This window comes from Nocardia sp. NPDC056564 (assembly GCF_042793755.1).
Taxonomy (GTDB): domain Bacteria; phylum Actinomycetota; class Actinomycetes; order Mycobacteriales; family Mycobacteriaceae; genus Nocardia.
Genome location: NZ_JBHTUR010000025.1, coordinates 1 through 54,803, shown reverse-complemented (window position 1 = coordinate 54,803; position 54,803 = coordinate 1). Strand labels below are relative to the sequence as shown.

Genomic DNA, 54,803 nt, shown 5'->3' with positions numbered 1-54,803 from the left:
GCCCGTCGCGTTCGGCGGCGGCGACGAAGGTCTGCCTGGCGTCGTCGGTGAAGCCGGTCTTGCCGCCGAGGGCGCCGTCGTAGTCGTAGAGCAGGTGGTTGTCGTTGCCGATGGGGAAGCCGGGGTGGTCTTTGTCCCCCTCGATCTTCGGGTTCGCCGGATAACCGGGGAAGTCGATCTGTTCGGTGTGGATGAACTCGGCGAACAGCGGGATCGTCATGGCCTCGCGGAACAGGACGGACAGGTCGTAGGCCGAGGTGCTCATGCCCGGACCGTCCAGGCCGGACGGGGTGGCGGCGCGAGTATCCAAGGCGCCCAGTGACTTCGCGAGCTCGTTCATCTTCGCGACGGTGGCCGCCTCGCCGCCGAGCTGGGTGGCGATGGCGTGCGCCGCGTCGTTGCCGGAGGCCATGATCAGGCCCTGCATGAGCTGGCGGTTGGTGTAGTGGCCGCCGGGTCCGATGCCGACCCGGGTGCCGTCGGCGTTCGCGTCGTCTTCGGTGCCGATGACCGTCTTGTTCAAATCCAGGGTGCGCAGCGCGATCGTGGCGAGCAGCACCTTGATGGTGCTGGCGGGCCGGTAGCGGCCGTGCGGGTCCTTGGCCGCGAGCACCTCGCCGGTGTCCAGATCCGACAGCTGCCAGGCGGTCGCCGAAATGTCTTGCGGCGCAGCGGGTGCCCCCTTGGGCAGCACCGCGCCGCACTCGCCGAGCCGGCCGCCGCCGACCGGGGGCGTGGGGATGGGCAGGGCGGTCGGCGTCGGCTCGCCGGGCGCGGGGACCTCGGATTCGTCGATCGGCGCGGGCGGCCGCGTCTTCTGCGGGCAACCGTCGGTATTGGGGGTGGTGAACGGCGTCGTCGGTGTGCTCGGCGCCGGCGCGGCGAGCGCCGGAACGGCCGTCCCCGCGATCACCGCCAGGGCGGCCAGCGCGGAACCGAGGCGGAGTGTGGCGCGGCGGCGCGAGTCCCGGATCTTCATCGTTCGCGAGCCTAGCGATTCCACGGCGGGTCGGCCGAATGCACACCGGAGCAGGGTATTGACAGAAGCTACCAAATGAGAGCTACTATCAAAAAGTAGCTTCTATCATTTCGGAGGGTTCATGAAAACAGACGCGACTCGGCGCTGGCTGGCGCTCGGCGCGCTGGCGCTGGCCATGCTGACCATCGGGCTCGACACCACGGTGCTGACCGTGGCGCTGCCCACGCTCGCCGTCGACCTGCACGCGAATACCGCCGCGCTGCAATGGTTCACCGGCGCGTACACGCTCGCGCTGGCCGCGCTGATGCTGCCCGCCGGTGCGCTCGGCGACCGGTACGGCCGCAAGAAGTTCCTGCTCGGCGCGCTGCTGATTTTCGGCGCCGCGTCGCTGGCCTGCGCGTTCGCCGCCTCGTCCGGCCAGCTCATCGCCGCGCGGGTGGTGCTCGGCGTCGGTGCGGCGGCGATGATGCCGCTGTCCATGTCGGTGCTGCCGTCCCTGTTCCCCGAGCCCGCGCAACGGCAACGCGCGCTGACCATCTGGGTGACCGCGACCGCGCTCGGCCTGCCGCTGGGGCCGATCCTCGGCGGTTGGCTGCTGCGGAACTTCTGGTGGGGCTCGGTCTTCCTGATCAACGTGCCGATGGTGATCGTCGGTGCGCTCGCGGTGTTCGCGCTCGTGCCGGAATCGCGCAGTGCGAACCAGCTCCGCGTCGACGTCCCCGGCGTGCTGCTCTCGGCCGCAGGCATGCTCGGTCTCACCTACGGCTTCATCCGGATCGGCGACCTCGGCTGGGGCGATCCGTCGGCCTGGGCCACCGTCGTCGCCGGTGTGCTGCTGCTCGGGGCGTTCGTGCTCTGGCAGCGCAGGACGACGCATCCGCTGATCGATCTCGGGCTGTTCGAGAACGCCGGATTCCGCTGGGGCACGGGGCTTTCCATCGTGGTCAACTTCGCCATGTTCGGCATGTTCTTCACCGTGCCGCAGTATTTCCAGGCGGTGCTCGGCGTGGACGCGCTCGGCAGCGGTCTGCGCTTGCTCCCGCTGATCGGCGGACTGATCGTCGGCAGCAGGCTGGGTGACCGAATCCTGCTGAAGCTGGGCGCCCGATGGCTGCTCGCGCTCGGCTTCGCCCTGCTGGCCGGCGCGCTCGGGCTGGGTGCGACGACCAGCGTGGACAGCGGCTACGGCTTCACCGCGCTGTGGACGACGCTGCTCGGTGCGGGCATGGGTCTGGCGATGCCGACGGCGATGGGCCTGGCGATGGGCGAGCTCACCCCGGAACGTTCGGGTTCGGGTTCGGCATTGATCCAGGCGCTGCGCCAAGCGGGCGGCACCATCGGTGTCGCGATTCTGGGCACGGTGCTGGCCACGCAGTACCGCTCGGACCTCGGCGCGCTGAACCGCGATCCGATCTCCGACGGGGTGAACTCGGGCGTCGCGGCGGCGCACCAGCTCGGCGACCCGGCGGTGCTGCACCAGGTGCAGAACGCGTTCGTCGGCGGGATGGCCGCGATGCTGTGGGTCTGCGCGGCCCTGTGTGCCGCGGCGGCGGTGCTCGCCGCCGTCGTCATCCGGGCGAAGCGCCCGGTCGAGCCGGTGCCGGCGCCGCTGGAGGCCGCCGGTGGCGCCATCCGGCCTGCCGATCGGTCAGAATCGACTCATGTCGGTTGAATTGTCCGGAGAAGAGCCAGCCGTGCACGGTCTGCGCGAGCGGAAGAAGGAGCGGACCCGCCGGACGATTCGCGAAGAAGCGTTCCGGCTGTTCCGCGAGCAGGGATACAGCGACACCACGGTCGAGCAGATCGCGGCCGCGGCCGACGTGTCGCCGAGCACCTTCTTCCGCTACTTCCCGACCAAGGAGCAACTGGTGCTCGCCGACGACATGGACCCGTTGCTGATCGCGGCGGTCCGGGCGCAGCCGCCCGACCTCGCGCCGCTGACCGCCCTGCGTAACGCGATCACGGAGGTTTTCACCACGCTGCCCGCCTCGGCGCTGGCCTTCGAGCAGGAACGGCAGGCGCTGGTCTATCACGTGCCCGAGCTGCGTTCGGCCATCGGCCGGGAGATGGAACGCAACATCGAGATGGTCGCCTCCATGATGGCCGAACGCGTCGGCGGTTCCGCCCGCGACTTCGATATCCGGGTGCTGGCCGGCGCGTTGACCGGCGCGGGCCTGGCCATCGCGCGCGTCTCGCCGATCAATCTCGACAACATCGGCCGGATGCTGGATCTGCTGGAAGCCGGGCTGCCGATCGGCAGGGAGTGGACCGGCGAGCAGGGTTGACTATCCGGCTCGCCGGGTGAAAGCTACTGCGCCCCGGCGGCACTCGAATGCCGCAACCGGTCCGGCGTCTCGTCGTCCATCGTCGCGAAGAAGCCGCCGACCACGTCCTCGATCTCGGCGATCGACTCGGCGCAGTACAGGATCGGCTGGTAGTGGGTGATGTCGTAGACGGCGGTGCCCATCGCGGCGACGTCGAGCGGCCGCAGGTCGGCCGTGCGGAACTCCTCGATCTCGCCGTAGGAGGACAGCAATCCCGCACCGTAGCAACGGACTTCGCCCGCCTCCCGGACTACGCCGAACTCCATCGAGAACCAGAAGACGTTGGCGAGGAACTTCAGCGCCTGCTCGGTCTCCAGCCGGCCGACCGCCGCGCCGACCGCCTCGTAGATGGCGGCGAAGCGGGGGCTGGCGATCTGATTGGCGTGGCCGATGATCTCGTGGATGGCGTCGGGCTCGGGGGTGTACAGCGGCGCCGAGTGGTGCCGGATGTACTGGGTGGAGTGGAAGGTCCGGTCCGCGAACGAGCCGAAGAACTGGCGCAGCGGCACCAGGCCCGCGGCCGGCGCGTAGCGGAATCCGCTCAGCGGCACCAGCGCCCCCGAGACCTCGTTCAACTGCGGAATGTGATCCTCGGGCAGGGCGAGCCTGGCCGCGGCCTCCAGCACCTCGGCACAGGCGTAGGTCTGGTGCTTGCGCGCCAGCTCGGCCGAGGCGATCCGCCAGACCTGCTGCTCCTCGGCGGTGTAGTCGATCTGCGGAACCGGTTTGCCCGGTGCGTAATCGAGCGCGAGCGCGGCGATGGCGTTGCGACGGGCCCGGTAGTCCGCGTCGTGCACGCCGGGGTGCTCGTCGCTGAGGTGGACGGTCACATCGCCGTCGCCGGACCGGGTCACCGGTGAGTACAGCTGCGCTTCGGTGAACATACGTCGATGCAAGCACCGCTCGAGCCTGTCGACAACAAAAGCCTTCGCAGCTTGGCAAACTGTCTAGCTGACTGTCCTTTGCTGTGCAATTACCGGCATCCGGCGACGGATTCCGGCGACGAGCTGACCAGTGGCCGCCGACCGCCGCCGTGAATTCGCCGACGCTGTCCCGATTTGCCGGACATAAGCGCGCGCGATGGCGCAAAATGGCGAATGTACTTAGGAGGACGCATGAAATCCGTGCGGATCGATCTCGACCAGAAGTTGCTCGCCGCCGCGGCCGCCGTGCTGGGCACCTCGACGAGCAATGCCACGATCAACGAGGCACTGCGCCGGATCGTCGTCCACGAGCGTCAGCTACGTCACCTCGAAAAGCTGGCCGCCAACTCGTTGTTCGCGTTGCCCGCGCCGGAGGTCGTCGTCGTCGACGGATAGCGCAGCGGCTCACGATTTCGCGCACCGCAGGCCGTCGGCCGGCGGGGTCAGATCGATCAGATACCTCAGCACGGGTTCGTCGACGCAGGCGATGCCCTCGAAGGCCGCGCCGTGCTGGGTGCCCTCGTAGGTGATCAACGCAGCGCCAAGGGTTTTGGCGAGGGTGACGCCGCCGGGATACGGCGTCGCCGGATCCCCGGTCGCCGCGACGACCACGAGCTTCGGCAGGCCGGTCACCTTGGGCACGTGCGGCTGGGCGGTCGGCGGGACCGGCCAGAACGCGCAGGCATCCAGCGGAGCCTGGTTGTCGGTGTCGACCAGCCCGTCGTCGAAAGCCGGAGCGGCGCTACGGGATCGGCGGGCGATGTCGGCGGCCACGGCGCGGTCGGTCACCCGGATCTCCTCCAGGCAGAGCACCGCGCGGTGCACGTCGTCGGCGGAGGCGTCCTGGTACGCGCTCGCCTCGCCGAGCAGCACCTCACTGCGGCCCTTGGCGAGATCGGTCAAACCCTTGGTCAGGTCGGGCCAGGACGAGGGGTGGTAGAGCGAGGCGATGGTCGCGGTGGTGACGGTGCCGTAGTCGAGCCCGCGGACCGGGTGCTGGATCAGCGGGTTGACCAGCGCGCGGTAGTTCTCGGTGGCCTTCTTCGGATCGGTGCCGAGCGGACAGTCCGGCGCCTTGGCGCAGTCGGCGGCATAGGCGTCGAAGGCCTGCTGGAAGCCGGCTGCGGTGATCACCTCGTCGCCGATGTTCGTGGTGGGGTCGACGGGGGCGTCCAGGACCATCGCACGCACCCGCTCCGGGAACAGCTCGGCATAGGTCGAGCCGAGGCGGGTGCCGTAGGAACCGCCGAAGTAGGTCAGCTTCTGCTCACCCAGCACGGCCCGGACGACGTCCATGTCGCGGGCGACGTCGACGGTGCCGACGTGCCCGAGCAGCGTCAGCCCGGTGCGGCGCGCACATGAGTTCGCGTAGTCCTCGTTCTCCTCCTCGATCTGGTCGATCTCGGCGAGCGGGTCGGTGCGGCCGAGCACCCGCTGACCCGTCGCGTACTCCGCGGCCGAGCGGCAGCTGACCCGCGGGGTGGAGGCGCCGAGCCCGCGCACGTCCATCCCGATCAGGTCGAGATGTTCGGCCAGCGGCGACTTCGCCAGCGCGCGCGGCAAACTCAGTCCCGGCGCGCCGGGGCCGCCGGGGTTGGTCAGCAGCGACGCGACCTTGGTGCCGGTGGCGCGCAGCCGGGAGATGGCGATCCGGGCGGTGTCGCCGTCGGGCCTGCCGTAGTCGATCGGCACCGTCACCCGCGCGCATTCGATCCCGGCCGCGCCGAGTTCCGCGCCGCCCGGATAGTCCGAGCACGCGCCCCAGTCCAGGGTTTGCTGGTAGTACCGATCGAGGGTCGGGACCGGCGGCGCCACGGCGTCCTTGTCGCTGGTGCACGCCGTCATCAGCAGCGTGACCGCGGCGCACACCGCGGGTAACAGAGCGCCGCGCCTCGGTGCCGCGGTTGCCTTGCGCGGTATGAACATTGAGCTGCCCCTGACTCGATCGACGCTCCCAGTGTGCCCGACCCGCGCCGATTCGCAATCGGCAGGACCGGACAACTCGGGCGGCCCCGCGGTCGCGGGCAACATGTCGGTAGGGCCTGGCACACTCCGTGGCACTGTCGCCGTGACCAAGGGGTGGAACGATGCCGGTTTCGCTTATCGATGTACCCGTCGAGCAACGCCCGCGTGAGCGGTTGCTCGCGCTCGGACCGCACGCGCTCAGCGATGTCGAATTGCTGGCCTTGCTGTTACGGCACGGCAGGCCCGGCGCCAGCGCGCTCGACCTCGCGGTGGAGCTACTCGTCGAACACGGCGGGCTGGCCGGATTGGCGGCGGCCCGGCCCGAGGAGCTGTCCAGCCGGGCCGGCGTCGGGGTGGCGAAGGCGGCGGCCCTGATCGCGGCGTTCCACCTCGGTTCCCGGGCCCGCGGCGACACCGGCACCCCCGTGCGCCTCGGCGCCGCGTCGGATGTCGCCGCCGTGGCCAGGCCGCTGTTCACCGGCGCCAGGGTCGAGCGGCTGCTGGTACTGGTGTGCGACGCGCAGAATCAGTTGCGGCGCAAGGTGTTCGTCGCCGAGGGCGCGGTCGATCAGGTCGCGGTGCCGATCCGCGAAATCCTGAATACCGTGCTGCGCAACGACGGTCGCGCCTTCGCCGTCGTGCACAACCACCCCTCCGGCGACCCGACCCCGAGCCTGGACGACCGCCGGGCCACCACCCTGCTCGCCGAGGCCGCGCGCACCGTCGGCCTGCGCTTCCTCGACCACGTGGTGATCGCGGGCGAGGCCTGGTCCAGCGCGCCCGCCAGCACCAGCCACTATTGATCCGGGCGGGTGCGGCAGCGGTGGAGCTTCACCCTTCCGCCGTCGGCAAGGGGTTCGGGCAGAACGTGCGTCTGCTCGGACCTCGGGCCGGGAATCCGGCTAACGCGGGGCGTTGTCGGTCGGGCCTGCGGTGGCGCCTGGATCGGGGGCTGCGGCAGGCCTGTCGGGTTGTGTGGCCGGCGTTGTCCCCGGGATCCCATCCTGCACAACGAAACTCGCTCGTGTGTGGATGGGGGCGCCGGGGCGGCGGATGTAGGGGACGACGCGGAAGTCGTTGCGTAACAGGGTGTGGTCGAGTTCGACGCGGACGTAGCCGCGTTGGGCGTTGAAGAACGCGAGGTCGGGGTTGGCGGCGAGCAGGTTGCGGCCGGAGTCGGTCAAGTCGGCGCCGTCGCCCGCGCTGGAGATCGAGGTGCCGATGAATTCCGCTGCCACGACCGGTGATTCGGGATCAGCGAAGTCGCGGCGCAGGTTGCCGGCGACGTTCTGGTGCCGGTCTCCGGTGATCACGACGAGGTTGGGCACCTCGCGGTCGGCGGCCGCGCCGAGCACTGCGTTGCGGTCGGCCACGTAGCCGTCCCAGGAGTCGGTGCCGACGGCGAGGGTCGGGCCCGCGTCCTGATCGGACTGGCCCATCGACACCTGGTTGCCGAGGATCTGCCAGCGGGCCGGCGAGCCGGCGAATCCGTCGATCAGCCAATCTCGTTGCCGTGCACCCAATATCGTGCGATCGGGATCGAGCCGGGCGGTGCAGTCGACGACCGTGTTGCCGTCGCCGCAGGCCTGCTTGTCTCGGTACTGCCTGGTGTCGAGCATGGTGATCTCGGCCAGGTCGCCGAAGGCGTAGCGGCGGTGCAGGTGAATATCCGGCCCGGACGGCAGCTGCGCGATGCGCAGCGGCTGGTGCTCGTACATCGCCTGGAACGCGGCGGCCTTGCGACGGCGGAAGAGCGCGGGAATGCGGTGGATGTCGAATCCGAGCCCGGGGGAGTCGCCCGCCCAGTTGTTGTCCACCTCGTGATCGTCCATGGTGACCAGCCAGGGGAAGGCGGCGTGCGCGGCCTGCAGCGGCTGTTCGGCTTTGGCCTGCGCGTAGCGGAGTCGATAGCCGGGCAGGTCGACGGCCTCGGTCCGGAACTGGGGCTCCTCCACCACTCCCTTGCGACCTTGCGTCCAGCTGCGCTCGTAGATGTAGTCCCCGAGGTGTACGACGAGATCGAGGTCCTCGGCACTCATGTGCTGGTAGGCGGTGTAGTAGCCGGAACTCCAGGACTGGCAGGAGGCGAATGCGAATCGCATGCGCGCGGTGGGCCGCCCGGGTAACGGAGCCGTGCGAGTCCGGCCGACCGGGGACAGCACCGATCCCGCCCGGAACCGATAGAAGTACCAGCGGTCCGGCTCCAGCCCGCTGACCTCCGGGTGCACGCTGTGCGCCAGCTCGCGCGTGGCGACCGCCGACCCGCGGGTCACCACCTGCCGGAAGTTCTCGTCATGCGCGACTTCGTATTCCACGGTCACCGGGTGTAACGGCATGCCGCCCAGGCCATCCGGCGCGAACGGGTCCGGCGCCAGCCTGGTCCACAACACCACGCCGTCCGCGGTCGGGTCGCCGGACGCGACGCCGAGGCTGAACGGATCGTCGGACCAGTGCGGCACCCGGAACCGCCCGCTGCTCGCCGTCGCTGCCCCCACCAGCACCGCAGCGGAGCCTGCGCCACCGAATCTCAGCAGTTGCCGACGAGACAGACCCATACGTCAGGGTATATCGCGCGGCGACGCGGAACCGGTGCGCTGCTCGTGCACCCACCGGTGCGGCCAGGCAGTGAGCGTTTGCGACATCAGCATGAGCTAACAGAAGATTGGAACGCTCGTCTTCGGCCCGTAGCGTTGCTTTCGCGTAGCCGATAGCGAGTGATGGGACCGACATGACCATGGAGATAGGCGTAATCCTGCCGACCTCGACCCCCGACCCTGAGCAGCCGATCCTGGGCGACGTGCGGGCCAGTGCCCGATTCGCCGAGGAGCTCGGGCTCGATTCGATCTGGTCCACCGATCACCTGATCGCGACCGCACCGATGCTGGACAGCACCGTCACGCTGGCCACCGCCGCCGCGGTGACCGACCGGATCGGTATCGGTTACAACGTGCTGTTGCTGGCCCTGCGCCCGGTCGCCTGGGCGGCCAAGCAGATCAGCACGCTGCACACCCTGTCCGGCAACCGGCTCGTGGTCGGTGTCGGCACCGGGAATCCGGCGCACGGCGACATCGGCTGGCGGGCCGCCGGCGCCGCGTTCGAGGGGCGCGGCCGGCGCACCGACGAGGCGTTGCGGGTGCTGCCCGGTCTCGTCACCGGACAGCCGACCACGCTGCCCGACGGGCTCGAGGTGACCCTGGCTCCCGGCTCGGCGATGCCGCCGATCCTGGTCGGCGGCAACAGCACTCGGGCGCGGCGCCGGGCCGCCACCTACGCGGACGGGTGGATCACCATTCAGTCCGATCCGGCGCAACTGACGAAGGATATCGCCGAGCTTCAGGAGTTCGCCGCGCAGCACGAGCGTGCACCACTGCCGGTCACCGTGCTGGCGACCGGGCTGTCGTCGGACGTCGGCGAGGCCGTCGAGCAGGTGTCCGCGTATGCGGCCCAGGGTGTTTCGCGGGTGATCACGCTCCCGACCGGTGCGGACTGGCGGCGCGGTTATGAGTACGCCGCGAAAGTCCGTGCGGCGCTGTAGATCTGATACCCCGGCGGCTGCCTGCATTCGTTCGGCGGCCTTTGTGCTTTTCTGTAAAGGTCTGGCGCGCTACAAGATTCGAGACAGATAGCGAAGTCGAGGGGGCGTTGGGCCCGTGGCGAGGGTGGTCGCTTGCGTCGACAGAGAGCGTGCGATCGGTGCCGAGCCGGTCTTGGTCGAGGTCGTCCTGCTATGCCACCCACGGGCACCAGGTCGACATGAAGCACATTCGCGTATTCGATCAACGGGTCGGCGGGCCCAGCTTCAGCGGGCGGTATCCGGGATCGGCCGACTCGCTGTTCGTACCGGTGCCTTTCGTGGTGCCGGTGTCGGTGCGCTCGGCCTTGGTGGTGCCTGCGCGGGTGGTTTCGTCGCCCGCGACCGGTGACGCCGCGCTCAGCGACGCCATTCCCGCACTGCCGGTTGCTATTCCGGCGGCGATACCGGCGCCGAGGGCGACCCCGAACGGGACCGCGGCGACGCTGCCGGTGCCGAGCATGGCACTGCCGGTACCGGCCAGCGCGGCGAACGGTGCGGCGGCGGCCCCCGCGCCGGCCAGGCTCGCGCTGCCGGTGCCCGCGGCGGCGCTGCCCGCGCCGAGCACCGCCAACGGTGTGCCGAGACCGCCGCTGGCGACGCTGCCCGAGGCGCCGGCGGCGGCGCTACCGGTACCGAGGAACGCGGCACCCGTGCCGAGCACAACGCCGAGCGGCGCGAGTGCGGCGCTGCCGGTGCCGGCCGCCGCACTGCCGCTGCCGAGGAACGCCGCCCACGGTGCGGCGGCGACGCTGCCGGTGCCGAGCATGGCGCTGCCGGTGCCGATCAGGCCGGCCAAGCCGAGGCCGAAGGCCGCGCCACCCATGCCGAGCGGGCCCGCGGTATCGACGAGGCCCGGGTAGAGCAGGGTGTTGAGCACCGTGCGGTGCGGACCGGCCGAGCCGCGCGCGTTCGTGGCGACGACGGCCGAGGTCACCTGTGCGGTCGCGCAATTGTGGTGTGGCCCGGCGCCGGTCGGCGCCGATGCCGTCGCGGCCGCGGCGACCAGTGCGGGGCAGGTCAGCATGGTCGCGGCGATGGCCGTTCGGAACACGTACATGGGGTTAGCGCCTTCCTCCCGAGCCACGCGCGACGGATAGTCGGGGCGCGGCCGACGATGTGTGCGGCAACCTGGAGAGCACGTCCAAGATCAACTTACCGGCAACCGGCTCGGATTGATGGCAATTGGCTATCGAGAGCAGCGACAGGCCGGTTTCCGGCGTGCCCGCTACTGTCCAGCGCATGGGAATCACGCTCAGCCAAGCCACCATCGCTCTGCTCGATGCCAAGAATTACGCGGTGCTCGCCACGATCAACGCCGACGGCAGCCCGCAGACCTCCGCGATGTGGGTACTCAGGGACGGCGATGACCTGTTGTTCTCCACCCTGGAAGGGCGGCTCAAGTACCGGAACATGCTGCGCGACCCGCGGGTCAGCGTGACCGTGATCGACTCCGCCGACGGCGAGAGCTACGTCGAGCTGCGGGGCACGGCGACCGTCGTGCCCGACGTCGATCTCGAGGTAGGCCACCGGTTGTCGTGGAAGTACGACGGTAAGGACCATGCGCTGCCCGGCGAAGGCCACGTTCGGGTGGCGGTCCGGGTCGAGGTGGAGAAGGCGACCGGGTACGCGGCCTGACCGCTCCGGTGCGGCGTCGTCCTCGGGCGGATACGGATCGCCACTAGGGTGGCTCGGCATGGACACCGCTGCGATCGCACCGTCGACGGCCGTGCCCGCAGCGCGTCCGAGTTCGGTGCCGGTGCGCGTCCGGTACCGCCTCGGCCGGTCGCCGGTTGTCGTCGCGGCGGTGTGCTTGATCGTGCTGCAACTGGCGCTGCGCGGCTGGGTGGCGGGCAGCGGTTATTTCTACTGGGATGACCTGATCCTGGTTGGCCGGGCGGCCAGGTATCCGCTGTTCTCCGCGGATCTGCTGTTGCACGACCACGACGGGCATTTCATGCCGCTCGCCTTCGCCACCGCCTGGTTGACCACGAAGGCGGCGCCGCTGGTGTGGGCGGTGCCGGTGATCTCGTTGCTGGTCGGACAGCTCGCGGTGTCGCTGTCGGTGCTGCGCATGTTGCGCGTGCTGGTCGGCGACCGGTGGGCGCTGCTGCTTCCGCTGACGTTCTTCCTGTTCTCCCCGGTCACACTTCCGGCGTTCGCCTGGTGGTCGGCCGCGTTGAACGCGCTGCCGCTGCAATTCGCGCTCGCCTGGGTCATCGGTGACGCGCTGCTGCTGGTGCGCACCGGACGGCAGCGATACGTGCTGTCCGGAATGGTCGTGCTCACCGTGGCGCTGTTGTTCTTCGAGAAGTCGGTGATCATCCCGTTCGTCGCGTTCGCCGTCGCGGTGCTCGCGCACTATGTCGACGGGCGGGACTCCGCCGTCCGGGTGGTGGCGCGGCGTGGTGTGCGGCTGTGGGTGGGGTCGGGCCTGGTGCTGCTCTGCTGGTTGGCGGCGTATCTGGCGGTGGTCGGCGTCTCCGGGGTGCACAACAACCCGCAGGGCATGCGGGACTGGTTGCCCAACGCGACCTCGCTCGGCGTGGTGCCCGCGCTGGTCGGCGGGCCGTGGCGGTGGGAGCGCTGGCTGCCCGCCGCGCCGTGGGCCGACCCGCCCGCCGCGGCCGTGGTCGTCGCCTGGATCGTGCTGATTTCGGTTGTGGCACTGTCGATTTACGCGCGACGCCGGGTGTGGCCGCTCTGGGTGCTCGCCGTCGCCTATGTGCTGGTGATGCAGCTGCCGGTGGCGCTGGTGCGCGGCGGGCCGAATACCGCGGCCGAACTCATGCAGTCGCTGCGCTATTTCGCCGACCTCGGCGTGACCTTGTCCGTCGTCGGTGCGTTGATCGTGCGCGCGAGTCCGCGAACGACGAGGTGGTTGCCCGGCCGCCGGATCGCGATACCGGTGCTGGCGCTGTTCGTCGTGAGCAGCCTGTTCTCCACCTACACCTTCGTTCGGTCCTGGAGTCCGAGCCCGACCAAGACCTATCTGGCGAACGTGAAACCGGCCCTGGATCGTTGGGACGGCGCGCCACTGCTGGAGCAGGAGGTCCCTTGGGACGTCCTGAACCCCTTGGCCTACCCGCAGAACCTGACCCCGCAGGTCCTCGCCCCGATCGCCGCACCGGGCACCTTCGCCGATTCGACCCCGCACCTGCGCATGATCACCGACGCGGGCACGATCGTCGAAGCCCAGGTCTGGTGGAACCGACGCATCCTTCCTGGCCCAGATCCCGACTGCGGCTACCGAATCCGCACCGCCGACCCACTCCCGATCGCCCTCGACGGCCCCATGCTCGACCACGAATGGACCGCCCAACTCAACTACCTGGCCGGCAGCGACGGCCAGCTGTCCGTCGCCATGGAACACGGCAGGTTCGTCACGGTCCCCGTCCACAAGGGCCTCAGTACAGTCTTCGTCCGCCTGGTAGGCAGCGGCTCCACCCTCCGAATCGCCTCCCGCACCCCAGAACTCACGCTCTGCCTGGGCTCCGGCCCGGTCGGCGTAGCCTCCTACGACAACTGATCCGGCCCGACACCCCGCGAACGACGAAGGCCGCCCTCATCTTTCGATGCAGGCGGCCTTCGGGTGCCGGGAGGTCAGCGGGCGAAGAGCAGGGCGCGCTTGACTTCTTGGATGGCCTTGGTGACTTCGATGCCGCGGGGGCACGCGTCGGTGCAGTTGAAGGTGGTGCGGCAGCGCCAGACTCCCTCGACGTCGTTGAGGATGTCGAGGCGCTCGCGGGCGCCTTCGTCGCGGCTGTCGAAGATGAAGCGGTGCGCGTTCACGATCGCGGCCGGGCCGAAGTAGCTGCCGTCGCTCCAGTACACGGGGCAGGAGGTGGTGCAGCAGGCGCACAGGATGCACTTGGTGGTGTCGTCGAAGCGGGCCCGGTCGGCCTGGCTCTGGATGCGCTCGCGGGTCGGCTCGTTACCCGAGGTCATCAGGTAGGGCTTCACCGCGCGGAACGCGTCGAAGAACGGCTCCATGTTCACCACGAGGTCCTTCTCCACGGGCAGGCCGCGGATCGGCTCGACGGTGATCGTGAGGGCCTTGTCGCCCTTGGGCAGCATGTCCTTCATCAGCACCTTGCAGGCCAGCCGGTTCACCCCGTTGATCCGCATCGCGTCGGAACCGCACACACCGTGCGCGCAGGAGCGCCGGAAGGTGAGCGTGCCGTCCAGGTAGGACTTGATGTAGATGAGCACGTTGAGGAAGCGGTCCGTGGGCAGGACCGGTACCTGGAACGACTCCCAGTGCGCGCCCTTGTCGTCCTCCGGATTGAACCGGGCGACCTTGACCGTGACCATCACCGAGCCCTCGGGGATCGGCGCGGGCTTGGCCGGGGGTGTCTCGAGTACAGCAGTCATCAGTACTTACGCTCCATCGGCTCGTAACGGGTCTGCACCACCGGCTTGAAGTCGAGGCGGATGTCCGAGATGAGATCCGGGCTCTCCTTGTAGGCCATCGTGTGCCGCATGAAGTTCACGTCGTCGCGGTCCGGGTAGTCCTCGCGGGCGTGGCCGCCGCGCGATTCCTTGCGGTTGAGCGCCCCGACGACGGTGACTTCGGCCAGCTCGAGCAGGAAGCCGAGCTCGACGGCCTCGAGCAGGTCGCTGTTGTAGCGCTTGCCCTTGTCCTGCACCGTGATCCGGCTGTAGCGCTCCTTGAGCACGTGGATGTCGGTGAGGGCTTGCTTGAGCGTGTCCTCGGTGCGGAACACGGCGGCGTTCATGTCCATCGTGTACTGCAGCTCGGTGCGGATGTCGGCCACCCGCTCGTTGCCGTGGTCGGACAGGATCAGCTCCAGCCAGTCCTGCACCATCCGCGCCGGGTTCTCCGGCATCTCCACGAACTCGGTGCGGTGCGCGTACTCCGCGGCGGCGATGCCCGCGCGCCGCCCGAACACGTTGATGTCCAGCAGCGAGTTGGTGCCGAGGCGGTTGGAGCCGTGCACCGAGACGCACGCGCATTCGCCCGCCGCGTAGAGGCCGGGCACCACGTCGGTGTTGTTGCGCAGCACCTCGCCGCGGATCTTGGTGGGGATGCCGCCCATCACGTAGTGACAGGTCGGCATGACCGGGACCAGCTCGGTCACCGGGTCGACACCGAGGTAGGTGCGGGCGAATTCGGTGATGTCGGGCAGTTTTTCCTCGAGCACGTCCGCGCCGAGGTGGGTCACGTCGATGTAGACGTAGTCCTTGTTCGGTCCGGCGCCGCGGCCCTCGAGCACCTCGAGCACCATCGAGCGGGCGACGATGTCACGCGGCGCGAGGTCCTTGATGGTCGGCGCGTAACGCTCCATGAACCGCTCGCCGCTGGCGTTGCGCAGGATGCCGCCCTCACCGCGGACGGCCTCCGAGATCAGGATGCCGAGCCCGGCCAGGCCTGTCGGGTGGAACTGGTGGAACTCCATGTCCTCCAGCGGCAGACCCTTGCGGAACACGATCGCCATGCCGTCGCCGGTCAGCGTGTGCGCGTTCGAGGTGGTCTTGTACATCCGGCCCGAGCCGCCGGTGGCGAACACGATCGACTTCGCGTGGAACACGTGGATCTCGCCGGTGGCCAGCTCGTAGGCGACCACGCCGGTCGCGACCTGGCCGCGGTCGGTCTCGGTCATCACCAGGTCGAGCACGTAGAACTCGTTGTAGAACTCCACGTCGTGCTTGACGCAGTTCTGGTAAAGGGTCTGCAGGATCATGTGACCGGTGCGGTCGGCGGCATAACACGCCCGGCGCACCGGCGCCTTGCCGTGGTCGCGGGTGTGCCCGCCGAAGCGGCGCTGGTCGATCTTGCCCTCGGGCGTCCGGTTGAACGGCAGGCCCATCTTCTCCAGGTCCATCACCGCGTCGATGGCCTCCTTGGCCATGATCTCGGCGGCATCCTGGTCGACCAGGTAGTCGCCACCCTTGACGGTGTCGAAGGTGTGCCATTCCCAGTTGTCTTCTTCGACGTTCGCCAACGCGGCGCACATGCCACCCTGCGCCGCGCCGGTGTGGCTGCGGGTCGGGTACAGCTTGGTCAGCACGGCGGTACGCGCCCGGGGCCCGGCCTCGATCGCCGCGCGCATGCCGGCGCCACCGGCGCCGACGATCACGACATCGTAGCGATGCTCCTGAATCCGCGAGTCACTCATCGAGTTGACCTGTTCCTAACTGATGTTGGGGTCGAAGGTGAAAATGACGTAGGTGCCGACGGCCAGGATCAGGATCATCGAGATGGCCAGCAGCGTGTTCAGCCAGAACCGGGTCGAGTCCTTGCGGGAGTAGTCCGCGATGACCGTGCGCAGGCCGTTGCCGCCGTGCAGCTGCGCCAGCCACAGCATGCTCAGGTCCCACAGCTGCCAGAACGGGCTGGCCCAGCGGCCGGCCACGAAGCCGAAGTTCAGCCGCTTCACGCCGCCGTCGAGCAGCAGCATGATCGACATGTGGCCGAGCACGAGAATGATCAGCAGCAGGCCGGAGAAGCGCATGAACAGCCACGCGTACTTCTCGAAGTTGCCGTTCGCGCGCATGCGCGGCGAGCGCGGGTTGTCCAGGCTCGCGGGCCGGTCATAGGACTTACCGAGAACGGGTGCGGTCATCTCAGTGCTCCGTGAACAGGTAGAAGAACTGGCGCCCGATCGCGGGAACAGCCAGCAGGAACCAGATCGCGAGAATGATCCACAGCATCAGGCGCTGGTACTTCGGGCCCTTGGCCCAGAAGTCGACCAGGATGACCCGGACGCCGTTGAGCGCGTGGAAAAGCACGCAGACGACCAGGCCCATTTCCATCAGCGCGACGATGGGGCTCTTGTAGGTCTCGATCGCCCGGTTGTAGGTATCCGGGCTGACCCGGACCAGTGCGGTGTCCAAGACGTGCACGAAGAGGAAGAAGAAGATGGTGACACCGGTGATCCGGTGCAGCGCCCAGGACCACATCCCGGGGTCGCCTCGGTACAGCGTCTTCCGCTTCGGCTGGGCCGGAGCTTCTATCGTGGTCATAGAGTGCGGTGCCTCCAACGTCGTTGATGGACCCGGTTCGTTGATCCGAGGCCGGCTGCGTTGGGCGCAAATGCCCAGGTGGCTGCGCTGCGGCCCGCTGCCGGGAACCTGAACCGATCTGTTCTGGACTCTAATCCTCTAGGTTTGCCGGAACTAATTCGGCGTGCCGTGCGTTGCGCTACAGTCTTGCGGGTTAGGTTTACCTTTCTTGATACGTGAAGGGTTCCTCAGGGGGTCCCGCGCGGCCAGTTTCGGCTTGTTCCAGAAGAGGTTCCCGATGTCGCAAATCGACTGGAAATCCCTGCACGACAACGCGATTCAAGTTATGCGCAACGCCTATGCGCCATACTCGCGGTTTCCGGTCGGCGCGGCGGCGCTCAGCGCCGACGGCCGAATTGTGCGCGGGTGCAATGTGGAAAATGTCTCATACGGTTTGGGCCTGTGCGCCGAATGTGTACTCGTCGGTAACTTGCATTCGGATGGTGGCGGACGCTTGGTGGCCATCTCGGTCACCGATTCTCGCGGCGAAATCCTGATGCCCTGCGGCCGCTGCCGCCAACTCCTCTACGAACACGGCGGACCCGACCTGTTGGTCGATCACAAGGACGGCCCCGTCCCCCTGAGCGCCTTGCTGCCCGACGCCTTCGGCCCGGACGACCTAGGTGCCGGACAGGTCTGAGCGAGCGCTCACAGATCCGCCTCGAGTGCCGCGTCGATCTCGGCCCCGGTCGCATGGGTGATCGGCGGGAACGGAATCGGCGGAATCCCTAGCCGTTCCATCACCAAGGCCATGCCGCGTCCTAACTGGTTCACGCTGTCGATCAGCCGACCGGTCTCGATCCTGGAGCCGGCGCAAGCCCGGGTGAGTTTGTAGAGCGACTCGCCATGAGTGTCCTCGATGTCGGTGACTCGGGTTTCGAGCCTTTGGACGCGGCGGTCGATATGGATGGATGTCATTGCTGCCCCCTAGCCCCTCGAACGATTGATGCGGAGAGGCTATCGAACCCCACCGACAAGAACCAGCCGCATTGTCGATCTCGTGCCAGACTGGCGAATGTGACGGCACTGGACGCGGTTTCGATCATCACGACCAAGCGGGACGGCGGCGAGCTGTCGGACGCGCAGATCGACTGGGTGGTCGATGGATTCACCCGCGGGACGGTGGCCGACGAGCAGATGTCGGCGCTGGCGATGGCGATCGTGTGGCGCGGGATGACGCGGCGGGAGACGGCGCGGTGGACCGGCGCGATGATCGCCTCGGGCAGCCGGCTGGACTTCACCGACCTGCCGCGGCCGACCGTGGACAAGCATTCCACCGGCGGGGTGGGGGACAAGATCACGCTGCCGTTGGCGCCGCTGGTCGCCGCGTGCGGCGCCGCGGTGCCGCAGCTGTCCGGGCGCGGGCTCGGGCACACCGGCGGCACGCTGGACAAGCTCGAAGCCATTCCCGGGTGGCAGGCGGATGTCTCGGTGCCCCGGATGCGCGAGATCCTCGCCGATCCCGCGATCGGCGCGGTGGTGTGCGCGGCGGGCGCCGATCTCGCGCCGGCCGACAAGCGGCTGTACGCGCTGCGCGACGTCACCGGCACGGTCGAATCCATCCCGCTGATCGCCAGTTCGATCATGAGCAAGAAGATCGCCGAGGGCACCGCGGCGCTGCTGCTCGATGTGAAGGTCGGCGCGGGCGCGTTCCTGAAGACCCTGGACGGGGCCCGCGAATTGGCTACGGCCATGGTCGGATTGGGCACCGACGCGGGGGTGCGCACGGTCGCCCTGCTGACCGCGATGGACACCCCGCTCGGCCGCACCGCGGGCAACGCCCTGGAGGTCGCCGAGTCGGTCGAGGTGCTGGCCGGTGGCGGCCCGGCCGACATCGTTGAGCTGACCATCACGCTGGCGCGCGAGATGGTCGCCCTGGCCGGACTCGACATCGATCCCGCCGAGGTGCTGGCCGACGGGCGGGCGATGGACCAGTGGCGCGCGATGATTCACGCGCAGGGCGGCGACCCGGACGCACCGCTGCCGACGGCGAAGCACACCGAGATCGTGCGGGCCGAGCGCGACGGCGTGCTCACCCGCCTGGACGCGATGGGCGTCGGCATCGCCGCCTGGCGCCTCGGCGCGGGCCGGGCCAGGCAGGGCGATCCGGTCCAGGCCGGCGCCGGCATCGAAATGCACGCCAAGCCAGGCGATTCGGTGACCGCAGGGCAACCGCTGCTCACGTTGCACACCGACACCCCGGACGCATTCGCCGGCGCTCGGGCCGCACTGGTCGATTCCTTCGCAATCGGCGAGTCCACCGAAAAGCCCGCCACCCCGTTGGTGCTCGGCCGCATCGAAGCCTGATTTACCTGCGCCGATCGAATCAGCTTGCCGCGCAACATCTGCGGCGGTGCGCATAGACGGCGAAGGTGGAGCGGATCGGCGATGCTGAGCGCAACTTTGTGCTCCGCCCCGCATCCATCCAGGTGGCGACGCGCGCGAATTGGTTCAGCGCGCAGAATCGTGTGCCGAGCGGCACGGCGATGTCGTGCTGTGCGATACCGCACAGATCTGCCGTTGACACCGGGCAGCGGGGCGCGTGGGTGTCCAGGTGTGGCCGGGCACAGGGTGACTCGGCAACGAGATGGTTGCCACTTGCGCACTCGGGTGCCGTTCGGGCCCGGTGCGGCTACCGTCGTTACATGACTGGACCGACCGCATTGACCCTTGCCTCGATCCGACAGGCGCCAAAAGCGCTGCTGCACGACCACCTCGACGGTGGTCTACGGCCCGCGACAGTGCTGGAGCTGGCCGCCGAGTGCGGTTACGCGGACCTACCCGCCGACGACGAGGCGGCGCTGGCCGCCTGGTTCCGGGACGCGGCCGACAGTGGATCGCTGGAACTGTATCTGGAGACCTTCGCGCATACCGTGGCCGTCATGCAGACGCCGGAGGGCCTGCGCCGGGTCGCCCGCGAATGCGCCGAGGATCTGTCCTTGGACGGCGTGGTGTACGCCGAGGTGCGCTTCGCGCCCGAGCAGCATCTGGAACGCGGGCTCACCCTCGACGAGGTGGTCGAGCACACCCTGGAAGGTTTCCGGGAGGGCGAGGCCGCCGCCGCCGCGGCGGGGCGACCGATCGTGGTCACCTGCCTGCTCACCGCCATGCGGCACGCGGCCCGCTCGCGCGAGATCGCCGAGCTGACCGTGCGTTTCCGCGATCGCGGCGTCGGCGGCTTCGACATCGCGGGCGCGGAGGCCGGGTTCCCGCCCAGCCGACACCTGGACGCGTTCGAGTACATGCGCGCCAACAGCGCGCACTTCACCATTCACGCGGGCGAGGCGTTCGGCCTGCCGTCGATCCACGAGGCGCTGGCGTTCTGCGGCTGCGACCGGCTCGGGCACGGCGTGCGGATCACCGACGACATCAGCGTGCCCGGCGCGATCGAGGACGCGCGCCTCGGGCTGGTCGCGAACTACGTGCGCGACATGCGAATTCCGCTCGAGCTCTGTCCGTCGTCGAACGTGCAGACCGGCGCGGTGCCGTCGCTGGACAAGCACCCGTTCGACCTGCTGGCCCGGCTGCGCTTCCGGGTCACGGTGAACACGGACAACCGGCTGATGAGCGACACCAGCATGAGCCAGGAAATGCTCAAGCTGGTCGACACGTTCGGCTACGGCTGGAGTGATCTGGAGCGCTTCACCATCAACGCGATGAAGTCGGCGTTCATCCCGTTCCCGGAGCGGCTGCGCATCATCGACAACATCATCAAGCCCGGGTACGCGGTACTGCTCGGCTAGCGAACCGGCCGGCGCGACCGGTTCCCCGTGAGCCACGTCTCGTCCGCCGGACGGGGCGGGGGGACCGGGGCGCCGGTTCGCTAGCGTGGGTGCGCATGGCGACATTGCACATCCCCAGTCGGTTCAACGGGCCGCCCGATTCGGGCAACGGCGGCTACGTCGGTGGGCTGCTCGCCGAGCAGCACGGGGACGGCGCCGTGACGGTGATCCTGCGCAGCCCGCCGCCGCTGGACACCCCGCTGGAGGTTCGGGACGGCAGCCTCTATGACGGCGACACCCTGCTCGCGGAATCCCGTAGTGGCGAATTCGCCCGGGACACACCCGAATCCGTGCCGTTCGCGACCGCGTCCAGCGCGGCGAGCTCCTACCAGAGCAACGAGATGTTCGCGTCCTGCTTCGTCTGCGGCACCGCCCGCACGGACGGGCTGCGCATCGAGGCGGGGGCGGTCGGCGCAGGCCGGGTGGCCGCACCGTGGATCCCCGACGATTCGCTCCCGCTCGGCGCCGCCGTCCTGTGGGCCGCGATGGACTGCCCCGGCGGCTGGTCGCTGCCCGACATGTTCGACCGCCCTGCCCTGCTCGGCTCGATGACCGCGGCCGTGCACGGCCTTCCCGAGGTCGGCGAACCGTGCGTGGTCATCGGCGAGAACCACGGCGAACAAGGCCGGAAGTCGTTCTCGTCCACCGCCGTCTACGGTGCCGACGACCGTCTGCTCGGCCGGGCCGAGCAGATCTGGATCCGGCTGAAGTAGGTCGCTTACTGCTGGTTGAGCCGGGCCTCGAAGTTGCGCTCGAGGTCCCGCCAGGACTGGGCCTCCGCGGTGAACGGCGGGTTCGGCGCCATCCGGCTCGGGTCCGGGTTGAGCAGGTACGAGACGTACCAGCCGAGCGGATTCGATTGGGCCAGAGCCTGTTCCACGGTATCGTCGCCGGCGTAGTCGGCGGCGTCGGTGAACAGCTCGACCGCCAGATCGAGCTGCTCGATGTCGACCGCCTCCGGACCCTCGGCCAGGTCGTCCGCGAGCCCGGGCAGCACGTAGACGTTCTCGTCGGTGACCTCGACCTCGAGCGAACCGTCCACCGCGGCGGTCTGCACGTCGGCGAACGTGCTCACCCGGGACAGGTCGTGTTCGTGATCGTCGGCCAGGTACCTGGCCAGGGCGCGCTCCGAGGTGAACACCGTGATGGTGTTGTCGGTGCCGAGGAAGATCGGCTCGTCGTCGAGGTAGCAGCGCAGGGTGAAGTAGGTGCCGTCGGAGGCGATGATCTTGACCGGGTCGATGCCGACCTCGTGCCAGAACGAATCGTCTTCTTCCTCTTCCTCGTCCTCGTCGTCCGCGTCGAGGTCGACCGGCTCGAACTCGTCCTCCTCGTTGTCCGCGGCATCGTCGGCGTCGACCACGTTCTCCTCGGCGGCCAGCAGCTCCGCCTCGGCGACGGCGACGGCTTCCGCGTCGACATCGGGGGTGTGCACGACGGAGTCGATGGCGTCGAGGACGTCGTCCCAGCCCTTGGCGATGGCGGCGCCGATCTGGTCCCAGAGTTCCTCGCCGTCGCGCCCGATGAACGCGTTGATCCCGCCGGGCAGCGCGCCGAGCACCGGATGCGACCCGAAGAACTTGGTCACCGTCTCCAGCTCGCACACCTCGCCGATGTTGCGGACCATGCCGAGGGTGTCTTCCAGCTCGGCGATGGTGTCCACGTCGGGCTCGCCCGCGGCCAGCTCCGGCACCGCGACCAGATCGAAGGAGAAGTTCTCCTCCGGCTCCAGTTCCACCGCCGACAGCCCGGCGACGACCTTCCATGCCGGATGCTCTACGAGGTCGTTGTCGGAGTTGGTCCGGATGAACGCGGCCAGCTCAGCAACGGTCTCGAAACCGTAGAGGGAGTCCTCGTGTCCGAGGAACGCCTCCCACTCGTCGTCACCGTCTCGCCAGCGCGGTGCCCACAGGGTGACGAGATCGCCGTCGGTCAGGCCGAGCTCGATCGGGACGATGTCTCCAGAAGCCATGTGCGGAAGCCTATCGACCTTCCGCGTCAGGCACTATCCGGCCCGCCCCCAATGGTCCCTTTGGCGTCGTCCGCCGCGGGAACGAATGACTCGTTCAGTGTCGCAACGACCTTCGAGCGCTGGTTGCCCGCGTCCTCCGCGGCCTGCCTGCACGCCCAGACGATCAGCTGTCCGACCTCGGCCGGTGCCAGCGAGGTGACCGTCTCCGCGAGGCTCAGCGCGACCAGTGCGCCGTCGCTGTCCACCTCGACGGTGACCGAGCCGTCCTCGGTGGTGTGACGTCCGCGCACCTGCTTGAGGCCGTACAGCGCGGCCTCGAGTGCCTCCAGCTTCTGCGTCGCGTTGGCGACCAGGGCGTCCATTTCCGCGCTCATGCCTGCGCCTCGCCGGTGTTCGGCTCCGGCATGAGTGCGGGGGCAGCTGTGCTCATTGTTCGCTCGCTCCGCTCGCTCATACTGGCCTCATCCAGGTCGTCGGTCCGGTGTCCGCGTCGTCGATCCGGTCCAGCTCGTCCACCGCGGCCTGGCGGGTGGGCAGGCCGAGCCGGTCCAGGATGTCGGCGGGCATGCCCGCCTCGGCCAGCAGCTCGCGCCGGCGCGCCTTCGCGGCGACGGTGGAGCGCTTGGTCAGCCGCAGGATCTCGTTCGCGAGACTCTGTGCGCCGTAACGATATTCGCTGCGCTCGAACTTGATTTCCACCGGCATGCCCTGATCCGTGGCGCGCACCGAGATGGTGCCCGACCGGTTCGTGCTGCTCGCGACAGTGACATTGGGAACCGCGGGTTGCTGCGGGTTTGTCATGTTGTCGGCCTATAGAAGCCGTGGAAGCCCATTCCTGAGTTCTCCGTTCGAATCGAGCTGATCTGGACCGGGTCGCCGGCCTCGACGAATTGTCCGTTGCCGATCACCATGGCGACGTGGCCGTCCCAGATGGCCAGATCGCCGGGCATGAGGTCGCCGGGGGAGACCGAGGTGCCGGTCGCCTGGTCGGCGGCCAGCCGGGGCAGGTCGACGCCGGCCTCGCCGTAGGCGTATTTGGTCAGGCCGCTGCAATCCAGGCCGGCGCCAGGGGTGTTGCCGCCCCAGACGTACGGGGTGCCGACCGCGCTGATCGCGGACCGGACCGCGGTGGCCGCCTTCTCGTTCGGCGCCTCCACCGTGCTGCCGTCGGGCAGGGTGATCTTCACGCCCTTGCCGTCGCTCGGCAGGCCGGACGAACCGGTGTCGATCTTCGGCGTGCTCGGCGAACTCGGGGTGCCGGCGGTGCTTTTCGACGAGGTCGAGGTCGTCGACGGGATCGCCGACATCGCGGTGCTCATCAGGCTGCTCGCCATCGAGCCGACGCCGCTGAGCCCGCTGGTCGCGGTCGAGGCGAGCTGTTGCACACCGGCGGTGGTGACGGCGGGGGTGCCGGCCAGCGAGGTAGTGGGCGGCGCCGGGGTGAGATCGGTCATGGAGGCGGTGTGCGTGCCGAGTTCGTTCTGCACCCGGCCGACCACGTTGAGCGCCTGCCCGAGATGGTCGATCGCGGAACCGACGATCATCGTCAGCCCGGCCGGGGTGGCCAGGGCGGGGCCCGCGCTCGCCGCGGTGTTCACGAACGACTGGGCGATGCCGACCAGGTCCTTCTGGCCCGATTCGACCTCGGCCGCGGCCTGGCTCACCACGGTAGCCATGTCGTTGCCGCGGTCGGAAATGGTGGCCGCGGAGGTCTGCACCCGCAGCGCCTTCGCGGTCGCGGCGTCGGCGGCCTGGCCGTCCCACGCGGTGTTCATGCTGTTGATGCCGTCACGGCCGAGCTGATGGATCTGGTCGACGGCCGTGGACGTGCTGCGCAGCGCGTCGGAGGGGCCGCCGGTCGGCAGCACGCCCGAGCCGAAGCTCTCCAGCAGGTCGAAGATCGGCTGGGCCAGCGCGTTCAGATCGATCACGGGCTCACCCGTCCAATTCGGTGGCCACGCTCTGCAGCGATCCGGCGTGGTTCAGGTCGGTCTCGGTGAGCACCGTGGCGGCGCCGGTGGTGGCTACTCCCATGCTGGTCAGCACCGCCGAGAGCTGGCCGATCGAGGCCACGTGCCCCGCGTGCGCGGCGGCGTAGGCGGCCATGAAATCGCCGCCGATCAACCCCATGATCGGGCCGAGCAGCGCCGGCTCCGCCGCGACCGCGCTGGCCCCGGCCGAAGCCATTTCCCCGGCCATCACATGGGCGGTCGCGCCATAGGCTGCGATGCCCTCGGTGTCCGCCGACATCTTCCGCATCAGAGCTTCCCCCATCTGTTGTTCCCAGGCAGAGTACGTCATTCACTTGGTTCGACGCGCCCTCTTCCCGTTCGGTTCCCCCCGATGCGAAAAAAGTTTCGGGTGGAGCCTGGGCGGTGGGTCCACGGGTCACTTTATCGTTCCCTCATGCGTACTCACACCGTGGACCATCCGCTCGCCGCCGCCCTGTTGACCACGATGCGAGACGAGCGAACCGCCAATCCCGCCTTCCGCTCGGCACTGCGCGATCTCACCCGGATCCTGATCTACGAAGCGCTGCGCGACGCACCGGTCCGGCACTTCGAGATCACCACTCCGGTGCGGCCGACCGAGGGCACCCGGCTGGACCGGCCGCCGCTGCTGGTGCCGGTGCTGCGGGCCGGCCTCGGCATGCTCGACGTGGCCGCCGAGCTGATCCCGGATGCCCGGATCGGTTTCGTCGGCATCGCCCGCGACGAGGAATCCCACCAGCCGGCGCCGTACATGGAATCGCTGCCCGCCGACCTGGCCGGGCTGCCCGTCTACGTGCTCGACCCGATGCTGGCCACCGGCGGCTCGATGCTGCACACCCTCGAACTCCTGACCGCCCGCGGCGCCACCGACATCACCGCGGTCTGCGTCGTCGCGGCACCCGAAGGCGTTGCCGCACTGACTGATTCAGGTCATCCGGTAAATCTCGTCACGGCGGCCGTCGACCTCGGCCTGAACGAGAACGCCTACATCGTCCCCGGCCTCGGCGACGCGGGCGACCGCCAATTCGGCCCGCGCTAGGCGGCGCGCGACCGGCTCCCGCCTGCGCTGTTCACCCGTCTTCGGACCGGGTGAACAGCTCGAGGTGGGAGCACTCCACGCAGCGATAGGCGTCGACCAGCCAGTGCGCGCGGCCGGTTCGTTTGGCGCCCCAGAAGCCGATTTCCAGCGGACCCTCGACCCAGCGGGCATGGCCGCGTGAACTGTCGCCGGAGTCCTCGATGTAGCCGCGGAACATGCCCTCGCTGCCGCAGTGGGTACAGTGCATCGCCGTCATCATCTGATGATGCCTGGCTGTTCAGAGCCCCTGGCAGTATTCGCGCAATGCGGAAAGGTGCTGTCCCGCGGTTGTCCTGGCGGCGGGCAGCCCGGCGGCCGACCCGACGGGTGTCACCACCTCGAGATAGCACTTGAGTTTGGGCTCGGTGCCGGACGGACGGACCACGATGCGGGCGGTGGCGCCCTCGAAAATCAGTGCGTCGGTACGCATGCGGCCGCGGACCTGGAGCAGGTCGGTGAACTTGACCGCCTCGCCGGCGATCGCGTCCGGTGGGTTCGCGCGCAGCCGGGCCACCACGTCCGCGGCGGCGGCCGCCGAATCCAGCCGCAGCGACACCTGATCGGTGCTGTGCAGGCCGAACTCGACCGCGTAGTCGTCGAGCTGGTCGGTCAGGGTGCGGCCCGCCGACTTCAGCCGGGCGACCAGGTCAGCGGTCAGCACGGCCGCCGAGATGCCGTCCTTGTCCCGGACGGTGGCCGGGTCGACGCAGTGCCCGATCGCCTCCTCGTAGGCGTAGACCAGGCCGTCGCCGGCCCGGGCCAGCCATTTGAAGCCGGTGAGCGTCTCCGCGTACCCGGCGCCGCGGGCGGGGGCGAGCTTGGACAGCAGTCGCGAGGACACGATCGTGGTGGCCACCAGCGCGTCCGGCGGTGCGGTGCGCAGCACACAGTCGCCGAGCAGCACGCCGGTCTCGTCGCCGCGCAGCATGCGCCAGGTGTTGTCCGGCAACGGGATTCCCACCGCGCAGCGGTCGGCGTCCGGGTCGACGGCGATGGCCACGTCCGCGCCGATCCGGGCGGCGAGGGCCAGCAGCAGATCGGTCGCGCCGGGCTCCTCCGGGTTCGGGAAGGCGACGGTGGGGAAGTCGGGATCGGGTGCGAATTGCTCCTCGACCACGTGCACGTCGGTGAATCCGGCCGCGGCGAGCGCCTCGACGACCAGGTCACCGCCGACGCCGTGCAGCGGGGTCATGGCGATCCGAATCGCGGAGCGCGCGCCCGCGCCGCCGATCGTCGCGGGCAGCGACGCCACCCGTTTCAGGTAGCGCCGCACCACGTCGTCGTCGGCCGGGTCGACCGGCGTGCGGGCGACCGGCTCGGTGACTGCGTCGATGCATCGTTCGATCTCGGTGTCGGCCGGCGCCAGCAGCTGTGCGCCGCCGTCGAGATAGACCTTGTATCCGTTGTCGGCCGCGGGATTATGCGACGCGGTGATCTGCACGCCCGCGATCGCGCCGAGCTCGCGCACCGCGTACGCGACCACCGGCGTGGGCAGCGGGCGCGGCAACAACGTCACCGGAAAGCCCGCCGCGGCAAAGATTTCCGCCGTCGCGGTGGCGAATTCGGCGGAACCGTGCCTGGCGTCGCGGCCGACGATCACCGTTCCGCCACCGAGGCACCGCCCGCGCAGCCAGTCGACGATGCCGGCGGTGGCCCTGGTCACCGTCGTCACGTTCATGCCGTCCGGACCGTCCTGCACCGGTCCCCGCAGGCCTGCGGTGCCGAAGCGCAGCATCTACACCCGTTCCAGCACGCCGCGCAGCAGCTTGCCCAATCGCGGTGCGGCGGCATGACCTTCGGCCAGCACCTCGGCGTGCGAGAGATGCCCGCCGGTGACGCCCGCGGCCAGGTTGGTGACCAACGAGATGCCGAGCACCCGGGCGCCGAGCGCGCGGCAGGCGATGGCCTCCAGCACCGTGGACATGCCGACCAGGTCGGCGCCCATGGTGCGCAGCATCCGGATCTCGGCCGGGGTCTCGTACTGCGGCCCGGTCAGGCCGGCGTACACGCCCTCGGTCAGGGTGGGGTCGATTTCCTTTGCCAGGGAACGCAATTCGGGATCCCAGGCGTCGACCAGGTCGACGAAGGTGGCGCCGGTGAGCGGGGTGCGCCCGGTGAGGTTCAGGTGATCGTTGATCAGCACCGGCTCGCCGACCCGCAGTCCCGCGCGGATGCCGCCCGCGGCGTTGGTGAGCAGCACGATCTGCGCACCGGCCGCGATGGCCGCGGCGACCGGATGCACCACGTCGGCGGGCTGGTAGCCCTCGTACAGATGCTGACGGCCCATGAGCAGCAGCACGGGCGTGTCACCGACGGTCACCGAGTGCACCATGCCGCCGTGTCCCTGCGCGCTCGGCGTGCCGAACCCGGGCAGCTCCGGCATCGGCACCGACGCGACCGGCGTGCCGATCTCCGCGGCCGCCTCCTGCCAGCCCGAGCCGAGCACCACCGCGACCCGGTGACGCGGCACTCCAGTACGTTCGGCGATCGCCTCGGCGGCCTGTTCGGCAAGCATGGGGATCACTGTATTGGATTGCGCCGCCTGGGGCTCCGGGTGTGCGCGACCTTCGTCGCCGTCCGCGCGCGGGTCCGTTCGGCCGGCAGCCGGGCCGCGAGCGGCTGTCGAAGGCGTCGTGCGCGGTGGTTGCGGTCCGCGCCGGTGGCGGACGAACCGGAGGTAGGGGCCCCGGTGTGAGATTGCTACCCGCGAGTAGGAGTGCCGCCGCCTGCCGGATATTCTGCACCCATGCCGTATCTGGAACGTGAAGGGGATGTGTTCGTCGTCTACCTCGGAAGCGAGGGACAGACGGACAGCGAGAACCGCTTCCACCCGGACTGGATCGACGAATTCCACGGCCTGCTGGACAAGGTCGAGGACTCCGACGGCCCGGCCGCGCTGGTCACCGTGGCGACCGGCAAGTTCTACAGCAACGGCCTCGACACCGACTGGCTGTTCGGCAATCTGGACAAGTCGCACGGCTACCTGGACCGCGTGCACTCGCTGTACACCCGGTTGCTGCAGTTCCCGATGCCGACCGTCGCCGCGATGAACGGCCACGCGTTCGGTGCGGGCGCCATGCTGGCCACCGCGCACGACTTCCGGGTGATGCGTGCCGACCGGGGCTTCTACTGCCTGCCCGAGGTGCACCTGGGCATGCCGTTCACCGTCGGGATGAACGCCCTGCTCACCGAGCGGCTGAGCAACCAGGTCTGCGTGCAGGCGATGACCACGGGCTACCGCTACCCGGCCGACGAGGCGATCGCCGCGGGCATCGTCGACGGCAAAGCCGACGCGGAGTCGTTGCTGGCGACCGCGGTGGCCAAGGCCGCGGCACTGGCGAGCAACCGCAAGCCGAACCTGCCGGTGATCAAGCGCGCGCTGCACGCCAAGGCGCTGGCCGGTCTTGCGGTGCCGACCACGCCGGAAAACCTCGCCTTCGCCACGGGCTAGCCGGACGGCCGTTCGGTCGGTTCGGCACCCCGGAACGCGGTGCCTCGCGGTTCGCTGGACGGATATGCGGTGCGCTCGGTTTGCGGCCGAGTGTAAGACTGTGTTCCATGCCACCACCGCGCAGCGGGCACCAGGATTCGCGCATCGACGATGACGTCGCGCGCGCCGATGCCATGCGGCAGTCGGACGCGGCGATCAAGTCCGCGCTCGACCAGCTGATCGATCTTTCGCACTCGATTCACGCCGAACCGGAGCTCGCGTTCGAGGAGACCAGGAGCGTCGCGAAGATCATCGCGCCGCTCGCCGAACGCGGCTTCGAGGTCGCCACCGGCGTGGCCGAATTGCCGACCGCGTTCCGCGCGAGCTTCGGCAGCGGCCCCCTCACCGTCGGCATCTGCGCGGAGTACGACGCGCTGCCCGGCATGGGACATGCCTGCGGGCACAACATCATTGCCGCGTCGGCGGTCGGCGCCGCGCTCGGCCTGGCCGAGGTCGCCGACGCGCTCGGGCTCACCGTGCTGGTGCTCGGCACGCCCGCCGAGGAGAGCGGCGGCGGCAAGGTGCTGATGCTGGAGCGCGGCGTGTTCGACGACGTGGCGATGGCGATGATGGTGCACCCCGGCCCGGCCGACATCGTGGGCGCGCGCTCACTGGCGATGGCCGACCTGTCCATCGTGTTCCACGGCCGCGAGGCGCACGCCAGCGCCGCGCCGGAACTGGGCCGCAACGCGGGCGACGCGGTCACCGTCACCCAGGTAGCTCTCGGATTGCTGCGGCAGCATCTCCAGCCTGGCCAGCAACTTCACGGTATAGTCGGCGATGGTGGCGTGGCCCCCAACATCGTGCCCGGACGTGCGGAACTGCTGTATTACCTACGCGCAGTCGACTCCGCCTCTCTCGACAATCTGATGCGACGAGCGTCGGCGTGTTTCGAGGCCGGTGCCCTTGCGACCGGCTGCACCCAGGAAATCCGGACTGTCGCGCCGACATATACCGAGCTGACGCCCGATCCGGCGTTACTGTTTGCCTACCGCGAGCAGATAACCGGTTTGGGACGAGTGCCGATCGCACCCGAGCTCGAGGCACAGCGGCCGCTCGGAAGCACGGACATGGGCAACGTCACCAACGTCCTTCCGGGCATCCACCCGGTCATCGGCATCGATGCCGGTGGCGCGGTGACGCACCAGCCCGGCTTCGCCGCGGCGAGCGTCAACGCTTCGGCGGATCGTGCGGTTGTCGATGGTGCGCTCGCACTCGCGCGTACCGCGATCACCGCTGCCGGCGATGAAGGACACAGAGACAGGTTGTTGCAACGGCTCGTTCAACGACAGGAGGACATTCGGTGAGTACTACCGGCCGTTCGGCGGAGCGGGCGACGGGAATCGAGGCCGGGGCCTGCGCCCTGGTCGAAGACCCGGCGGACATCGTAATGCCGAGCACCGTAGGAACAGGTTTGGGATCAGTAGAGGGCTGGCTGGCCGAGCACGCGTTAGACCTCGTGCAGTTTCGCCGGCACATCCACGCCAACCCGGAACTCTCCCGCACCGAGTTCGCCACCACCGAATTCGTCTCGTCCTGGCTGATCAAGGCCGGCCTGACGCCGCAGCCGCTGCCCGGCGGCACCGGCCTGATCTGCGACATCGGGCCGGAGGGCCCGCGCATCGGCCTGCGCGCCGACATGGACGCGCTGCCGTTGCAGGAGTTCACCGGCCTGAGCTTCGCCTCCACCGTGCCCGGCGTCTCGCACGCCTGCGGCCACGACGCGCACACCACGATCCTGCTCGGCACGGCGCTCGCGCTGGCCGAGGTGCCGGAACTGCCGGTCGGCGTGCGGCTGGTGTTCCAGCCCGCCGAGGAGGTCATGCCGGGCGGCGCGATCGACGTGGTCGCCACCGGCGCGATGGAGGGTGTGGAGCGGATCTTCGCGCTGCACTGCGACCCGCGACTGGAGGTGGGCCGGGTCGGCATCCGGGTCGGCGCGATCACCTCGGCCGCCGACACGGTCGAGCTGGTGCTGGATTCGCCGGGCGGGCACACCTCGCGCCCGCACCTGACCAGCGACCTGGTCTACGCGATCGGCACCGTGATCACCGGCCTGCCGGGTCTGCTCAGCCGCCGCATCGATCCGCGCACCAGCACGGTCATGGTGTGGGGCGCGGTCAGTGCAGGCAAGGCGCCCAACGCGATTCCACAGACCGGCATGCTCACCGGCACCGTCCGCACCGGCGATCACGCGACCTGGTCGCTGCTGGAGCCGATGGTCCGCGAGATCGTCGACGGCCTGCTCGCGCCGACCGGCGTGCGGTACCAGCTGAACTACCGCCGCGGCGTCCCGCCGGTGGTCAACGACGAGCAGTCCACCCGGATGTTCGAGGACGCGATCCGCAAGATCGGTCCGGACGCGCTGGCCGACACCATGCAATCCGGTGGCGGCGAGGACTTCTCGTGGTACCTGGAGGAGGTGCCCGGCGCGATGGCGCGCCTCGGTGTCTGGTCCGGGCACGGCGAGCAGCTCGACCTGCACCAGCCGACCTTCGACCTGGACGAGCGGGCGCTCGCGGTGGGCGTGCGGGTGCTGACGAACATCGTGCTCAACGCGTAGCGCGCGCTGAGCTTCGAGAACTACGACGTGGTCGGCCCGTTCGGGTCGGCCACGTCGTTCGTCGGTCAGCCGAAGTTGCCGGGACCCACGTTGCGGCTGTTGCGCGTGCGCAGGGAATGTACGTAATCCTCAGGCGCACCGGCCTTTTCGGCCGCGTCCGCGATGACGCCGATGTAGCGGGCCGAGGGCAGGCCGCCCTCGTACGCGTCGAGCACGTACAACCAGGACAGCGTCGGCTCGGCGCCGCTCTCGCTGCGGGTGACGCGCAGCCGGATCTTCTTGTGGATCCCGAAGTCCGAACCCTCCCAGCGGTCCAGCCGCTGTTCGTCTTCCGGCGACACGTCGTAGAGGACGACGAAAACCCGGGAGCCGGGCTCCTCGACCACCGTCGCCAGCGGTCCCTCCCAGCCGATGTCGTCACCAGCGAAGGTGAGCCGCCAGCCCTCCAACCAGCCCGTTCCGGACATGGGCGAGTGCGGACAGCGCTCGAGCATCTGGGTTGAGTCCATGTTGGACCCGTAGGCGGCGTAGATCGGCACCAGAGAAGGGTAGCCAATAACATCGAGGGATCGACTCTATCCCGGCCAGATGCGGTATTCCCGTGGCGCGTTCCGGGCGCGGCGACGGTGTGACCAGGCTCGCCCGATAACGTTGACAGGTACCGGAGATCCCGGTGCGCAACCAGAAGCGGAGGTATCCATGACCCGCATAGCGATCATCGGTGGCGGACCGGCCGGTTACGAGGCGGCGCTGGTGGCGGCCCAGCACGGTGCGTCGGTGACGCTGATCGATAGCGACGGCATCGGCGGGGCTTGTGTGCTCTGGGACTGCGTCCCCTCGAAGACGTTCATCGCCTCCACCGGCGTGCGCACCGACCTGCGCCGCGCCCGCGATCTCGGCATCACCCTCGACCCGAACCAGGCGACCGTGCAGCTGGCCGAGGTGAACGGCCGGGTCAAGGCGCTGGCGCTGGCCCAGTCCTCCGACATCCGGTCCAAGTTGCAGACCGTCGGCGTCACCGTGCTGGCCGGTCGCGCGGAGCTGACCGACGCCTCCACCGGACTGGCCGCGCATCAGATCCTGGCCAAGCTGGCCGACGGCACCGAGGCGACCATCGAGGCCGAGGTTGTGTTGATCGCCACTGGGGCGAGCCCGCGCGTGTTGCCGGGCGCCGAGCCCGACGGTGAGCGGATCCTCAACTGGCGCCAGCTCTACGACTTGGAAGAACTGCCGGAGACCCTGGTGGTCGTCGGTTCCGGCGTCACCGGCGCCGAGTTCGTCTCCGCGTACACCGAAATGGGCGTGCGGGTGCGCCTGGTCTCCAGCCGCGACCGGGTGCTGCCCGGCGAGGACGCCGACGCGGCCCTGGTGCTGGAGGACGCGCTCGCCGAACGCGGCGTCGAGCTGGTGAAGCACGCGCGCGCCGACGCGGTGGAGCGCACCGCCGAGGGCGTGGTGGTCAAGCTGTCCGACGGCCGGACCGTCGCGGGCACGCACGCGCTGATGACCGTCGGCTCCACCCCCAACACCGACGGCCTCGGCCTGGATCGGGTCGGCATCGAACTCGACCGCGGCGGATACCTGCGGGTCGACCGGGTTTCGCGCACCTCGGTGCCCGGCATCTACGCGGCCGGCGACTGCACCGGCCTGCTGCCGCTGGCCTCGGTGGCCGCGATGCAGGGCCGGATCGCGATGTACCACGCGCTCGGCGAGGGCGTCAGCCCGATCCGGCTGAAGACGGTGGCGTCCGCGGTGTTCACCCGCCCGGAGATCGCCACGGTCGGCGTCAGCCAGACCGCCATCGACAACGGCGAGACCCCGGCGCGCACGGTGATGCTGCCGCTGAACACCAACCCGCGGGCCAAGATGTCCGGCCTGCGCCGGGGCTTCGTGAAGATCTTCTGCCGCCCGGCCACCGGCGTGGTCATCGGCGGCGTGGTGGTGGCGCCGATCGCGTCCGAGCTGATCCTGCCGATCGCGCTCGCGGTGCAGAACAACCTGACCGTCAACGACCTGGCCCAGACGTTCTCGGTGTACCCGTCGCTGACCGGTTCGGTGACCGAGGCGGCTCGCCAGCTGATGCGGCACGACGACCTGGACTGATGCCCTTGCCGAGGCAACTGGGGACCGATTTCCGCGCGTCAGCGGCGGCGGTCTGCCGGGGTGGGTTGAATGGTCTTGCGGTTCAGCGCCGTTCGTGCAGCCTGAAGTTTTGATTCACATTGCTCATCAGGTCTACATATGGTTCACTTCCCGCAGAGATGCGATCGGCGGGCGGTCGCGTGGTTCGGTGTTCGGGGGGATGGTTCTTTTCCCAATCGACACGTCGAACGACCTTCGCGTCGTTCGGCGACCGGGCGTCTCGTCAGAGACAACTGAGTGTGGCTGAACTCCAGGTCACACCCGGGAAAGGGAATACGAAAAGTGAAACATCGTAAGCCGAGTCGGGCGCAGCGAGCGATGGCGAGCACCTCGTTGCCACTGGCCGCCGCGGCCGCTGTGGCCTCTCTCTTGGCAGCGCCGGCGGGGGCCGCTCCTGGTGATCCGAGCATTCCACCCACTACCGCACCGCCGAGTCCTTCGCCGGCTCAGCCGGGAGTCGTGAACCCGGAGGCGCCACCGAGTCCGGGCACCGCGACGCCGGGTCCGACCAATCCGCAGCAGCCGCCGAGCCAGCCCGGTGTCACCACGCCGGGACAGCCGGGCGTGAACACGCCGGATCCGGTCATGCCGAATCCGAACAAGGATCCGAAGCTGGCCCAGCCGACCCAGCCGGGGGTCACCACCCCGCGCGTCGCGCCGCTGCCGGTGCCGGGTCAGTCGAATCAGCCGCAGCCTGCGGTCGTGCCGGATCAGCCGGGTGAGCAGAAGCCCGGTCAGCCGGGTGCGGCCACGCCGGCCCAGCCGGGCACCCAGACCACCCCCGGCACGCCGGGTACCCAGACCACGCCGAGCACCCCGGGCACCCAGACCGCGCCGGGCGAGCAGAACAATCAGGCCCAGCAGCCGGAGACGCTGATCCAGCCGCAGCAGCAGCCGCGCTGGCAGTCCCCGCAGCTGCAGGCCGCTCCGCCGGCGCCGGTAGTCGAGATGACCGGTCCGCACCAGGAGATCGGCGCGAACGTCGACGGCGGCGCGGTGCTGCCGGGCTACGTGGCCAACACGCACCACTTCAACAACGAGTCCGGCTACGTCGGCACCATCGGCTACCGCACCCCGGCCGGTGCCGGTGAGGCCGGTGTGTCGGTCGAGTACGTCGACGCCAACACCGTCAAGGTGACCACCTACACCGGTGGCGTCGGCCTGGCCGACAACAAGACGATCTCCGTTTTCGACACCACCCAGGCCAACCTGGCCAAGGCGGCGGTCGAGGACTGGATCAAGGAACAGCCGGGCGGTGCCGCGGCGCTCGAAGCGGCCGCGCAGGTTAAACTTCCGCTGCAGCCGGGCGATCTCGCTCCGCAAACGGTCGATGTGGGTGGTGTCACCACCCAGTGGGGTGGTTCACTCCAGTACTGAGACTGACTGGGGCTGATTCGACGGGTGGGGCGGTCGTTCGCGACCGCCCCATACGCGTGTCTTGGGGAAAGGATTGGGTGTGACCTCCGAGGGTGATCCGAGGGAGAAGGAATCCGACGACCAGTCCGCGTCGGATTTCGGCCCCCCGGTGGGTGAATTCGGCCCGCCTGTCTCAGAATTCGGACCTCCCGTTTCGGAATTCGGTCCGCCGGTCGCGGAATTCGGCCCGCCCATGGGGGATACCGGTCCGCGCTGGCAGACGACGGAGCAGACGGGTGACCATCCCGAACTGGTCTGGCGCCCCGCCGCCGACGCCGGCCCGACCCCGCCGCCTGCCCCGCAGTACCGGGCGCCGGACTCGACGTCGTTCCCCGAACCGCGGCCCACCCCACCGGTTCCGCCGCGGGTGCCGCCGGTCGATCGGGAGCAGGCCGCCGACGCCGACCAGGACTCGTGGTGGACCCGCCCGACCGATACCGGCAGCGTGCCGAAGCCGCCGCCGCTGACCTCGCCGAGCCTGTCCTGGTCGGATGATCCGATCGCCAAGATGCTGACCCCGGCCACGCCGCCGGCCCCGCAGCCCCCGGCGCGGAAGTCCGGATCGCACACCGGGCGCAATGTGCTCGCCGGTCTCCTCGCGGTCGTCATCCTGGTCGGGCTCACGGTGACCGTCATCGTGGTGTCCAAGGGCGGCGGCAACGACACCCCGGCCCCGCCCGTCGCGAGCACGAGTGCCGGGCCGAGTTGCCCGACCAGCATCAGCAAGGACGGCAAGGTGACCGTCGGCAACGGCAACGGCGACACCAACTCCGGGCCCGGCGCGATTCTCGGTTTCCAGTACGCCTTCTACGTGCTGCGCAGCGGGGCGAACGCGCGGAAGTTCGTCGCCGACGACACGCTGAATGTGTCACCCGCGGACGTCATCCAGAAGGGCATCGATGAGCAGGTGCCGAAGGGCACGACGCACTGCTTGAAGATCTCCGAACTCGCCACCGGCACCTACGCGGTGGACCTGCGGGAATTCCGGCCCGACGGGACCGAACAGCTCTATCCGCAGACCATCACCACGGTGGTGCGGGACGGTAAGAACCTGCTGTACTCGATCGACAAGCGCGGTGAGTAGTCTCAGATAGTGAGAAAGTAATTTCATATCTTGGTAGTGCTGTGGGACAGTGAATTCTCGCGTCCCCTGGCGTCCGTTCGGAGGTTTCCATGTCGCCGACCATCCCACCGCTCGCGGCCAAGCTCGGCGGTCTGCAGAGCTCGGCGATCCGTGACCTGCTGAAGCTCACCACGCGCGCGGAGATCATCGGCCTGGCCGGCGGGTTGCCCGATGCGGAGCTGATGCCGCGCGAGCGGATCGCCGTCGCGGCGGACGCCGCGCTGAGCGGTGCGGGCTGCCTGCAATACACCGAGTCGCCGGGCTGGCGGCCGCTGCGCGCGGTGCTCACCGAACGCGAATCGGCTCGGCTGGGCCGGACGGTCGACCTCGACGAGGTCTTCGTGACGCACGGCTCGCAGCAGGCGCTGTCGCTGCTGGCCGAGGTGCTGCTCGACCCCGGTGCGCTGGTCGTTGTCGAGGATCCGGCGTATGTCGGTGCGCTGCAGGTCTTTCGGGCCGCCGGCGCGCGGATCGTCGCGGTGCCGCTCGATGCCGAGGGCATGCGCACCGATGCGCTCGCGGAGCTGCTGGCGCGCGGCGAACGCCCGGCCGTGGTGCACACGGTGAGCAACTTCCATAATCCCGGCGGCGTGACCATGAGCCCGCAGCGGCGCGCTCAGCTCGCGGAACTCGCTGACGCGCACGGCTTCTGGGTGATCGAGGACGACCCGTACGGTGAGCTGTGGTTCGACAATCCCGCGCCCGCGCCGGTGGCGACCTACTCCCGCAACGTGATTCGCCTGTCGAGCGCCTCGAAGATCCTCGCGCCCGCGCTGCGCGTCGGCTGGATGGTCGCCCCGGACCCGGTGTGCCGCGCGGTCGAATTGCTGAAACAGGGTGCGGACCTTTGTGGTTCGGCGCTGACCCAGCAGATCGCCGCCGATCTGCTCGCCGACGAGGCCTGGCTGACCGCGCACGTCGACAACGTCCGCACCGTCTACGGCACCCGCGCGAAAGCCCTGGTGCACGCGGTGCGCACCCGTTTCGGCGAGCGCATCCGGTGCACCGACGCGACCGGCGGCATGTTCGTCTGGGCCGACTTCACCGACGGCACCGACACCCAGGCGCTGTTGCCCCGCGCCCTCGAGGCCGGCGTCGCCTACGTCCCCGGCTCCGCCTTCGCCGTCGACGGCGGCTACCGCGACTCGATGCGCATGTGCTTCACCACCTCCGACGCCGACACCCTGGCCGAGGCCGTCGACCGCCTGGCCCGCGCGGCCGGGTAGTCGGTCGGCTCGGAGCCTCGCGGGCGGACGGATCAGCCGTCGTTGACGCCCGGCTGGAGGCAGTTCGTGATCACCCCACTGGTATCCCCCGCCGGAACGGACGCAGCCGAGCACCACCCCATTGCCGGCGTCCACATAGACCTGTTCCGTCGCACCGGGAATCGAGCACGACTCACCCGCTGGCCGGCACGGGCCAAAGCGCCGGCGGCGAGTGCGGGTACAGGGTCAGTCGGCCCAGTCGTAGGTGCGCTCGACGGCCTTGTTCCAAGACCTCAGGTGTTCGTCGCGGTCCTCGGCGGACATCGTTGGCTCCCAGGTCTTGTCGGCGGCCCAGTTCTCCCGGATGTCGTCGGTGCCGGACCAGTAGTCGACGGCCAGGCCTGCGGCGTAGGCGGCGCCGAGCGCGGTGGTTTCGTTGACCACCGGGCGCACGACGGGCACGTCGAGGATGTCGGACTGGAACTGCATGAGCAGGTCGTTGCCGACCATGCCGCCGTCCACCTTCAGGGTGGTCAGCTCGAGATCGAGGTGTTCGGATTCGGCGTCGGCGCGCATCGCGTCGACCACCTCGCGGGTCTGAAAAGCGGTGGACTCCAGGATGGCTCGCGCCAGATGGGCCTTGTTCACGAACCGGGTGAGCCCGGCGATGACGCCGCGCGCGTCCGGCCGCCAGCGCGGCGCGAACAGCCCGGAGAACGCGGGCACGAAGTAGGCGCCGCCGTTGTCCTCCACGCTGCGGGCCAGCGGTTCGATCTCGTCGGCCGAGGAGATGATGCCCAGGTTGTCCCGGAACCATTGCACCAGTGAGCCGGTCACCGCGATGGACCCTTCCAGCGCGTACACGGCAGGCTCGTCGCCGAGCTGATAGCACACGGTGGTGAGCAGCCCGTGCTTGCTGACCACGGGCGTGGTCCCGGTGTTGAGCAACATGAAATTGCCGGTGCCGTAGGTGTTCTTGGCCTCGCCGGGGGACAGGCAGGCCTGACCGAAGGTGGCCGCCTGCTGGTCGCCGAGGATGCCCGCCACCGGAATGCCCTGCAGCGGGCCGGAGGTGATCTCCGCGTACACCTCGGAGGAGCTACGGATCTCGGGCAGCAGCGACTCCGGCACGCCGAATTCCGCGCAGATCTCCGAATCCCACTGCCGGGTATTCAGATCCATCAGCATGGTGCGCGAGGCGTTGGTGACGTCGGTGATGTGCTCGCCGGTCAGGTTCCACAGCACCCAGCTGTCCATGGTGCCGAAACACAGCTCGCCCGCCTCGGCCCGCTTGCGTGCGCCCTCGACGTTGTCCAGGATCCAGCGCAGCTTGGGCCCGGCGAAGTAGGTGGACAGCGGCAGGCCGGTGCGCTCCTGATAGCGGGTAGGCCCGATGTCGCCGCCGAGTTCGGTGGTCAGCCGGTCGGTGCGGGTGTCCTGCCAGACGATGGCGTGGTGAATCGGCTTGCCGCTGGCGCGATCCCACACCACGGTGGTCTCGCGCTGATTGGTGACGCCGACCGCCGCGATGTCGTCGCTGCTGAGCTGATTCTGCTTCAGCACCTCACCGAGCACGAATTCGGTGTTCTTCCAGATGGTTTCGGCGTCGTGCTCGACCCAGCCCCGTCTCGGGAAGATCTGTTCGTGTTCCCGCTGGGCCACGCCGACGACGCGCCCCTGCCGATCGAAGACGATGCACCGACTCGAGGTCGTGCCCTGGTCGATGGCGGCCACATAGCGACGCATTGGTGCAGGCTACTAAACGCAGAGCCCGCTGGGCCCGATTGCGGCGTTCGCGGGTCCGGGTCGCGGATCACATCGCCGTCCGCGGGCCGCTCGATTAGGGTCGATATCAGTTACCGACGAGTAGTGCCGCACGACACGAGCGAGGCCGTGGTCGAAGAGATCCGCGGCCACTGGCATAGCCTGTAGCCAGAGCAGCTCGATCGAATGCCCGATTAAGACCACTACGTCGTCGACCCGCGGCTGGAGGAGTTCGAGCATGACCAAGAAACCGGAATCCCAGTTCCTCGGTCCGGAGCAGCGCAGGACGGCCTGGGAGCGGTTCGGCAAGGACCACTTCGATGTGGTCGTGATCGGCGGTGGGGTGGTCGGCGCGGGCATCGCGCTGGACGCGGCCACCCGTGGGCTGAAGGTAGCCCTGGTCGAGGCCCGTGACCTCGCCTCCGGCACGTCGAGCCGGTCGTCGAAGATGTTCCACGGCGGCCTGCGCTACCTGGAGCAGCTGGAGTTCGGCCTGGTCCGCGAGGCGCTCAAGGAGCGCGAGCTCGCGATGTCCGCGCTGGCGCCGCACCTGGTGAAGCCGCTGCGCTTCCTCTACCCGCTCACCCACCGCGCGTGGGAGCGTCCGTATGTCGCGGCCGGGCTGATGCTCTACGACACCATGGGCGGCGCCAAATCCGTTCCCGGCCAACGGCATCTGTCCCGGATGGGGGCGCTGCGCCTGGCCCCCGGCCTGAAGCGCAGCGCGCTGATCGGCGGCATCAGCTACTACGACACGGTGGTCGACGACGCCCGTCACACCATGACCGTCGCCCGCACCGCGGCGCACTACGGCGCGGTGATCCGCACCTCCACCCAGGTGGTCGGCTTCCTGCGGGAGGCGGACCGGGTGGTCGGCGTGCAGGTGCGCGACAGCGAGGACGGCCGCACCGCCGACATCCGCGCGCACGTGGTGATCAACTCGACCGGCGTGTGGACCGACGAGGTGCAGGCGCTGGCCCACCAGCGCGGCCATTTCCACGTCCGGGCCTCGAAGGGCGTGCACATCGTGGTGCCGCGCGACCGCATCGTCAGCGACGCCGCGATCATCCTGCGCACCCCGACCTCGGTGCTGTTCGTCATCCCGTGGGGCACGCACTGGATCATCGGCACCACCGACACCGACTGGAACCTCGACCTCGCCCACCCCGCGGCGACCAAGGCCGACATCGACTATCTGCTCGAACGCGTCAACGAGGTGCTGGTCACCCCGCTCACCCACGACGACATCGACGGCGTCTACGCGGGCCTGCGCCCGCTGCTGGCGGGGGAGAGCGACGAGACCTCCAAGCTGTCCCGCGAACACGCCGTCGCGCGTGTCGCGCCGGGTCTGGTCAGCATCGCGGGTGGCAAGTACACCACCTACCGGGTGATGGCCTACGACGCCGTGGACGAGGCGGCGCAGGACATTCCGGCGCGCGTCTCGCCGTCGATCACCCAGAAGGTGCCGCTGCTCGGCGCCGACGGCTATTTCGCGCTGGTCAATCAGACGGTGCAGCTGGCCGAGGAATACGGCGTGCACCCGTACCGGATCAAGCACCTGCTGGACCGCTACGGCGCGCTCATCGACGAGGTGATGGCCATGGCAGACGGCAAACCCGAACTGCTGCAACCCATTACCGCGGCCCCGGCGTACCTGAAGGTGGAGGCGGTGTACGCGGCCGCGGCCGAGGGCGCGCTGCACCTGGACGACATCCTGGCCCGCCGTACCCGCATCTCCATCGAGTTCCCGGACCGCGGCGCGGACTGCGCCGCGGAGGTGGCCGAGCTGGTCGCGCCGATCCTCGGCTGGGACGCCGCCGACATCGAGCGTGAGGTAACGACGTACCGCGCGCGGGTCGAGGCGGAGATCCGTTCGCAGACCCAGCCCGACGACGACTCCGCCGACGCGCTGCGCATCGCGGCCCCGGAACCGCGCCCGGAGATTCTGGAGCCGGTGCCCGCCGACGGCGTGCCGAACAAGGAAGTGCGGCAGGCGAACCGGTAACTCAGGCGAGCCCGGGCGGTGGCAGCGCGATGGTCGCGAGGGTGCCGCCGCCCGGCGCCGGTTCCATGGTCGCGGTGCCGCCGTGCAATTCGGCGATCCACGCCACCAGCGCCAGCCCGATGCCGCTGCCGCGCCCGCCGGTGACCCCGCGCGCGAACGGATTGCTCGACAGCTGCGGGTTCAGTCCCGCGCCGTGATCGCGCACGGTGACCCGCCCCTCCGCGACGTGCACCTCCACCGGCGCACCGGGATTGATCGCGCCGTGCGTGATCGCGTTCTCGATCAGGTTGCGCACCGCCAGGCTCAGCAGGTTCGGGTCGCCGACGACCACCGTGGGACTGCTGTGCACAACGACATTCGCCTTGAACTCCTCGGCGACCGACTCGGTGAGCTGATCGAGCAGCAACTGCACCCGCTCCATCGTCGTCACCCCCGCCTGCATCCTGGCCCGCGCGAGCAGGCCCGCCACGATCCGCTCCATCCGCGTCCCCAGCTCGCCCGCGTCGGCCAGCGCCCGCTCCACCTCGTGCGGGTTGCGCCTGCGCGGGGCGGTGACCAAGCCCAAAGTGGTCAGCGGCGTGCGCAATTCGTGCGCGGCATCGCCGAGGAACCGTTCCTGCTCCTCGACGAGCAGCAGCGCCTGGCGCATGCTGCGCCCCGACAGCGCATGCGCGGCAAGGGCGGACAGCACCACCAGGGTGAGACCGCCGACGACCAGCGCCCACAGCAGCAGCGCCCGATCACGGTCCACCCGGCCGGGATTCGTCCCCGCGATGACGACCGCCCGGGTTGTCGTGTCGTCCCAGAAGATCGGCGCGGCGGCCAGCCGCACCGGGCGGCCCGCGCTGTCGTAGCTGTCCTGGAAGACGATCCCGCCGGCCCGCACGGCGTCGTCGGCCATGGCCTCCGCGCCATTGCTCGGCGGCAGCCAGGAACGCAGGTGCCCGTAGATCTCGCGCCAGTGCCCGTTGTCGTCGTTGGTGACGATCATGACCGCGGTCTCGCCGTTGGCCAGGTCGTCGCGTTCGACCGAGGCGAGGTCGATGGCCTGGGCGTCGGGGTCGAAGTCGACGCTGCGCCACAGCCCGGTCACCACCCGGTCCAGGCCGTTGTCGACCGCGTTGTGGCGCGAGCGGGCGTCGATGGTCGCCGCGAGGACGCCGAGGATGACCAGGCAGGTGGCGGTGATGACGGTGATGAGGGCGGTCAGCAGCCAGCGGGTGCGGCGCAGCCTGGCCACCGCGGGCTGGGGGTTCGCGAAGCGGCCGGGGGCCGTGGCGGTCCCGGGGATCAGCGGGCGGATGGTGCACTTCCGATCATGAAGCCGGTGCCGCGCACGGTCTCGATCACCTGCGGCGGCCCGAGTTTGCGCCGCAGCTGCGCGATCACCGCGTCCACCACGTTCGAGGCGGGCTCGGCCATCTCGTCCCAGCAGCACTCGATGAGCTCGGTGCGCGAGACCACGCTGCCCGCGCGGGTGGCGAGCAGTTCGAGCACGGCGAATTCCTTGGGGGTCAGCGAGCGCAGGATGCCCGCGCGCTGCACGCGGCGGCGCGGCAGGTCGATATCGATATCGCCGAGGACCAGGCGGGCCGGCGCGGGATGTTCGCGCCGGCGGCTCAGCGCGCGCACCCTGGCGGCGAGCTCGGGCAGGGCGAACGGTTTGACCAGATAGTCGTCGGCGCCGTGCTCGAATCCCGCGATCCGGTCGGCCAACCCGTCGCGTGCGGTGAGCATCAGCACCGGCACCCGCTGGCCCGCGGCGCGTTGCGCGGCGACCAGGTGCAGGCCGTCGCCGTCGGGCAGGCCGCGGTCGACGACGAGCACGTCGTAGGTGTTGACGGCGATTTTCAGGTCGGCGTCGGCGAGCCGGTGCGCCAGATCGACGGCGAAGCCTGCCGAGCGCAGCCCGGCGACGACCTCATTGCCAAGACCTTCATCGTCCTCGACCACCAGCACACGCACGAGATCAGAGAATAGGTCATTTCAGACGGGACCGATCCGTCATCCCGGGCGACCGTCGGGATGACGGATCGGCACAGGGCCGGATTGTGGTCCGGCACCGCCGCGATCAGTTGGTGGAGTAGTACAGATCCCACTCACCGGTCGGCGTCTGCTGGCACTCCCACCACTTCCAGTCCGGGTGCGCGGGCGCGTTCGCGCCGTCCGCCCGGCAGGCCGCCTCGGTACCGTAGGTACCGACGTAGATCGTCTCCGCGTTGGCCACCGCCGACCCTCCGGCGACGAGGCCTGCCGAGAGCGCGACGGCCGCGAGCAGGGTGCTGATCTTCATGGTGTTTCCTCTCTCCCTGGCGCGGGATCCGCGCCTGGTGAGTAGAAAACCGAACTGTCCGTGAGATTTTCGTGAGGCAGGGCGATGCCGCAGCTCAGTGCGGTGCTTCCAGTCGCATCGCCCAGCCGACCAGCGAGCGCAGATAGCGCAGCACCAGCTCGTCCGGGTACTGCTCCGGATCGGTGAGGTGCAGCCTGGCCAGCTCCTCCATCGCGGCGAGCAGGATCCGCTCGGTCGGGCCGTCCGGGTCGACGGTGACGCCCGCGTAGCGGGACAGATGCCGCGCGCCGATCGCTCGCGCGTAGGACCGGCCGAGCTCGAGCCGGTCCCGCAGATCGGGTGGGCCGCCGTCGGGCGGGCTGAGGATGATCCGCCAACTGGTCGGCGCGGCATGCAGATAGGCCAGGATGCCGCGGCCGACCTGATCCACCTCGACCGCCTCGGACCAGTCGACGCTGCCGATCCCGGCCAGCGCGATCGCCGACTCCCGGTCGAGCAGCGCGGTGATCAGCCCGGACAGGTCGGTGAACTGCTGATACACCAGCGCACGGGCGACCTGGGACTCACGCGCGACCCGGTCGATGCTGACCGCGCCGAAGCCGTCCGCGGCCACGATGTCGCGCGCGACGTCGAGTAGTTGGGCCCGCCGGTCCGCCGCCGACATCCGGCGCCTCGGCGTCGGCCTACCGGTCGAGGGCTGGGCAACGTATGGGGACGTGGCGCGATCCGTGCTCACCGCACCGACGGTAGCGCAAGCAGCAGGTCGACCGCTTTGGCCGCACTCTGTGCCGCGCTTTCCATGGTCGCGGACCAGTCGGTGGCGGTCCAATCGCCGGCCAGTACCAGCGTCGGCACCGAGGTGCGCTGGCCGGGGCGCAGCGCGTGCGTGCCGACCACCTGGGAGAAGGTCGCCTTCGGCATCCGAACCACGTGTCCCTGAATCACTTTCGCCGTCGCGGCGGCCGGGTAGTAGCGGCGGAGCAGGGCGATCTGCTCGGCGAGGATCTCCTCGTTGGTCTTGCGGATCTGGGCGTAGGCGCCGCTGGTGGTCAGGCAGTAGAGCCAGGCCTGGTCGGTCTTGCGACCGGTCATGCGCTGACGATCGAAGACCTCGTCGATCACGCCGGTGCCGCCGATCAGCGCCTCGAATTCGGCCGTGGTGCCGAGCGGGCGGTCCAGGTACAGGTTGGTGCTGACGATCGGGGTGTAGCCGAGTTTGTCTGCGGCAGCGTAGATTTCGGGATGCTCGGGCAGGTCGTCGAGCAGGCCGTTGATATTGGAGTTGGGCACGGCGCACACCACCGCGTCCGCCGCGACGGTGGTGCCGTCGGCCAGCGCCACCTCGGTGACCCGGCCGTCGGCGATGTGGATTCGCCGGGCGACAGCGCGATGCCGCACCTCGACCCCGTGCCGCGCGAAGACCTTCAGCGCGCCGGTGACGTAGAGCGTGTCCAGGTCGGTGGTCGGATAGCCGATGGTGGCTGGTCGCCGGTGTTTGATGCCGAGGCGGATGCCGGTGGCCATCACGTCGGCGAGCACCTTCGCCGACTCCTGCTGCACCGGCTCGGCGGCGACGCCGAGCGCGAGCCAATCCCACAGTGCCTCACGGGCTTTCGCGGGCATGCCGACGCGGTTGAACCACTGCTCGGTGGTCAGGCCGGGCAGGTCGGCCGGTTGATGCAGACATTGCCAGCCGAGCCGGAGGGTGGCAACGGCGGCGCGGACGCGTTCGATCGGGTTGGCGTCGGGATGCGCGCCGGACAGTGTGCGCAGCGCGCCGAGCCCCTTGGTGCTCATAGTGACGCTGCGGCCGTCGGGCCAGCGCAGCGTGGCATGGTGCGGGAAGGCGACGTATCGGCGGGTGCCGATGCTGGTGAGGTAGCGGAACAGGTGGTCGTAGCCGCTGGCGATCACGTGCTGCCCGTTGTCCGGCGGGTCGTCGACCACGTCGACCCGCATGGCGTGGGTGCGTCCGCCGAGCCGGCCGCGACGTTCCAGCAGGGTGACCCGCTTGCCCGCTTCGGCCAGCCAGACCGCGGCCGCGAGGCCGGCCAATCCGCCGCCGATGACCACGTACCGCCGGGGATCGTCCATGCCGCACTCCTCGCTAACTTACATGTTGTAAGTTAAGGCCGAGGGGGTGGTTCGTCAAGGGCGCGGCGACTCCGAGGAGATCGCCGGGTGCGGCGGCTTCGGCGTCTGGGTGCTCGAATTCGGATGTAGCAGCAGATAACTGAACAGCACGGTGGCCATGGTGGCCAGCGCCGCGAAGAAGAGGCGGTTGGCGATCGCGAGGAGCGGTCGTCTGCCCGATCTCGATACCGTCGTCATGGCCTGCTCCTGTGCTGTGTCGTGACTGCCACGGATGTAGTCGTGCCGAGCGCACCGATCATTAGCAACTGAGTGGCAAATTACAGTGGTGGGCGGGTAATAGCCGGTGGGCACGCCGAGCGGTTGGTCCGATTGCACAATTGATTCGGTGCGGCGAACCAAATGGCTTGGTCGCGCGACGGACTTTCTCGCGGGATTCGGCCGTCGGCGCGAAGTGGTCCGACGTTCAGTTGCCGGGAGCCGGCTGGCACCGGGGGCAGAAGTAGATGCCGCGCTCGCGGTAGGCGATCCGGTCCGAGGCGGGCGCGGGTTCGCCGAACAGCTGCGTCACGATGGTGGTGCCGCAGCGCTGGCAGGGGCGGCGGGCGCGGCCGTAGACCAGTTCGCGCCGTGGGGGTTTGCGCACCGATTCGGTCAGCACCCGGTGGGCCTCGTTCACCAGCGCGAGCAGATCGGGCACCTGACCGACCGGGGTGGCCGGATGGATGCGGCGCAGGAAGCAGATCTCACTGCGAAAGACATTGCCGACGCCGGCCAGGTTCCGTTGATCCAGCAGCGCGCCGCCGATCGACTGCTCCGGATATCGCTCCAGGCGCCGAACCGCCTCGGCCACATCCCAGTCCGGGCCGAGCAGGTCCGGGCCGAGATGGTCGATGACGGTGTGCTCGTCGGCGAGGCGCAGGACCTCCACCTTGCCGAGCGAGAACCCCACGGCCTCCACCTCGTCCGTGCGCAGCACCACCCTGGCGGTCACCCTCGGCTTGGTCCAGCGCTGGCCGCAGTGGAAGATCCGCCAGGTGCCCTCCATTTTCAGGTGGCTGTGGATGGTGACCGTCGGCGTCCGGATGAACAGGTGCTTGCCGTAGCTGCCGATGCTCTCCACGACCTGATCGCGCAGGTCGACGGTCGCGTAGCGCGGCACGCGGAAGTCGCTGGCGGTCAACGTCTTACCGGCCAATGCCGCGCGGAGTCGGGCGGCGGCCAGGTAGACGGTGTCACCCTCGGGCATGGCGTGTCCCTGGCGCGGTCGAACGGGCGCGGTTCATGGGCGGCTCCGCAGGCGCAGTCCGCGGGGCGTCGCGGAGAAGCCCGCCTCGGTCAGGAAGCCCGCGAAGGTGTTGCCGTGCACGGTTTCCCCGTCGACGCGGTCGATGACGAGCGAGTCCACGCGGCGATGGTGCACCAGGTCGGCCAACGCGCGGGCGGCGGCTTGGCGGGCGTCGGGGTCCTCGGTGAAGGTGAGCAGGGTCTTGCCGCCGCGTTCGAGGTAGAGCACCAGCTCGCCGTCGACGAGAACGACCAGCGCCCCGGCCTTCCGGCCGGGTCGATGTCCGCCGTCACCGTCACCTTTCGGCCAGGCCAGGCCGGCGCCGTACGGATTCGCCGGATCGCACGCCGCCAACGCGAGCGCCTGCCCGGTCTGCGGCCTGGTGTCGCCGGGCCGGCTACGTTCGCCGTCGAACGACCGCAGCCGATCCACCACGTCGGTGGTGGAGAACTGGGCGCCGCCGAGCGAATCGATGAAATAGCCACGGCGGCAACGTCCTCGGTCCTCGAACTCGGTGAGCACGCGGTACATCAGCGCGAAACCGCCGGGCACGCCCTCGTTCTGCACCGACCCCCTGGTCAGCACGCCGTAGCGTTCCAGCAGCGTGTCCGCCGTCGCGTGCGCCCGGACGGTGTTGTCCGCTACTCGCTCCGGCAGCAGCGACCAGCGACCGGCTACCGCGGGCGGGCCGGACCGGCTCGGCATGCTCGGGCGCGGCAGATACGCCCGCCCGCGCGGTGCCCGGCGCGGCGTCCGGTGGGCGGTGGTGGTGCGGGCGGTACCCGTGAGCATGGCCCGCACCGGCGCGAACGTGTCACCGGAAACCATTCCGGCCCAGACCAATTCCCACAGCGCCGCCGCCACCGCGGTGTCGTCCAGCAAGCCGGTCGCATCGGAGAGCTGCCGGAAGAAGTACGCGCCACCGCCGTGCGGCACCGGTATCGGGGTCTCCGCGGCGCCGGGGCGGGCGAGGGAGGCGCCGAGCGCGGTGAGCAGATCCAGCTGCACCGCGGACAGTTCGATGTCATCGGGTGGCGTCAGCGTGAACGGGGCCTGGTCGGTGAGATGGAGCGCGACCCAGCCGTCCTTGGTGGTGATCGACCCGTGGCCGGACCACAGGACCTCGCCGGTGGCCATCAGTTCGTCCAGCATGGCGGGGGAGTAGTCCCTGACCCGGGCGGGCAGGATCAGCGACTCCCACGCCGAGGCCGGAATCGGTACGCCCGCAAGCTGTTCCACGACGGTGGCGACGCCGTCGACCCCGCGCAGTTCACCGGTGCCGATGTGCTGCCAGGCCGGCAGGAACCGGCCGAAGGTGGCCGTCGAGACCGGCTCGACCTCGTGCCGCGCGGCGGCGAGCGAGCGGCGGCGCAACCGGCGCAGCACCTGCGCGTCGCACCATTCCGAACCCGCCGCGCCCGGTGTGAATTCGCCCTCCACGATGCGCTTTTCGGCGTTCAGCCGGTGCAGTGCGGTGGCGACCACGGCGGTGCCGAGGCCGAAGCGGGCGGCCACCGCCGCGGTATCGAACGGGCCGTGCGTGCGGGCGAACCGGCCGACCAGATCGCCGAGCGGATCGGCGACGGGCTCGATGAAGGCCGCGGGCGTGCCGATCGGCAGCGGGACGCCGAGCGCGTCGCGCAGCCTGGACGCGTCCTCCACGGCCACCCACCAGCTCTGGCCGGCGAACGTAACCTCCAGTGCGCGGCGCGATCTCACCAGCTCGGCACACCAGTCGGTCGGATCCTCCACACAGCGCGCGGCGGCCTCGGCGGCGGTCAGCGGTCCGAGCAGTCGCAGCAGATCGGCCAGGCCCTCGGCATCGCGGGCATGGCGTTCCGGGGTGAGCCGCTGCAGCTCCAGCTCGGTCTGCTCGATGACCGAGCCGTCCAGCAGCTCGCGCAGTTCCACCCGCCCGAGCAGCTCGGCGAGCAGCCCCGAGTCGAGCGATAGCGCGGCCGCGCGGCGCTCGGCCAGCGGGCTGTCCCCGTCGTACATGAACTGCCCGATGTAGTCGAACAGCAGCGAATTGGCGAACGGCGACGGCGTCGCGGTCTCCACCTCGACGAGGCGAAGCTGGCGGCGCGCCACCCTGCCGAGCAGGTCGCGCAGCGACGGCAGGTCGTAGACGTCGCGCAGGCATTCGCGCACCGTCTCCAGCAGGATCGGGAAGGCGGGGAACTTCCGCGCCACGTCGAGCAGCTGCGCCGACCGCTGCCGCTGCTGCCACAGCGGGGCGCGCTTGCCGGGATCGCGCCGCGGCAGCAGCAGGGCGCGCGCGGCGCACTCGCGGAAGCGGGACGCGAAAAGCGCGGAGCCGCCGACCTGTTCGGTGACGATGTCGTCGATCTCGTCGGGTTCGAAGACGAACAGCTCGGCGCCGGGCGGGTCGTCGGTGGTGTCCGGCAGCCGCACCACGATGCCGTCGTCGGAGGCGTTCGGCGCGACGTCGACGCCGAACCGTTCGCGCAGCCGCGCGCCGATGGCCAGCGCCCACGGCGCGTGCACGGGCAGCCCGTACGGCGAGTGCAGCACCAGCCGCCAGTCGCCGAGCTCGTCCCGGAATCGCTCGACCACCAGCGTTTTGTCGGTGGGCAGATGGCCGGTCGCGGTGTGTTGTTCGGCCAGCAGGCTGCCGAGGTTCGCGGTGGCGAACGCGTCCAATCCGGCCGCGGCGGTGAGCTTTTCCAGATTCTCCGGGTGCTGGCCTGCCTTGCGCACGAATTCACCGAGCGCGCCGCCGAGTTCGGCGGGACGGCCCAGCCCGTCGCCGTGCCAGAAGGGCAGCCGGCCCGGTTGCCCGAACGCGGGCGTCACCAGCACCCGGTCGAAGGTGATGTCCTCGATCCGCCAGCTGGTCGCGCCGAGCGCGAACACGTCGCCGACCCGCGACTCGTAGACCATCTCCTCGTCGAGTTCGCCGACCCGGGAGGCCTTTTCGCCGACCATGTAGACCGCGAACAACCCACGGTCCGGGATCGCGCCGCCCGAGGTCACCGCGAGACGCTGCGCGCCGGGCCGCCCGGTGAGCGTGCCCGCGTCCCGATCCCACACCAATCGCGGTCGCAGCTCGGCGAACTCGTCCGACGGATACCGGCCGGCCAGCAGGTCCAGCACCGACTCGTACGCCGAACGCGGCAGCGCCGCGTAGCTTCCGGTGCCGCGCACCAGGTCGAACCAGGCGTCCACATCGATCGGCTCGAGCGCGCACGCCGCCACGGTCTGCTGCGCCAGGACATCCAGCGGGTGCGCCGGAATCTGGATCGACTCGATCTGCCCGGCGGTCATCCGCTGCGCGGCCACCGCGCAGTGGATGACATCGGTGCGGTGCTTCGGGAACAGCACCCCGCGCGAGATCTCGCCGACCTGATGCCCGGCCCGGCCGACCCGCTGCAATCCGCTCGCCACCGACGGCGGCGCCTCCACCTGCACCACCAGATCGACCGCGCCCATGTCGATCCCGAGCTCGAGGCTGCTGGTCGCCACCACGCAGCGCAGCCGCCCGCTCTTCAGGTCGTCCTCGATGTAGGCGCGCTGCTCCTTGCTCACCGATCCGTGGTGCGCCCTGGCCAGCAGCGGGCTCGCGCCGTGGATCACCTCGGTCGCCGCACCGAGCTGGGCCGGCGGCTTGTGCTCGGTCTCCACCGCCTCGCCGAGGCGGGCCGCGTAGGTCTCGTTGAGTCGCGCGGTGAGCCGTTCGGCCAGCCTGCGCGAGTTCGCGAACACGATCGAGGACCGGTGCTCCAGCACCAGATCCACGATGGCCTCGTCCACGTGCGGCCAGATCGAGCCGGGTTGATCGGAGTCGCCGGGTTCGGTCATGTCCGCCACCGGCACCCGGACGGACAGGTCGAAGGTCTTCGGCGCGGGCGGCGAGACGATGGTGATCGGCGCGTTGCCGACCAGGAACCGGCCGACCTCGTCCGGCGGCCGCACCGTGGCGGACAGGCCGATTCGTTGCGGGGGCCGCGCCGGCTCGCCCGCCGCCGGGCCACCACCCATCGACTCGTCGCGGGGCGCGGTGGTCAATTGATCGAGCCGGGCCAGCGACAGCGCCAGATGCGAGCCGCGCTTCGATCCGGCGATCGCGTGCACCTCGTCCACGATCACCGTGCGCACGTCCCGCAGCGTCTCCTTCGCGGCGGAGGTGAGCATGAGGAACAGCGACTCGGGCGTGGTGATCAGGATGTCCGGCGGCGTGCGCTGCATCGTCCGGCGCTCGGACGCGCTGGTATCCCCGGACCGCACCCCGACGGTGATCTCCGGCGGATCCAGCCCGAGCCGCTTGGCCGTTTGCGTCACACCCACCAGCGGGGCCCGCAGATTGCGCTCCACGTCCACCGCGAGCGCCTTCAGTGGTGAGACGTACAACACCGACGTTCCGGCCCGCTCCGGCGATTTCTGCCGGGTGGCCAGCTGATCGATCGCCCACAGGAACGCCGACAACGTCTTGCCGGACCCGGTCGGCGCGATCACCAGCGTGTGCTCGCCCGCGGCGATCGCCGCCCACGCGCCCAGCTGGGCCGACGTCGGCGCCGGGAAGGCGCCGTCGAACCACTCCTGGGTAGCGGGGGAGAACTGAGCCATGGCATCAGTGTGCACCGAGGCACCGACAACCTGATCGGCGTCGCCGGCGACCGGCGCAGCTCAATCCGGCCCGAATCCGCGGAGAGGCGGGCGAGACTTATGCGCATAGTCGTACGCTTCGTGGCGTGCAAAAGGTGCTCAGACTCGACCTGGTCAGCCATGGCATGACCGAGGCGATGCGGAAGGCACGTTTTCCAGTCGACGAATCGCTGACCGAAGCCGGCCGCCGCGCTATTTCCGGACGCTCGCCGCTCGCCGCGCCCCGGGTGCTCACCGGGCCCGAGCGCCGGACCGTCGAGACGGCGGCGCTGCTCGGCCTGCCCGGTGACGAGGACACCCGGCTACGCGACCTCGACGCGGGCGCGTGGCGCGGCGGGGCGCTGATGTCGGTGCCGCAGGACGAGCTCTACGCCTGGCTCACCGACCCGATGTTCCGCGGCCACGGCGGCGAATCCGTGGTGGACGTGATCGAGCGGACCAGGTACTGGATGGCCGAGATCGCGTCGGAGGGGAAGTCGACCGTCGCGGTCACCCATCCCGCCGTCATCCGCGCGGCGCTGCTGGTGACCCTGGACGCGCCGCCGAAATCGTTCTGGCGGATCGACATTCCGCCGGGCAGCGTCACCCGCCTGCACTACCGCGGCGAATGGACCCTGCACTTCACGGCGTGACCGTGCGCTTCGCCGCGAGCGGTCCGGCGCCGAGGGTGACCAGCAACCGAACCGCGTCGGTGATCAGCCGGGCCGGGATGGACGGGTCGATGGCGCGCTGCATGCCGAGGCCGATGCCCATGCTGAGGATGCCCGTCGCGGCGTCCTCCGGCGGCACCGGCAGCTCGATGCCGATGGTGTCGGCCAGCGTCTGCACCTGCGCTGCCACCGCGCCGCGCACCACGCTCAGGCTCGACACCAGCGCCGCCTGCAAGGCCGGATCGTCGCGGGAGACGGTCGCGAACTCGAATTCGAGCATGGTCCAGCCGACGTCGCCGACCGTCCGCTCGGCCCATTCCTGAAATCGCGCGAGCTGTTCCTCGAAGCTGTCGCCCGCCGCGAGCAGATCGGTCACCTCGCCGAACTTGGTCGCGTGGATGAGTTCGATCACCTCGAGGCCGAGCTCCTTCTTGGTGCGGAAGTTCGAGTACACGGCGCCCTTGGAGTAGCCGGCCTCCTCGGCCACCCGCTCCAGGCTGGTGCTCGCGTAGCCGTCGGCCAGGAAGAGGTCGCGTGCCGTGGCGATCAGGTCAGCGCGGGTGCGAGCCTGGCTCTCGGACCGGGTCAGTCGTGCCATGCCCCGATTCTACGTACCGTCGGATTTGGGATACCGCTGGTATTTGAATTCTGTTAGTGTTTGGAACCATGGGTAACAACAACGGGACGCAGCGGCGCGGCCTGGCCATCGGTTGCGGTGGCACGCTCGGTGCGGCGTGGATCGTCGCGGCGCTGGCCGCGGTCCGGGACGCGCTCGACTGGGATCCCCGCGAGGCCGACGTGCTGATCGGGACGTCGGCGGGCGCGGAGTACGTGACCATGCTCGGCAGCGGCGTCTCGGTGGACGAGCTGATCGCGATGCAGGACGGCACGTCCACGAACCCGATCCTGTTGGCCCACCTGCGGTCCGGCCCGGGACGCGTTCCGCCGGTCCCGCGCCCGCGGCTCGGCTCGGTGCGGCTTCCGTTGCGCCGCACCGACTCCGGGCAGGCTCTGCTCACCGCGGGCAGCGGGCTGCTTCCGGTCGGTAGGGGTGACGCGGGCTGGCTGGAGCGGCTGGCCGAGCGGCTCAACCCCGGCCGGTCCTGGGTCTCGCATCCGGCCACCTGGCTGGTGAGCATGGATTACGCGACGGGAGAACGGATTGCGTTCGGATCGCCCGACGCGCCGCCCGCGCCGCTCGGTGCGGCCCTGCGCGCGTCGTGGGCGGTACCCGGCTGGTTCCCGCCGGTACCCATCGCCGGCCGCCGCTTCATCGACGGTGGCGCCGGCTCGACCGCCTCGGTGGACCTGCTGATTCCGGAGCGGCTGGACGAGGTCGTGGTGCTCGCGCCGATGGCCTCGACCGGGAAGCTGCCCGCCACCAGTCCCGGCCACTTTCTCGAACGGCAGCTGCGTCACCGCATGAGCGCCGCGCTCGATGCCGAGATCGTCCGGTTGCGCGCGACCGGCACCAGGGTCCTGCGCCTCGACGCCACCGCCGCGGATCTCGCGGTGATGGGCCCCAACTTCATGGACGGCCGCCGCCGCCTCGACACCTTCCAGCACAGTCTGCGCAGCACTCGCCGTGCGCTCGAACAAGGAGCCTTCGCATGAGAATTCTCGGTCACGGATACCCCGGCCTCGACCTGCAGGGCGCGCGCGTCCTGATCACCGGCGCCGGGCGCGGCATCGGGCAATCCACCGCGGAGCTGTTCGCGGCCAAGGGATCCGAGGTGGTGATCGCCGACGTCGACACGGGCGCCGCCGAGACCGCCGCCGCCGCGCTCGGAGCGCGGTCCTACGAGCTCGACGTGCGCTCGCGCGGCCAGTGGGACAAGGTGATCGCCGATCTCGGCCACGTCGACGTCCTGGTCAACAATGCCGGTGTCATGCCGGCGGGTTCGTTCCTGGACGAACCGGATGTGGTGGGGCAGGCCACGATCGACATCAACGTCTGGGGTCTCATCCACGGCATGCGCGCGGTCGCGCCCGGCATGATCGAGCGGGGCCGCGGCCACATCGTGAACGTCGCCTCGCTGGCGGGCAAGATCCCGATCGCCGGTCTCGCCGTCTACAACGCGAGCAAGTTCGCCGCCGTAGGCCTTTCCGCCGCAACTCGTTTGGAGTTCGCCCCGCAGGGGGTCAGCGTCAGCTGCGTCATGCCCTCGGCCGTGCGCACCCGCCTGTCCTCCGGCCTGACGCTCGGCCACGGTATGCCGACCGTCGACCCCGAGGACGTCGCCGCCGCCATCCTGCGCACGGTCGCCACCCGCAAGGGCGAGGTGGCCGTCCCTGGCTACCTCGGCTCGATCGACGTGGCCGTGGCCGCCACGCCGGAACGCGCCATGCGCCTGGTCCGTCGCCTCATCGACGGCGACCGCGCCCTGCACCCCGCCGACGAGAAGACCCGCGCCGAATACGAGGAGCAGGTCCGTTCGATCAGCTGAACAACGGGAAGTGGGCCCCGCGGTGTACTGCCGGGGCCCGTTTGGCGCGGGGGTGGGCCGGGGGGGGGGGGGCGGCCCCCCCCGCGCCC

The 54,803-nt window shown here is 69.7% G+C and carries 53 protein-coding genes (1 of these 53 running past the window's edge); 23 read left to right on the top strand and 30 right to left on the bottom strand.

Annotated elements, in window-relative coordinates; genetic code table 11:
* Window positions 1-979 carry the 5' portion of a D-alanyl-D-alanine carboxypeptidase family protein gene (locus ACFQ9K_RS39590; protein WP_378714824.1) on the bottom strand. 305 nt of this gene lie to the left of the window's left edge, so 979 of the gene's 1,284 nt are visible here — the first part of the coding sequence; the start codon lies at window positions 977-979; its stop codon lies off the left edge, out of view.
* Between the two features lie 121 nt (window positions 980-1,100).
* Between ACFQ9K_RS39590 and ACFQ9K_RS39585 the strand changes: the two genes are divergently transcribed.
* Both ACFQ9K_RS39585 and ACFQ9K_RS39580 read left to right on the top strand, forming a co-directional pair.
* A complete protein-coding gene (locus tag ACFQ9K_RS39585) occupies window positions 1,101-2,651 on the top strand; it encodes a DHA2 family efflux MFS transporter permease subunit (protein ID WP_378714826.1) in 1,551 nt (516 codons plus the stop codon).
* Window positions 2,641-3,264: a TetR family transcriptional regulator gene (locus tag ACFQ9K_RS39580; RefSeq protein WP_378714827.1), complete on the top strand. Its 624-nt coding sequence runs from the start codon at window positions 2,641-2,643 to the stop codon at window positions 3,262-3,264. The genes ACFQ9K_RS39585 and ACFQ9K_RS39580 overlap by 11 nt, the downstream gene beginning before the upstream one ends.
* A gap of 23 nt (window positions 3,265-3,287) precedes the next feature.
* On the opposite strand, the gene ACFQ9K_RS39575 is transcribed toward ACFQ9K_RS39580, so the two are convergent.
* Window positions 3,288-4,187, bottom strand: a complete 900-nt coding sequence (locus ACFQ9K_RS39575; protein ID WP_378714829.1) for a phenylalanine 4-monooxygenase — start codon at window positions 4,185-4,187, stop codon at window positions 3,288-3,290.
* A gap of 231 nt (window positions 4,188-4,418) precedes the next feature.
* Here ACFQ9K_RS39575 and ACFQ9K_RS39570 point away from each other — a divergent pair, with 231 nt between their 5' ends.
* Window positions 4,419-4,622, top strand: coding sequence for a type II toxin-antitoxin system VapB family antitoxin (locus ACFQ9K_RS39570; RefSeq protein WP_378714831.1), 204 nt, complete (start codon window positions 4,419-4,421; stop codon window positions 4,620-4,622).
* Window positions 4,623-4,631: 9 nt separating this feature from the next.
* Here ACFQ9K_RS39570 and ACFQ9K_RS39565 read toward each other — a convergent pair whose 3' ends face one another.
* Window positions 4,632-6,152, bottom strand: coding sequence for an alpha/beta hydrolase (locus ACFQ9K_RS39565; RefSeq protein WP_378714833.1), 1,521 nt, complete (start codon window positions 6,150-6,152; stop codon window positions 4,632-4,634).
* A 161-nt stretch (window positions 6,153-6,313) separates the two neighbouring features.
* Between ACFQ9K_RS39565 and ACFQ9K_RS39560 the strand changes: the two genes are divergently transcribed.
* Window positions 6,314-6,994: a RadC family protein gene (locus ACFQ9K_RS39560; protein ID WP_378714834.1), complete on the top strand. Its 681-nt coding sequence runs from the start codon at window positions 6,314-6,316 to the stop codon at window positions 6,992-6,994.
* A gap of 99 nt (window positions 6,995-7,093) precedes the next feature.
* Here the strand turns inward: ACFQ9K_RS39560 and ACFQ9K_RS39555 are convergent, their stop codons facing one another.
* Window positions 7,094-8,746 carry an alkaline phosphatase D family protein gene (locus tag ACFQ9K_RS39555; protein ID WP_378714836.1) on the bottom strand — a complete coding sequence of 551 codons (1,653 nt, stop codon included), beginning with the start codon at window positions 8,744-8,746 and terminating at the stop codon, window positions 7,094-7,096.
* A 173-nt stretch (window positions 8,747-8,919) separates the two neighbouring features.
* Between ACFQ9K_RS39555 and ACFQ9K_RS39550 the strand changes: the two genes are divergently transcribed.
* Entirely contained in the window at window positions 8,920-9,726 is an 807-nt protein-coding gene (locus ACFQ9K_RS39550; protein WP_378714838.1) for an LLM class flavin-dependent oxidoreductase, read from the top strand.
* 241 nt (window positions 9,727-9,967) lie between these two features.
* On the opposite strand, the gene ACFQ9K_RS39545 is transcribed toward ACFQ9K_RS39550, so the two are convergent.
* Window positions 9,968-10,822 carry a hypothetical protein gene (locus ACFQ9K_RS39545; protein ID WP_378714840.1) on the bottom strand — a complete coding sequence of 285 codons (855 nt, stop codon included), beginning with the start codon at window positions 10,820-10,822 and terminating at the stop codon, window positions 9,968-9,970.
* Between the two features lie 182 nt (window positions 10,823-11,004).
* Between ACFQ9K_RS39545 and ACFQ9K_RS39540 the strand changes: the two genes are divergently transcribed.
* Together ACFQ9K_RS39540 and ACFQ9K_RS39535 are read left to right on the top strand one after the other, a co-directional pair.
* The gene (locus ACFQ9K_RS39540) at window positions 11,005-11,400 is read left to right on the top strand and encodes a PPOX class F420-dependent oxidoreductase (protein WP_378714842.1); all 396 of its coding nucleotides are present in this window, start codon (window positions 11,005-11,007) and stop codon (window positions 11,398-11,400) included.
* Window positions 11,401-11,458: 58 nt separating this feature from the next.
* Window positions 11,459-13,291, top strand: coding sequence for a hypothetical protein (locus tag ACFQ9K_RS39535; protein ID WP_378714844.1), 1,833 nt, complete (start codon window positions 11,459-11,461; stop codon window positions 13,289-13,291).
* Between the two features lie 74 nt (window positions 13,292-13,365).
* Here ACFQ9K_RS39535 and ACFQ9K_RS39530 read toward each other — a convergent pair whose 3' ends face one another.
* From ACFQ9K_RS39530 to sdhC, 4 genes are read right to left on the bottom strand one after another with little or no spacing between them, the layout of a single operon-like run.
* The gene (locus ACFQ9K_RS39530; RefSeq protein ID WP_378714846.1) at window positions 13,366-14,136 is read right to left on the bottom strand and encodes a succinate dehydrogenase iron-sulfur subunit; all 771 of its coding nucleotides are present in this window, start codon (window positions 14,134-14,136) and stop codon (window positions 13,366-13,368) included.
* Window positions 14,136-15,887: a succinate dehydrogenase flavoprotein subunit gene (gene sdhA, locus ACFQ9K_RS39525; protein WP_378714924.1), complete on the bottom strand. Its 1,752-nt coding sequence runs from the start codon at window positions 15,885-15,887 to the stop codon at window positions 14,136-14,138. The genes ACFQ9K_RS39530 and sdhA overlap by 1 nt, the downstream gene beginning before the upstream one ends.
* Window positions 15,888-15,917: 30 nt before the next feature.
* The gene (locus ACFQ9K_RS39520) at window positions 15,918-16,349 is read right to left on the bottom strand and encodes a succinate dehydrogenase hydrophobic membrane anchor subunit (protein WP_378714848.1); all 432 of its coding nucleotides are present in this window, start codon (window positions 16,347-16,349) and stop codon (window positions 15,918-15,920) included.
* Window position 16,350: 1 nt separating this feature from the next.
* Window positions 16,351-16,749: a succinate dehydrogenase, cytochrome b556 subunit gene (gene sdhC / locus ACFQ9K_RS39515; protein ID WP_364738092.1), complete on the bottom strand. Its 399-nt coding sequence runs from the start codon at window positions 16,747-16,749 to the stop codon at window positions 16,351-16,353.
* A 277-nt stretch (window positions 16,750-17,026) separates the two neighbouring features.
* Between sdhC and ACFQ9K_RS39510 the strand changes: the two genes are divergently transcribed.
* Window positions 17,027-17,428: a cytidine deaminase gene (locus ACFQ9K_RS39510; RefSeq protein ID WP_378714850.1), complete on the top strand. Its 402-nt coding sequence runs from the start codon at window positions 17,027-17,029 to the stop codon at window positions 17,426-17,428.
* Window positions 17,429-17,436: 8 nt separating this feature from the next.
* On the opposite strand, the gene ACFQ9K_RS39505 is transcribed toward ACFQ9K_RS39510, so the two are convergent.
* Window positions 17,437-17,706: a hypothetical protein gene (locus tag ACFQ9K_RS39505; protein WP_378714852.1), complete on the bottom strand. Its 270-nt coding sequence runs from the start codon at window positions 17,704-17,706 to the stop codon at window positions 17,437-17,439.
* A gap of 99 nt (window positions 17,707-17,805) precedes the next feature.
* On the opposite strand from ACFQ9K_RS39505, the gene ACFQ9K_RS39500 reads away from it, so the two are divergent.
* The 3 genes from ACFQ9K_RS39500 to ACFQ9K_RS39490 all read left to right on the top strand — a co-directional run bounded on the left by ACFQ9K_RS39500 (window position 17,806) and on the right by ACFQ9K_RS39490 (window position 21,283).
* The gene (locus ACFQ9K_RS39500) at window positions 17,806-19,095 is read left to right on the top strand and encodes a thymidine phosphorylase (protein WP_378714854.1); all 1,290 of its coding nucleotides are present in this window, start codon (window positions 17,806-17,808) and stop codon (window positions 19,093-19,095) included.
* Between the two features lie 338 nt (window positions 19,096-19,433).
* Window positions 19,434-20,531: an adenosine deaminase gene (locus ACFQ9K_RS39495; RefSeq protein WP_378984344.1), complete on the top strand. Its 1,098-nt coding sequence runs from the start codon at window positions 19,434-19,436 to the stop codon at window positions 20,529-20,531.
* Between the two features lie 95 nt (window positions 20,532-20,626).
* On the top strand, window positions 20,627-21,283 hold the full coding sequence (locus tag ACFQ9K_RS39490) for a hypothetical protein (protein WP_378714858.1): 657 nt from the start codon (window positions 20,627-20,629) through the stop codon (window positions 21,281-21,283).
* A gap of 5 nt (window positions 21,284-21,288) precedes the next feature.
* Here the strand turns inward: ACFQ9K_RS39490 and ACFQ9K_RS39485 are convergent, their stop codons facing one another.
* The 5 genes from ACFQ9K_RS39485 to ACFQ9K_RS39465 form a co-directional block, all read right to left on the bottom strand.
* The gene (locus tag ACFQ9K_RS39485) at window positions 21,289-22,542 is read right to left on the bottom strand and encodes a primosomal protein (protein ID WP_378714859.1); all 1,254 of its coding nucleotides are present in this window, start codon (window positions 22,540-22,542) and stop codon (window positions 21,289-21,291) included.
* A 26-nt stretch (window positions 22,543-22,568) separates the two neighbouring features.
* Window positions 22,569-22,916, bottom strand: coding sequence for a YbaB/EbfC family nucleoid-associated protein (locus tag ACFQ9K_RS39480; protein WP_378714861.1), 348 nt, complete (start codon window positions 22,914-22,916; stop codon window positions 22,569-22,571).
* A gap of 76 nt (window positions 22,917-22,992) precedes the next feature.
* Window positions 22,993-23,343: a hypothetical protein gene (locus ACFQ9K_RS39475; protein ID WP_378714863.1), complete on the bottom strand. Its 351-nt coding sequence runs from the start codon at window positions 23,341-23,343 to the stop codon at window positions 22,993-22,995.
* Window positions 23,340-24,473 carry a C40 family peptidase gene (locus ACFQ9K_RS39470; protein ID WP_378714865.1) on the bottom strand — a complete coding sequence of 378 codons (1,134 nt, stop codon included), beginning with the start codon at window positions 24,471-24,473 and terminating at the stop codon, window positions 23,340-23,342. The genes ACFQ9K_RS39475 and ACFQ9K_RS39470 overlap by 4 nt, the downstream gene beginning before the upstream one ends.
* Window positions 24,474-24,477: 4 nt before the next feature.
* A complete protein-coding gene (locus tag ACFQ9K_RS39465; RefSeq protein WP_378714867.1) occupies window positions 24,478-24,801 on the bottom strand; it encodes a type VII secretion target in 324 nt (107 codons plus the stop codon).
* Between the two features lie 147 nt (window positions 24,802-24,948).
* On the opposite strand from ACFQ9K_RS39465, the gene upp reads away from it, so the two are divergent.
* Window positions 24,949-25,572, top strand: coding sequence for a uracil phosphoribosyltransferase (upp, locus tag ACFQ9K_RS39460; protein ID WP_378714869.1), 624 nt, complete (start codon window positions 24,949-24,951; stop codon window positions 25,570-25,572).
* Between the two features lie 31 nt (window positions 25,573-25,603).
* Here the strand turns inward: upp and ACFQ9K_RS39455 are convergent, their stop codons facing one another.
* The 3 genes from ACFQ9K_RS39455 to ACFQ9K_RS39445 are packed head-to-tail and all read right to left on the bottom strand — an operon-like array spanning window position 25,604 to window position 28,126.
* The gene (locus ACFQ9K_RS39455; RefSeq protein WP_378714871.1) at window positions 25,604-25,828 is read right to left on the bottom strand and encodes a hypothetical protein; all 225 of its coding nucleotides are present in this window, start codon (window positions 25,826-25,828) and stop codon (window positions 25,604-25,606) included.
* A 21-nt stretch (window positions 25,829-25,849) separates the two neighbouring features.
* A complete protein-coding gene (locus tag ACFQ9K_RS39450; protein ID WP_378714873.1) occupies window positions 25,850-27,346 on the bottom strand; it encodes a phospho-sugar mutase in 1,497 nt (498 codons plus the stop codon).
* A complete protein-coding gene (locus ACFQ9K_RS39445) occupies window positions 27,347-28,126 on the bottom strand; it encodes a purine-nucleoside phosphorylase (RefSeq protein WP_378714874.1) in 780 nt (259 codons plus the stop codon).
* A gap of 231 nt (window positions 28,127-28,357) precedes the next feature.
* Here ACFQ9K_RS39445 and ACFQ9K_RS39440 point away from each other — a divergent pair, with 231 nt between their 5' ends.
* The 3 genes from ACFQ9K_RS39440 (at window position 28,358) to ACFQ9K_RS39430 (ending at window position 31,664) form a co-directional block, all read left to right on the top strand.
* Entirely contained in the window at window positions 28,358-29,062 is a 705-nt protein-coding gene (locus ACFQ9K_RS39440; protein ID WP_378714876.1) for an enoyl-CoA hydratase-related protein, read from the top strand.
* 107 nt (window positions 29,063-29,169) lie between these two features.
* The gene (locus ACFQ9K_RS39435) at window positions 29,170-30,408 is read left to right on the top strand and encodes a M20 family metallopeptidase (protein ID WP_378714878.1); all 1,239 of its coding nucleotides are present in this window, start codon (window positions 29,170-29,172) and stop codon (window positions 30,406-30,408) included.
* 83 nt (window positions 30,409-30,491) lie between these two features.
* Window positions 30,492-31,664, top strand: coding sequence for a M20 family metallopeptidase (locus ACFQ9K_RS39430; RefSeq protein ID WP_378714926.1), 1,173 nt, complete (start codon window positions 30,492-30,494; stop codon window positions 31,662-31,664).
* A gap of 65 nt (window positions 31,665-31,729) precedes the next feature.
* Here the strand turns inward: ACFQ9K_RS39430 and ACFQ9K_RS39425 are convergent, their stop codons facing one another.
* Entirely contained in the window at window positions 31,730-32,203 is a 474-nt protein-coding gene (locus ACFQ9K_RS39425; RefSeq protein ID WP_167460962.1) for a gamma-glutamylcyclotransferase, read from the bottom strand.
* Window positions 32,204-32,363: 160 nt separating this feature from the next.
* Between ACFQ9K_RS39425 and ACFQ9K_RS39420 the strand changes: the two genes are divergently transcribed.
* Window positions 32,364-33,767: an NAD(P)H-quinone dehydrogenase gene (locus ACFQ9K_RS39420; protein ID WP_378714880.1), complete on the top strand. Its 1,404-nt coding sequence runs from the start codon at window positions 32,364-32,366 to the stop codon at window positions 33,765-33,767.
* A 485-nt stretch (window positions 33,768-34,252) separates the two neighbouring features.
* Here the strand turns inward: ACFQ9K_RS39420 and ACFQ9K_RS39415 are convergent, their stop codons facing one another.
* Window positions 34,253-34,393, bottom strand: coding sequence for a hypothetical protein (locus ACFQ9K_RS39415; protein WP_378984341.1), 141 nt, complete (start codon window positions 34,391-34,393; stop codon window positions 34,253-34,255).
* Between ACFQ9K_RS39415 and ACFQ9K_RS39410 the strand changes: the two genes are divergently transcribed.
* The 3 genes from ACFQ9K_RS39410 (at window position 34,392) to ACFQ9K_RS39400 (ending at window position 37,571) form a co-directional block, all read left to right on the top strand.
* Window positions 34,392-35,183 carry a hypothetical protein gene (locus tag ACFQ9K_RS39410; RefSeq protein ID WP_378984338.1) on the top strand — a complete coding sequence of 264 codons (792 nt, stop codon included), beginning with the start codon at window positions 34,392-34,394 and terminating at the stop codon, window positions 35,181-35,183. The genes ACFQ9K_RS39415 and ACFQ9K_RS39410 overlap by 2 nt on opposite strands.
* A gap of 79 nt (window positions 35,184-35,262) precedes the next feature.
* Window positions 35,263-36,306, top strand: coding sequence for a hypothetical protein (locus ACFQ9K_RS39405; protein ID WP_378714884.1), 1,044 nt, complete (start codon window positions 35,263-35,265; stop codon window positions 36,304-36,306).
* 89 nt (window positions 36,307-36,395) lie between these two features.
* Window positions 36,396-37,571 carry a PLP-dependent aminotransferase family protein gene (locus ACFQ9K_RS39400; RefSeq protein WP_378714886.1) on the top strand — a complete coding sequence of 392 codons (1,176 nt, stop codon included), beginning with the start codon at window positions 36,396-36,398 and terminating at the stop codon, window positions 37,569-37,571.
* 225 nt (window positions 37,572-37,796) lie between these two features.
* On the opposite strand, the gene glpK is transcribed toward ACFQ9K_RS39400, so the two are convergent.
* The gene (gene glpK, locus ACFQ9K_RS39395; RefSeq protein ID WP_378714888.1) at window positions 37,797-39,296 is read right to left on the bottom strand and encodes a glycerol kinase GlpK; all 1,500 of its coding nucleotides are present in this window, start codon (window positions 39,294-39,296) and stop codon (window positions 37,797-37,799) included.
* Window positions 39,297-39,552: 256 nt separating this feature from the next.
* Between glpK and glpD the strand changes: the two genes are divergently transcribed.
* On the top strand, window positions 39,553-41,319 hold the full coding sequence (gene glpD / locus ACFQ9K_RS39390; protein ID WP_378714890.1) for a glycerol-3-phosphate dehydrogenase: 1,767 nt from the start codon (window positions 39,553-39,555) through the stop codon (window positions 41,317-41,319).
* Between the two features lies 1 nt (window position 41,320).
* Here the strand turns inward: glpD and ACFQ9K_RS39385 are convergent, their stop codons facing one another.
* From ACFQ9K_RS39385 to ACFQ9K_RS39350, 8 genes are all read right to left on the bottom strand, one after another.
* A complete protein-coding gene (locus tag ACFQ9K_RS39385) occupies window positions 41,321-42,559 on the bottom strand; it encodes a sensor histidine kinase (protein WP_378714891.1) in 1,239 nt (412 codons plus the stop codon).
* Between the two features lie 50 nt (window positions 42,560-42,609).
* Window positions 42,610-43,284 (bottom strand): winged helix-turn-helix domain-containing protein, encoded by a 675-nt coding sequence (locus ACFQ9K_RS39380; protein WP_378714893.1) that lies wholly within the window; start codon window positions 43,282-43,284, stop codon window positions 42,610-42,612.
* Window positions 43,285-43,390: 106 nt separating this feature from the next.
* Window positions 43,391-43,612, bottom strand: coding sequence for a hypothetical protein (locus ACFQ9K_RS39375; protein WP_378714895.1), 222 nt, complete (start codon window positions 43,610-43,612; stop codon window positions 43,391-43,393).
* Between the two features lie 94 nt (window positions 43,613-43,706).
* The gene (locus tag ACFQ9K_RS39370; RefSeq protein WP_378714928.1) at window positions 43,707-44,276 is read right to left on the bottom strand and encodes a TetR/AcrR family transcriptional regulator; all 570 of its coding nucleotides are present in this window, start codon (window positions 44,274-44,276) and stop codon (window positions 43,707-43,709) included.
* A gap of 68 nt (window positions 44,277-44,344) precedes the next feature.
* Complete coding sequence (hpnE, locus tag ACFQ9K_RS39365) at window positions 44,345-45,706, bottom strand: hydroxysqualene dehydroxylase HpnE (RefSeq protein WP_378714897.1); 1,362 nt, start codon at window positions 45,704-45,706, stop codon at window positions 44,345-44,347.
* A 54-nt stretch (window positions 45,707-45,760) separates the two neighbouring features.
* The gene (locus ACFQ9K_RS39360; protein WP_378714899.1) at window positions 45,761-45,943 is read right to left on the bottom strand and encodes a hypothetical protein; all 183 of its coding nucleotides are present in this window, start codon (window positions 45,941-45,943) and stop codon (window positions 45,761-45,763) included.
* 226 nt (window positions 45,944-46,169) lie between these two features.
* The gene (locus ACFQ9K_RS39355; protein WP_378714901.1) at window positions 46,170-46,952 is read right to left on the bottom strand and encodes a DNA-formamidopyrimidine glycosylase family protein; all 783 of its coding nucleotides are present in this window, start codon (window positions 46,950-46,952) and stop codon (window positions 46,170-46,172) included.
* Window positions 46,953-46,985: 33 nt separating this feature from the next.
* On the bottom strand, window positions 46,986-51,578 hold the full coding sequence (locus tag ACFQ9K_RS39350) for an ATP-dependent helicase (RefSeq protein ID WP_378714903.1): 4,593 nt from the start codon (window positions 51,576-51,578) through the stop codon (window positions 46,986-46,988).
* A 125-nt stretch (window positions 51,579-51,703) separates the two neighbouring features.
* Here ACFQ9K_RS39350 and ACFQ9K_RS39345 point away from each other — a divergent pair, with 125 nt between their 5' ends.
* Window positions 51,704-52,249 (top strand): histidine phosphatase family protein, encoded by a 546-nt coding sequence (locus ACFQ9K_RS39345; protein WP_378714905.1) that lies wholly within the window; start codon window positions 51,704-51,706, stop codon window positions 52,247-52,249.
* Here the strand turns inward: ACFQ9K_RS39345 and ACFQ9K_RS39340 are convergent.
* Entirely contained in the window at window positions 52,239-52,865 is a 627-nt protein-coding gene (locus ACFQ9K_RS39340) for a TetR/AcrR family transcriptional regulator (protein WP_378714907.1), read from the bottom strand. The genes ACFQ9K_RS39345 and ACFQ9K_RS39340 overlap by 11 nt on opposite strands.
* A 68-nt stretch (window positions 52,866-52,933) precedes the next feature.
* Here ACFQ9K_RS39340 and ACFQ9K_RS39335 point away from each other — a divergent pair, with 68 nt between their 5' ends.
* Together ACFQ9K_RS39335 and ACFQ9K_RS39330 are read left to right on the top strand one after the other, a co-directional pair.
* Entirely contained in the window at window positions 52,934-53,881 is a 948-nt protein-coding gene (locus tag ACFQ9K_RS39335) for a patatin-like phospholipase family protein (RefSeq protein ID WP_378714909.1), read from the top strand.
* Window positions 53,878-54,714 carry an SDR family oxidoreductase gene (locus ACFQ9K_RS39330; protein ID WP_378714910.1) on the top strand — a complete coding sequence of 279 codons (837 nt, stop codon included), beginning with the start codon at window positions 53,878-53,880 and terminating at the stop codon, window positions 54,712-54,714. Before ACFQ9K_RS39335 ends, ACFQ9K_RS39330 begins: the two co-directional genes overlap by 4 nt.
* Window positions 54,715-54,803: the final 89 nt, after the last annotated feature.

Coding starts and splice junctions, on each gene's coding strand:
- ACFQ9K_RS39585 (WP_378714826.1), top strand. CDS start 1,101: ATGAAAACAGACGCGACTCGGCGCTGGCTGGCGCTCGGCGCGCTGGCG.
- ACFQ9K_RS39580 (WP_378714827.1), top strand. CDS start 2,641: ATGTCGGTTGAATTGTCCGGAGAAGAGCCAGCCGTGCACGGTCTGCGC.
- ACFQ9K_RS39575 (WP_378714829.1), bottom strand. CDS start 4,187: ATGTTCACCGAAGCGCAGCTGTACTCACCGGTGACCCGGTCCGGCGAC.
- ACFQ9K_RS39570 (WP_378714831.1), top strand. CDS start 4,419: ATGAAATCCGTGCGGATCGATCTCGACCAGAAGTTGCTCGCCGCCGCG.
- ACFQ9K_RS39565 (WP_378714833.1), bottom strand. CDS start 6,152: ATGTTCATACCGCGCAAGGCAACCGCGGCACCGAGGCGCGGCGCTCTG.
- ACFQ9K_RS39560 (WP_378714834.1), top strand. CDS start 6,314: ATGCCGGTTTCGCTTATCGATGTACCCGTCGAGCAACGCCCGCGTGAG.
- ACFQ9K_RS39555 (WP_378714836.1), bottom strand. CDS start 8,746: ATGGGTCTGTCTCGTCGGCAACTGCTGAGATTCGGTGGCGCAGGCTCC.
- ACFQ9K_RS39550 (WP_378714838.1), top strand. CDS start 8,920: ATGACCATGGAGATAGGCGTAATCCTGCCGACCTCGACCCCCGACCCT.
- ACFQ9K_RS39545 (WP_378714840.1), bottom strand. CDS start 10,822: ATGTACGTGTTCCGAACGGCCATCGCCGCGACCATGCTGACCTGCCCC.
- ACFQ9K_RS39540 (WP_378714842.1), top strand. CDS start 11,005: ATGGGAATCACGCTCAGCCAAGCCACCATCGCTCTGCTCGATGCCAAG.
- ACFQ9K_RS39535 (WP_378714844.1), top strand. CDS start 11,459: ATGGACACCGCTGCGATCGCACCGTCGACGGCCGTGCCCGCAGCGCGT.
- ACFQ9K_RS39530 (WP_378714846.1), bottom strand. CDS start 14,136: ATGACTGCTGTACTCGAGACACCCCCGGCCAAGCCCGCGCCGATCCCC.
- ACFQ9K_RS39520 (WP_378714848.1), bottom strand. CDS start 16,349: ATGACCGCACCCGTTCTCGGTAAGTCCTATGACCGGCCCGCGAGCCTG.
- sdhC (WP_364738092.1), bottom strand. CDS start 16,749: ATGACCACGATAGAAGCTCCGGCCCAGCCGAAGCGGAAGACGCTGTAC.
- ACFQ9K_RS39510 (WP_378714850.1), top strand. CDS start 17,027: ATGTCGCAAATCGACTGGAAATCCCTGCACGACAACGCGATTCAAGTT.
- ACFQ9K_RS39505 (WP_378714852.1), bottom strand. CDS start 17,706: ATGACATCCATCCATATCGACCGCCGCGTCCAAAGGCTCGAAACCCGA.
- ACFQ9K_RS39495 (WP_378984344.1), top strand. CDS start 19,434: ATGACTGGACCGACCGCATTGACCCTTGCCTCGATCCGACAGGCGCCA.
- ACFQ9K_RS39490 (WP_378714858.1), top strand. CDS start 20,627: ATGGCGACATTGCACATCCCCAGTCGGTTCAACGGGCCGCCCGATTCG.
- ACFQ9K_RS39485 (WP_378714859.1), bottom strand. CDS start 22,542: ATGGCTTCTGGAGACATCGTCCCGATCGAGCTCGGCCTGACCGACGGC.
- ACFQ9K_RS39480 (WP_378714861.1), bottom strand. CDS start 22,916: ATGAGCGCGGAAATGGACGCCCTGGTCGCCAACGCGACGCAGAAGCTG.
- ACFQ9K_RS39475 (WP_378714863.1), bottom strand. CDS start 23,343: ATGACAAACCCGCAGCAACCCGCGGTTCCCAATGTCACTGTCGCGAGC.
- ACFQ9K_RS39465 (WP_378714867.1), bottom strand. CDS start 24,801: ATGCGGAAGATGTCGGCGGACACCGAGGGCATCGCAGCCTATGGCGCG.
- upp (WP_378714869.1), top strand. CDS start 24,949: ATGCGTACTCACACCGTGGACCATCCGCTCGCCGCCGCCCTGTTGACC.
- ACFQ9K_RS39455 (WP_378714871.1), bottom strand. CDS start 25,828: ATGACGGCGATGCACTGTACCCACTGCGGCAGCGAGGGCATGTTCCGC.
- ACFQ9K_RS39450 (WP_378714873.1), bottom strand. CDS start 27,346: ATGCTGCGCTTCGGCACCGCAGGCCTGCGGGGACCGGTGCAGGACGGT.
- ACFQ9K_RS39445 (WP_378714874.1), bottom strand. CDS start 28,126: ATGCTTGCCGAACAGGCCGCCGAGGCGATCGCCGAACGTACTGGAGTG.
- ACFQ9K_RS39440 (WP_378714876.1), top strand. CDS start 28,358: ATGCCGTATCTGGAACGTGAAGGGGATGTGTTCGTCGTCTACCTCGGA.
- ACFQ9K_RS39435 (WP_378714878.1), top strand. CDS start 29,170: ATGCCACCACCGCGCAGCGGGCACCAGGATTCGCGCATCGACGATGAC.
- ACFQ9K_RS39430 (WP_378714926.1), top strand. CDS start 30,492: ATGCCGAGCACCGTAGGAACAGGTTTGGGATCAGTAGAGGGCTGGCTG.
- ACFQ9K_RS39420 (WP_378714880.1), top strand. CDS start 32,364: ATGACCCGCATAGCGATCATCGGTGGCGGACCGGCCGGTTACGAGGCG.
- ACFQ9K_RS39410 (WP_378984338.1), top strand. CDS start 34,392: ATGCCGAATCCGAACAAGGATCCGAAGCTGGCCCAGCCGACCCAGCCG.
- ACFQ9K_RS39415 (WP_378984341.1), bottom strand. CDS start 34,393: ATGACCGGATCCGGCGTGTTCACGCCCGGCTGTCCCGGCGTGGTGACA.
- ACFQ9K_RS39400 (WP_378714886.1), top strand. CDS start 36,396: ATGTCGCCGACCATCCCACCGCTCGCGGCCAAGCTCGGCGGTCTGCAG.
- glpK (WP_378714888.1), bottom strand. CDS start 39,296: ATGCGTCGCTATGTGGCCGCCATCGACCAGGGCACGACCTCGAGTCGG.
- glpD (WP_378714890.1), top strand. CDS start 39,553: ATGACCAAGAAACCGGAATCCCAGTTCCTCGGTCCGGAGCAGCGCAGG.
- ACFQ9K_RS39375 (WP_378714895.1), bottom strand. CDS start 43,612: ATGAAGATCAGCACCCTGCTCGCGGCCGTCGCGCTCTCGGCAGGCCTC.
- ACFQ9K_RS39370 (WP_378714928.1), bottom strand. CDS start 44,276: ATGTCGGCGGCGGACCGGCGGGCCCAACTACTCGACGTCGCGCGCGAC.
- hpnE (WP_378714897.1), bottom strand. CDS start 45,706: ATGGACGATCCCCGGCGGTACGTGGTCATCGGCGGCGGATTGGCCGGC.
- ACFQ9K_RS39360 (WP_378714899.1), bottom strand. CDS start 45,943: ATGACGACGGTATCGAGATCGGGCAGACGACCGCTCCTCGCGATCGCC.
- ACFQ9K_RS39355 (WP_378714901.1), bottom strand. CDS start 46,952: ATGCCCGAGGGTGACACCGTCTACCTGGCCGCCGCCCGACTCCGCGCG.
- ACFQ9K_RS39350 (WP_378714903.1), bottom strand. CDS start 51,578: ATGGCTCAGTTCTCCCCCGCTACCCAGGAGTGGTTCGACGGCGCCTTC.
- ACFQ9K_RS39340 (WP_378714907.1), bottom strand. CDS start 52,865: ATGGCACGACTGACCCGGTCCGAGAGCCAGGCTCGCACCCGCGCTGAC.
- ACFQ9K_RS39335 (WP_378714909.1), top strand. CDS start 52,934: ATGGGTAACAACAACGGGACGCAGCGGCGCGGCCTGGCCATCGGTTGC.
- ACFQ9K_RS39330 (WP_378714910.1), top strand. CDS start 53,878: ATGAGAATTCTCGGTCACGGATACCCCGGCCTCGACCTGCAGGGCGCG.